The sequence below is a fragment of the Psychrobacter sp. 72-O-c genome (genome assembly GCF_904846605.1).
Classification (GTDB): domain Bacteria; phylum Pseudomonadota; class Gammaproteobacteria; order Pseudomonadales; family Moraxellaceae; genus Psychrobacter.
Window position 1 is genome coordinate 57,672 of the sequence record NZ_CAJHBI010000002.1, and the last position, 57,671, is coordinate 115,342.

A 57,671-nucleotide genomic window follows, 5' to 3' on the forward strand; every position below is an offset into this window, starting at 1 on the left:
CCGTAAGCTTGAAGACCCAACCGCTCGACCAGTACGAGAGCATATCGCCGCCCGTACCCATCGCGGGGTAGAGCTGATTGAGTTGAAAGATATTTATTATTGTAGTGCCGATCAAAAATACGTCAAAGTTCGTCATAAAGAGGGCATTGTGTTGATTGATGAGACCTTAAAGGAGCTGGAGCAGGAATTTGACGATCGACTGTTTCGTGTGCACCGTAATGCTATGATCAATCTCAAGTTTCTGGATTTTCTAGAGACTGTAGACGCCGGACAGTATCAAGTACACTTTAAAGGTATTGAGGAGACTTTAGCCGTCAGCCGTCGCCATCTACCCGCGTTACGTGAAAAAATTCAAAGTATGTAGCTTATCTAACCTATTTTAACAAAAGTATATTTTCAACTAATATATACTTTTAACAAATATGGACAAGGAGCATTTCTAAATCCTGAAGGGTCATTCCATATCATCAATCCCTTATTTATGCTTAAATAGGGGTATTTTTTTGCGTCACCACATACTGTTAATAAAAGTACAGTGAATCCAATATACAACTGGGACCAGACAGACGAGTGAGAGTTGTAGCTGGCTTATCAAAGCAGGTGCATTCAGCGAGTTTGATGCTGTAACAGGTTTGTAGTTGGTTTTACTATACTATAGCATTAATCCTATTGAGGCCTCTTATGAGCAACTCGCAACAACCTGCTTTGACCACCTTAAATATTGCCACCCGTCAAAGTCCATTGGCATTATGGCAAGCCGAACACATTCGTGACCGCTTGCTAGCACTGTATCCTAGCTTGACCATCAACTTGCTAAAAATTGTCACTAAAGGTGACAAAATTTTGGACACGCCACTGGCCAAAATCGGTGGAAAAGGGCTGTTTGTTAAAGAGCTTGAGCAAGCAATGTATGACAAACAGGCAGATATTGCAGTGCACTCATTAAAAGACGTTCCCATGCAATTACCTGAAGGTTTGATGCTGGGTGTCTATTGCACGCGTGCCTCTCCGACTGATGCGTTCGTCTCTAATACCTATAACAGTCTTGACGAGTTACCAGAAGGTGCGGTAGTAGGAACTTCAAGTTTACGCCGTCAGTGTCAACTTAAAGCCTATCGTCCAGACTTGCAAATCAAAACCCTGCGCGGTAACGTTGGGACGCGCCTAGGTAAGCTGGATGCAGGCGATTATGATGCCATTATTCTAGCCACCAGCGGTCTACAGCGTATTGAGCTGGACGCGCGTATTCGCGGAGAATTAGATATTGATGTCTGCTTGCCTGCTGTTGGACAAGGGGCATTAGCAATTGAATGTCGTGAAGATGATGCTGAGATATTAGCCTTACTCGCGCCGCTCAATGATGACAAAGCACGCATCCGTTTAATCGCTGAGCGTGCTTTAAATCGTCACTTAGAAGGCGGCTGCCAAGTCCCGATTGCTGCTTTTGCTGTTTTACATGCCGCTGATGACAGCGTCGATATTGAGAATAATTATATCGAAAACGATGATGCTGGCAATAGGTTGTGGCTACGTGGCCGAGTCGGACAAGCCGATGGTAGCGAGTTGCTAAAAGCTGAAAAACGTACTATTTTGAGTGGTACCCAAGTAGAACAAGAAGCGCAAGCCAATCAGCTCGGCATTGAAGTGGCTGATATGCTACTTGCAGATGGCGCTGGTGCTATTTTGGCAGCGATTTACCATCCTGAATAGCAGGCATGTATCTGTTTTAAAGTAAATCGACTATATCACTCTAATCCCATAAGCCTTACGTCGTGGTATGTTTATGTCTTGGTCATCGCCGCCCACTTACTCTAAGTCAAATCAGGAAGTTGATGGTGTAGCAATGCCGCCGCAAGTGGTGATTAATACCCGCCCAGTAGAGCGTGCTGCGCCGCTTACCTGTCATTTACAAGCAGCAGGTTTTATAGTCGTTGATATACCGATGCTAGCGTTGCAATCGCGCGCAGTCATAGAAGAAGATATGAGACTGATGCGCCAATGGCTGGCGGGCGATTATCAAACCTTGGTCATTGTAAGCCCAACAGCTGCTGCTTTAGGCTTAGCAGTTTGGCAAACGCTCGCGCATGATCTTGCACATGAGCATGAGATAGGTACTCAGTACGATAACGCTGCTCAAAATAAGCAGCAGCAGAGTGACTCTGCTGCACGTTTAGATTCAAGAATAGAAGTATCAAACGCGCACAACCATTTGAGTCATATCATTGCCGTTGGTGAGGCTACTGCCGCGGTACTGCAATCTAATGAGTTGCCAGTAGCGAACCAACAGGTGCTACAGCCTGCGATTGCCAATAACGAAGGTATGCTGGTTATGCCTGAGATTGAAAGGCTAAAAGCTGGTGATAAGGTACTGATATGGCGTGGACTTGGCGGACGCCGACTATTGGTCGATGCCTTACAAGCGCGCGGTGTACATATCGATAGCATTGCGTGGTATGAGCGAGTTATGCCTACCGATGCCAATACTCACTACCAGCAGTGGTCAAAGCAGTTCAGTATGCAAAAGGCAACGCAAAATCTAGCGCAAATACAGCAACCAAAGCCTATTGTTGTTATTAGTAGCGGCACTGCCTTTGAGCATTGGGTAAGTATAGTTGATCCAGTGCAAGTGCTTGACTCAGAGTCGAAGTCAGATATAAATCTAGATCTAGATGCGAATTCAAATGACAGCTTGCCTCCAATTTTAGATACGAATTTAAGTAATGGGTCGCTACTTAAGCTGTCGGACTTTGCTTATGTGGTATTAGGTGAGCGCTTAGCTCATATGGTCGCTGAGCAGCAACTGAGCTATTGGCGAGTAGAGGATCTGGCTCCTGAGACTATCCTTGCAGCAATTAAAAGTAGTTGTTAGTTTTAACCGCGACTAGTTCTAACAGCTACTGGTTTTAACAGTTACTAAAAAATTAATAATTAATTTATCTTACCTGCTTATTTTAAGTACGTTTAAACCTATCAACAACGGTGCTGCTTTATGTCAACTAAGTTTGAATCGTCACCTAACGAACCCTCTGCCGGTCAGCAGCGCCGACAAGCAAATATCTTGCTATTGCGCTTGCAGTGGTTACTCATTTTACTGCTCATCGCAGCGTTAGCATGGTTATATATTAGCCAGCAGCGTTTTCAAAATCATGTCAATGAGCGTTTGCAAAGCAATGAACAATTGGCCAGTCGGCTAAACGAAATGGACGATCGCTTATTTGCTATCAGTCAGCAGAGTCTGCCACCACCGAGCACTGTGGTCGGTAGCCAAGCACAAAACCAGCTGGATTTATTACGTATTCAAATACAAGCAGCTGATAGGTTGCTGTTAGATAATAACGATAGGGCAGCGATTGATTTATTACGTGGACTACAATGGCAGCTATCACAAAACAGCAATGAGATTGCGCCAGCCCTGACGATTGTCATCAAACAAAGCTTAAGCAAAGATATAGAGCGCTTACAAGCGCAAAGCTCTCAGCCCAGCCCATGGCAGATACAAAATTTGGCGATTCAAAATATCCAAGAATTTTTACACAGCCATGAGCGCCTAAACAGCCATAATAAACAAGGAACCTCTGTTAACGTGGCAAGCGATAATGTTGTACTGACTCGCAGGCAATTAACGACTCACGAAGTCATCATGACACTGAATCTAGCGAATCAAGCCAGTAATATGCGTGATAAAGGCCAGCTGATTTCTTACTTGCGCCAAGCTCGAAACCAGTTGCAAACTCTAGTTGCAGACCCTCCAAGCACGCCAAAAAACAAAGTTAGCTTCAATTTTAATCCAACATCGTTGTCAATCATAAAAAGCAGTACGAAAACGTCTGACAATCAAAGTAATTTACAGACTATGGGGGCGCCAAAAAATATCTCAGAAGTGATTGATTGGCTGGATAAACTGATTGCTAGTTCCCCAACACCAACGCCGCTATTGACCACTCAGATTTTAGATAAACCCAAGCGTTGATCTGTGCTCGTTTATTCTAAGTGCCCAGTTAGTTTAAATACTAAGTGGGGTTAAATACTAAGTTATTTGAAGTACTGGTATATTTGGTAAATAAAAAAGTTAAGGTAAATCATGAACAAGGCCAATCAACCCTCAAGTTTAACCACTGATATGCAAGTCAACAGCGGTCTTGACATACCTGACGCATTGGCGCGTTATCCCATTATCCATACTCAGCCGATCCACTGGGGTGAGATGGATGCTTTTAACCATTTAAATAATGTGGTTTATTATCGTTATGCTGAGTCAGCACGTATCGCCTATTTGCAGGCGCTGGGTATGTTTGATGGCAGTATGGTGACGGTGCTGGCGCAGTCCAGCTGTCAGTATTTACGGCCAGTGACTTTCCCCGATACTCTGTTATTAGGCGTGCGTTGTAAGCGCTTGGGTACAACTAGTATCGTGATAGATTACAGTTATTATAGCTGCACACAACAAGCAATCGTTGCTACTGCTGAAGCAGTAGTGGTACGTCTAGATAGCGGTGGCGAAAACAAGTTACCGTGGACAGAAGAGGAACGCGCGCGTTTATTAGCGTTAGAAAAAAAGGTAGGGCATAAGCCTGAATTATAACTATTTTCTAGTCTTTTGCTTTTGAGAGTTTATTAAACAGTAATAAGTAAGTAGCAAAAAGGCACGCTAACATCAGTTAGCGTGCCTTTTTTATTAACCAGTTTTATCGTAGTAGCATTTGCTTAGTTCAAGTTATTTGACCGTATTAATCTTGCTTAGGAGCATGAACAAAGTCTACTACATTCAGATCAAAACCTGACAATGCATAAAACTTCATCGGTGATGACAATAAGCGCATATCACGCACGCCCAAATGCCGTAAAATCTGCGCGCCAACGCCGATACTGCGATAGGGTTGCTGGGCAATAGTAGATAATGATTGATTGTCTGAAGCTTTATCTAAAGCCTCTCCCAAATCAATCGGTTGATGGCTACCAATCCATACCAACACGCCGCGCTCTGAGGCATTGATTTCTTTTAGAGCAGATTGCACACTCCAGCCGCTACGTCCGGTCGTATCATTCTTAGCTGCAAACAAGTCACGCAAGGGGTGAAAGCCATGCACACGCACAGTACTGACGCCTTCGCTAACATCGCCTTTTACTAAGGCTAAATGGGTTTCATCAGCACCAAACTCGCGGAAACGATGCAAAGTAAACGTACCGTATTCGGTCTCGAACGGACGCGACTCAATCTCTTCTACGGTTTGCTCATTAGAAATACGATAGTTGATTAAATCAGCGATAGTGCCAATCTTGAGATCATGCTCTTTTGCGAATATCTCAAGGTCATCACGGCGCGCCATCGTACCGTCATCATTGATGATTTCTACGATGACAGCTGCCGGTTCAAGCCCTGCAATGCGGGCTAAATCACAACCTGCTTCAGTATGGCCAGCACGGTGTAATACGCCGCCGTTTTGGGCCATGATAGGAAAGATGTGTCCAGGCTGGACGATATCTTCAGGTTTGGCAGAAGATGAGACTGCTGCTTGAACGGTACGCGCGCGGTCTGCGGCAGAAATACCGGTAGTCACGCCTTCAGCAGCTTCAATAGATACGGTAAAGTTAGTGCTAAATTTCGCTTCGTTACGATCTGACATTAGCGGCAGAGCCAACTGTTGGCAACGGGCTTGTGATAAGGTCAAGCAGACTAAACCGCGAGCATGGGTAATCATAAAGTTAATATCTTCGGGGCGCACATGAGTCGCTGCCATGATGATATCGCCTTCATTTTCGCGATCTTCATCATCCATCAAAATGACCATTTTACCTGCGCGAATATCTTCGATAATCTCAGGAATCGTATTTAAATTCATAGGAAGTCTCAATGTTTTATTATTTATCAGTATATAAAAGGTTATGTAAAAGTGTAGGTATAAAAAGCTATCCGCCTATTGTAGCAGTAGATTAGAGAAAGCGCTGTAGCTGTTGAGCAAAGCGCGTAGCAATTAGGGGTAGATGGTTATTAATCTATCGTTTTTATATACAAGCATCCTAACATTTTAATGGTTTTTACTGTAACGTGCTGCCTCATCGCGATACTATATGGCCTATTATCTCGAAAAATAGTGATGAGTATTATCAATGACGAGCGCTATGATAAATGATGCACATTATAAATGAGTTAAATAATCAACGACCCATTTATTCATTGCTAGCCGCCTGGGTTCTTAGCCAGTCCATAAATTGCTTACTGTGTTGCTCACGCTGATTATCCGCAAATTCATAGAAGCGTGTGCCCACTAAGTTATCAGGCAAATAGGTTTGCGCATAGTAGTGATTGGGATAACCATGCGGATAAACGTAACCTTTACCGTAGCCCTGATCACGCATCAGCTTGGTTACACCATTACGTAGATGCAAGGGTATGGGTGAGGCATCTTTTTCCGCCAGTGTCATCGCCGCATTAATCGCTTTATAGGTACTGTTACTTTTAGCACTAGTCGCTAAATAAACCACCACTTGTCCTAAGATAATACGCGCCTCCGGCATACCAATAGATTGCACGCTACGCAAGGCGGCATCAGCCAGCAATAAAGCATTAGGATTGGCATTACCAATGTCTTCACTGGCTAGGATGACTAGCCGCCGTGCGATAAAATCCGCCGGCTCACCGCCAACCAGCATCCGCGCCATCCAGTATAGAGCCGCATCAGGGTCTGAGCCGCGCACCGACTTTATCATTGCTGAGATAATATCGTAATGCTGCTCACCATCTTTGTCATAACGTACTAGCGCAGTCTGTGCCACGCGGGCTATTAACGCATCATCGATGACAATAGGCGACTGCTTTGGATCTGCAGTTTGTACGGCAAGTTCCAGTAAATTTAGCGCTTTACGGGCGTCACCCTGTGCCAATTGACTGATCGTGTTTTGTGCTTGCAAATCGATAGTAAGACTTTTAAGAACAGTATCTTCTAAGAGTGCCCGCTGCAATACAGCAGCGATTTGCTCGCTACTAAGCGGTTCTAAACGATAAACTTGACAGCGTGATAATAGCGCATTATTGACACTGAATGACGGGTTTTCAGTGGTTGCGCCAATCAAGGTAATGTCACCGGACTCTACTGCGCCCAATAGCGCATCTTGCTGCGCCTTATTGAAACGGTGAATCTCATCAATAAAGACCACTGGCGACTCAAAGCTCAAAGAATCTTTACTCTCCAACACCTCGCGCAATTGCTTAACCCCAGTATTTATAGCTGACAACGCATGAAAGGGACGGCCAACGGCAGCGGCTAATAGCATCGCAATGGTAGTTTTGCCGATACCGGCCTCCCCATGCAAAATAATGGACGGTAGATGGCCTTGTTCAACCAAACGTCGTAATGGAGCCCCTTCTGCTAATAAATGTTCTTGACCAATAATGGCGTCAAGGGTAGCAGGGCGCATCCGTTGGGCAAGCGGCGTGTCGGCATGAAAAGGTGAAGGCATAAAATTCTCTATTATAAAGAACAGAAATCAGAAAAATAAGACAGTTTCTAGTAGATGTTGTATAGGCTAGGCTAACGCAGTTTTACGTTAAGGAAAGTCAGGTAAGTGTACAACTTATGTCTTAAACGCTTTAATTCTTAGACACTTACCCTAATTTATAGTTTATCAAAATAAATTAAGTCCAAGGTAAAGCCTTAATGATGCCCCGTCAAATACTTAAGCAGTTTCTTAATATGAACTTACGTTTAAACGGCTTAAGTTATTCGAATAATCAATCACGGCGGCTGAATGCTGGTGAAATTATGCTTGCACGCTCAGTCTTTGGCGATAGTATTCAACTTGACGAAGTGACCCTTAAAACAGCGTGGTGGGTACTCAAAAACTATGCCGTTAGTCTTAATGGTAATATATATTTTCATCCAGCCGATTGGATAGTAGACTTTAGCGAGGCTTCTATTAATAAGCAAAGCTGGCTGATTCATGAGCTTACCCACGTTTGGCAATTACAGCAGGGACTTAAAGTCGTGCGCGGTGCGCTTATCAATCGTCGGTATGATTATGTCCTAAAGACCGGCAAGTCATTCTTTAATTACGGTATTGAGCAACAAGCCCGTATGGTACAAGACTACTTTGTACGTCGCGAATATAGGCAGGATTGTCAAGCGCTAGAAGCCTGTATTCCCTTTTTAGACAGTCAACCTAATAGGTATCATGACGGCTCGTTTGACCTTTAGCCTTTACTTAACAAGTGTGAGAAGAAAAAAGGTTATACTTAATAACTTTTACTTAATAATTTTTATTTAATAGCTTCTATATTAATAACTTCTATCTTAATAGCCACGAAAAATATTTGAAATTATTCTAATCTTAAGGCTGTACCCTTTTAGCTTTCCACTTTTAGTTTTTAAAACAGGAACTGTGCCGTGATGTTTAAATTTTTAACACCGAAGCCCGATGCTGATTTATACAATACCGCGATAACTCATAGGATAACGACTGCGCGTCTGCGCCAGAAGCCGACTTTACTAGCAGCAACACTAGTAGGGACGTTAATGTTAATAGGTTGCCAGCAGCAATCAGCACCAGAACCCATAGTAGATAATGATAGCAAAACCAGTGAACAAATAAGCGCTGAAGACAATAAGTCTGTCGTGCAAAGCGATTCGGCTGCTGCACGTATAGAGCAATTCCAGCCTTTATATGTTGCTCAAGCACAGAGATTACAGCGACGCTTACAAGCAGAGTATGAGTCGTTACAAGCTGCTGACGAAACAGATAGTGAGAATAGCTTATTATTGAACAGCGCTACTGAAACTTCTGATGATGCTTCTAATAGTGATAATAAAAATAACGACAATACAACGGCCACTAGTAGCAATCCTACTGCTAACACTGATAATGCTACAACCGAAGCGGCAGGAATTGATGCTGAGGTTAATACTAGTACTGAGGTTGGCGAACGTGATCTAACCGTATTAAAGCGTATTAGCCTTGAGCCCCGTAAACCTATCATACTGGACGAAGAACAAATTATCGAACGTTATCAGCAAGCGACGGAAGCGCTTTATCAGCCCGTAACGATGGCATTTAGCGACCAAGACATCAATACTTTGCTCAATATAGCCACTTTAGTACCGCAGCTGTTCGAACATGCGGAAATCGCTGGCAGAGTAAATGCAAAAAGCCCCGCGCTGGCTCGTTTGATTATTCAACATCAAGTTTGGGAACAGATAGAAGCGCAGCAAGTGCTCGATATGCAGCAGATGAAACTGGATCAGCAACAAGAGTTTGAGAGTCTCATGACCAAGTTTAATGACACTATCAAAGGTTATGATGAACAAATTGCCAAATACGAGCAGACTCTTAAATCATTTCAATAGTCTCTTATAAATAAACCTTTATAAAAGACGGACGGCTTAAACAGACATAAAAATCCCGCACATTGGCGGGATTTTTTATTGAATCAATGGTTAAGTCTTAGCCTAGCTGACCTATTTACGGTCTTCTATTTTAACAAAGTCGCGATGGGTCTCGCCCGTGTATAACTGACGAGGACGACCGATTTTGAACGGTGCGCTGTGCATCTCTAACCAATGGCTAATCCAACCAGAGGTACGAGCTAGGGAGAAGATTACCGTAAACATTGAGGTTGGAATACCGATGGCTTTTAGAATAATGCCAGAGTAGAAGTCAACGTTTGGATACAGGTTACGCTCGATGAAGAACGGGTCTTCTAAAGCAATTTTCTCAAGCTCCATAGCAAGCTCAAGCTTAGGATCGTTGATACCTAGTGCCGTTAAAACTTCATCACAAGTCTCTTTTAAAACTTGTGCACGTGGGTCAAAGTTTTTATAGACGCGGTGACCAAAGCCCATTAGCTTCACTTCACGGCTTTTTACTTTTTCCATAAATGCAGGAACATTTTCAACCGTACCGATTTCATCTAGCATCTCAAGAACGGCTTCGTTGGCGCCTCCATGTGATGGGCCCCATAGGGCTGCGATACCTGCAGCGATACAAGCATACGGGTTTGCACCAGTAGAACCTGCTAAGCGTACGGTAGACGTTGAAGCGTTTTGCTCATGATCGGCATGCAAAGTAAAGATCTTGTCCATGGCCTTAGAAATAACTGGATCCACTTTATAATCAACATCAGCAGGCGTGGCAAACATCATATATAAGAAGTTTTCCGCGTAGTTGAAGTCATTACGTGGGTACATGAACGGTTCGCCCTGTGAGTATTTATAACTCATCGCGGCAAGCGTTGGCATTTTAGCAATTAGACGAATAGCGGTGATTTCGCGATGAAGCTCTTCACTAACGTCCAAGCCTTCATGATAGAACGCTGATAATGCACCAACCACACCGACCATAATAGCCATAGGATGGGCATCACGGCGGAAACCTTCAAAGAATTTGCGCAGTTGATCATGCACGCCAGCATGCTTACGGACTTTTTCGTAAAAGTCTGCTTTTTGCTCAGCGTTAGGGAGTTCACCATGAACGAGCGCATAGGCCACTTCTAAGTATTCAGCGCTATTTGCTAATTGATCGATAGGGTAGCCGCGATATAATAGCTCACCTTTGCCGCCATCGATAAACGTGATTTTTGATTCAACAGGCGCGGTAACTTTAAAACCAGGGTCATAAGACCAAAAGCCCGAATCTTGCAAAGCAGCGATGTCGATAACAGGGCGGCCTAAAGTGCCTTTAATAATAGGAAGTTGGTAGTCCTTACCATCTGCTGTTAGTGTGGCGTTGTTATCAGCCATAATTTCCTCTCCATTCGGTTTATCTTGTTAGAGTAAATGTGCTATCGACGCATACTGTTGCGTCACTATCAGTCAAATCAACAAACAAGAAGTCAAATTCAACTAATCTAAGAATCCGTTTATATTAACAGTAAAGCTGCAACATTTGAAAAGAGTTTTCTGTGCAATCACCCCCATTCACGTGGTTTTAAGGCATTTATCTAATGTAATTTTTGTATCAAAATATGTCTGCTTGGTTATTCAGAGTAAAACTAGGATTTTTGTAGGCATAGAATAAAAATTCCTATCACGATAGAAATGCAATACTTTTAGCACTAAGGTCGCGTTAGTTTCTTAGACGTTTGAGGCAAAAACAGACAGAATATGAGCGGTAGACGAATCAAAATGAGATTATAATAACTTAAGAGCGCGTAATGCTACGGACATAATATTGCTCCTTGCTAATAATTTGTTAAAACTGCCCTAATATCCATTATTTAAGGGATAAATTTGTAATTGTCGGCTAGGCATTTTATAATTAGAGTCATTAACTGACATTAGCTTTGTGCAAATTAATAATTAGTCATGCTGTTGTATCGATTAGCCTGTTATATTCTTATATCTTGTTACGATTGAGAGGCTACTTTATAGACTAAACCTGAGCTGATCGCTTGAATTTTTTTGTTATCTGTTCTATTTTTAGATAGTCGACAGTGAAGTTCACCTTAATAAAGCGGACATTATAGAGATGACACAGTAGGGTTGTCTTTTTTTCGTTAAGGGACACTATTAAAAATAGAATAGTTAATTCATTCAATGATTGGTTCGATAAAGGCTTAGTTTTGACTGTGATTGATTTGATTGTTCTTAATGAATAGGTATTAAATAGACAGTTTGTTATTCAAAGAGGTCTATTGATATAGCGACTTATAATAAGTAGCCTTAAGTAGACCATAGATACCTTGTATGAAAGGCACGATCAGTCATTTAGATTTAACACAAACTAAAAGAAGTCAGCTAGCTCTTCCTTACTTTATTCGTCTCGCGTGGTACTCAGTGTATTTGGCAGATAATTGCCAAATCATAAGTAACTACCAGACATAACCGCAAAAGGATGCCCGCTGTGAAAAGCAACCGACCTATTAATCTGCCTTTGAGCCAAGTGATTAGCGTTAACAGCTCACCGATTGCGATTGCCTCAATTCTGCATCGTATATCTGGCATTATGTTATTTTTACTTATTCCTGTCATGCTTTGGATACTACAAACCTCTTTGGCATCGCCTGAGAGCTTTGAAACCTTGTTTGATAACGTTTTCGTGCGCTTTTTGGCGTGGGTATTCGTCGCCTTTATTGCTTATCACTTTGTGATGGGTATTAAGCATCTATTTGCCGATAACGGCAGTAACGAGGAGCTGAAATCTGCACGTATGGTGACCGTAGTCAGCTTCGTGATTGCAGCGATTCTAATTGTTGCGTCATTTATATGGGTGATGTTCTAATGAGTAAAAATAATTCAGGAATCAAAAGCGCCACCGGTCTGACAGGGTCAGGCTCACGTGACTGGATAGTCCAGCGTATTAGTGCTGTGGTTTTAGCGGTCTATAGCGTTGTGCTACTTGGCTTCTTTTTGATACATGGTAACGTGGACTTTTTTGAATGGTCAGCATTTATGACTAGCTTGCCAATGCGTTTATTCAGCTTAGTGGCTATTATTGCTTTGGCCGGTCATGCTTGGGTTGGGATGTGGACGGTATTTACTGACTACATTACCACTGGCAAAATGGGTTCAAGCGCTGCAGGTCTACGTTTGGTGTTACAGTCATTAATGATTATCACCATTCTGGTTTTTCTATTCTGGGGTATCATGATTTTTTGGGGTAATGGCTTCGGTATTGTTGCTGTTTAACCTTTAAATATCTGAACCCTATAATATTCAATTTATAGAAATTAAATATTATGAATAAGGACGGACTGCTCGGTCAGTTTTATTGACTGGTAAAGTATTTAAAAATAGCCCGTAAATAGCCATATAAGAGTTATTGTATTATATCGTATCGGCGCATGTAGTTGCTCACTTGCTTTCGAGCATAGTTTGAACAGCGAATGAACGAGTTGAACTTTATATAACGATGACTATGCAAATTTTAGTAAGTGGTTGAAGGTTGTTTATATCATCATGAGTAATTAAAGCCTGGCAAAAATGAGTATGAAAAACGCTCAGTAGTGCGACCATGATGTCATATTAAACAATCCTTGTATTTACTTCGTAAGCATTAACAGGCATTAGGAAAACCGTAATGGCAACTAGACAAGATAATACCATTAGCAACATCAAAACCTTAAACTATGACGCGATCATCGTTGGCGGTGGTGGGTCAGGTATGCGTGCCTCACTACATCTGGCCGAAGCAGGCATGAATGTTGCGGTACTTACCAAAGTATTCCCAACTCGTTCACACACCGTTGCCGCTCAGGGTGGTATTGGTGCCAGCCTTGGTAACATGAGTAATGACAACTGGCATTTTCACTTTTATGACACCGTCAAAGGGTCAGATTGGTTAGGCGACCAAGACGCTATTGAATACATGTGCCGCGAAGCACCAAAAGTGGTGTATGAGCTTGAGCACATGGGCATGCCATTTGACCGTAATGAAGATGGTACGATTTATCAGCGTCCATTTGGTGGTCACACCTCAAACTACGGTGAAAAAGCGGTTCAACGCGCTTGTGCAGCAGCCGACCGTACGGGTCACGCAATGCTACATACGCTATATCAAAAAAACCTTGAACGAGGTACGCAGTTTTTCATTGAATGGATTGCACTGGATTTGATCAAAGACGAAGCCGGCAATATTAATGGCGTTATCGCTCTTGAGCAAGAAACAGGTACGGTCGCGGTATTCCAAGCACCGATTACTGTCTTAGCAACTGGTGGTGCAGGTCGTATCTTTGCCGCATCTACTAATGCTTATATTAATACTGGTGACGGTATTGGTATGGCGGTTCGTGCTGGTGTACCTCTACAGGATATGGAGTTCTGGCAGTTCCATCCAACGGGTGTCGCAGGCGCTGGCGTACTATTGACTGAAGGTTGTCGTGGTGAAGGGGCTATCTTACGTAATAAAGATGGTGAAGCCTTTATGGAGCGTTATGCGCCTACCGTAAAAGACTTGGCACCCCGAGATTTAGTCTCGCGTTCAATGGATCAAGAGATTAAAGAAGGTCGTGGTTGTGGTCCTAATGCCGATCATATTGTTATGGACATGACCCATTTGGGTGTTGAAACTATTATGAAGCGCTTGCCTTCGGTATTTGAGATTGGCAAAAACTTTGCAAACGTTGATATCACTAAAGAGCCTATTCCGGTTATCCCAACCATTCACTATATGATGGGCGGTATTCCTACTACCATTCATGGTCAAGTGATAACGCCTGATCTAGAAGCAGGTACCGATGAAGAAGGTATATATAACGAAGGTACTGTAGTCAAAGGTCTTTATGCTATTGGCGAATGTGCGTGTGTTAGTGTCCACGGTGCTAATCGTTTAGGGACTAACTCTTTGCTTGATTTGTTAGTCTTTGGTCGCGCTGCTGGTAAACATATCGTTGATGAATATCATCATGCTGATCATACTTACAAACCGCTTGATCCTCATGTGCTTGACTTCACAGTTAACCGTTTAGACAAGCTACAACAGTCTACTGAAGGCTACAATGCGCAAGACGTGGCTGATGAAATTCGCGAAACGATGCAAAAGCATGCTAGCGTATTCCGCACCCAAGCAATGATGGACGAAGGGGTTGCAAAAATTCTAGCGCTGGGTGATAAGATTGATCAAATTCATCTTGCTGATAAGTCACAAGTATTCAATACCGCGCGTATTGAGGCCTTTGAAGTGGCAAACCTTTACGAAGTAGCGAAAGCGACTATGGTATCGGCAGCTCATCGTCATGAAAGTCGCGGCGCGCACAGTGTAGCGGACTATGATCGTCCAGAAGATGATGACTATGCACCAAACGGTCGTAACGATCACGACTGGATGAAGCATACCTTGTGGTATTCTGAAGGCAATAAAATCGTCTATAAGCCGGTACGCAAAATCCCCCTAACCGTAGATTATATTGAGCCAAAAGTTCGCGTCTACTAATTAGTTTTATGATTAGTACGCAACCGCGTATCTTAGGTGTACGAATAGCTTAAACGTTTTATCCCTTATTAATTTACTAAAAAGGTGACCGCCAGCGACAAACCCATGCCAGCGCTAGTATAAACCAGAGTGATTTTAGCGCTGTTATGATGCCTCTTTTGTCTGCCCGCCATCACCTATGTGTGGAGTTTAGCATTATGAGCCGAGGTACTCGCACCATCGAAATCTATCGCTACGATCCTGATCAGGACGCAGCGCCGCGTATGCAAACTTATACGGTTGAGCTGCTTGAGTCAGACCGTATGTTGCTTGACGTTTTATTACGCCTGAAAAAGCAAGACGAAACCATCACTTTCCGTCGTTCGTGCCGCGAAGGCATTTGCGGGTCTGATGGGATGAATATTAATGGTAAAAATGGCTTGGCATGTCTAATAAACATGAATACTTTGCCTGAAAAAGTTACCATTCGTCCGTTACCAGGCTTACCGGTAGTCCGTGATTTGGTTGTCGATATGAACCAATTCTATGAGCAATATGAAAAGGTACATCCGTTCTTAATCAATGACCAACCAGCGCCGCCAACCGAGCGCCTACAGTCACCTGAGCAGCGTGAAAAGATGAACGGTCTATATGAATGTATCTTATGCGCTTGCTGTTCGACCAGTTGCCCGTCGTTTTGGTGGAATCCTGATAAGTTCTTAGGGCCAGCCGCATTATTGAGCGCCAACCGCTTTGTAATGGACAGCCGTGATACCGATACCCAAGCACGTTTGGCCCGCTTAGATGATCCGTTTAGCTTGTTCCGTTGCCGCGGTATTATGAACTGCGTTGCCGTATGTCCAAAAGGCTTGAACCCAACTAAAGCGATTGGTAATCTACGTAATATGTTGATTGACGAAGCGGGTTAAGTTTACCAGTCATTGGACTGCTCGTTTAGAGCTGAGCATTCAGAGATTAGAGACTGAGGCCTAAAGATAAATATTTAATTATAACCATACAAAAACACCGCCTAATAATTTGGCGGTGTTTTTTATTATCGATACAACGGAAATATAGTCAAGCTTGAGCCAAATAAGAAAAAGCAAAGTAGAAAGCGTAGAAGTAACAGCTGTAAACGACGGTTGGCATAATCGATATGGCACTTTTTTGATTCAAAGTGTCATTTAGAGAGGTAAAGTTTCGGGGTAAGAAAGGACTGGTTTTAGGTTATAGTCGAGGCTCTATTTTGCTTTTACCCTTTAGCAACTTATAGTTTCACAAAACAATACCATTATCTATCACTTGAGATAAAAATATGGTTGCAAAAATGCTATCATAGTAGCGGTAAATTTCATCACCCTTCAATTACGGTTTAATTGTATATTTATGATGCTATATCTATTGTTTGATCTTATAGAGAGACTCATAATAAGCATGACTGAAACGAAGATGATAATAGATATTTATTACGTAAATACTTAGTATTGAACAAACAAACTATGTGAAGTAATTTTGCCATGCTACCCTAGGTAGCAATTTATGTTTGGTCCAAATGACAACGCACCTTAGTCACAAAAGACGCTTTTAAATCGCTGACTATTTGCTAGCAATTAGTCCAGTGGTAAGGGTAGTAAATGACTTAATTATAGACCAATCGAATTAAATAACGGTCTATTGTTTCTTTTATTAATGACGTTATTAATATTTTGGTTATAGCTAATGTCATTATATATAAATTAATGTTGTGAAACGAGGCTATTAACAAGACCGAACGTTCACAAATAATTTTAACTGTCATATTGCCATTGTAATAAAGGCTTTGTGCCACTACTCAACTTGTCGTTTACCTTGTAAATATTAACCCCAAAGTAAATTATGAGAAAAGGGTAAAATCTAAGTTTTATATTGTTACTGCTTATATTTATTATGACTGCTAATGGCTATCTATTAGCAACTATCTATAACAGTGATGCTACAACAGTAATGAATAACAATAGCTTTCCTAGTAAATAATCCTTCACGATATACGTCAACTTGTCTAAGCGCCTAGCATACGACGGATTACACAACAATAAGCACGTTTCCATTCATTTATCTATCAAATAGACGATCATTATGAATAGTATAACTAAAGAAGCTGAAGGCGTAGACCATACTGAGCTCGCCGCTGATAACGCCCACTATATTGAATCTCTCTATGAACAATATCTAAGTGACCCGACCAGTGTCGATACGGATTGGCAAGATTACTTTAAGCAGTATCAATCTCCTAACGATGCTAAGCATAATGCGATTAAAGATCAATTCTTATTGCTGGCACGCAATCAAACGGCTAACAAAGGCAGCACCACGTCTGAAAGCGCAGCAACTGCCGGTTCAGCCAACTGTGCAGACCCTAAGCAAATGGGCGTACAGCAGCTTATTTCTGCTTATCGTCGCCGTGGTCATCGCCGCGCGCAGCTTGATCCTTTAGAGTTGCACCCACGTGCCGAAGTTGAAGACTTAACCCTATCGTATCACGGCTTATCAGAAGCAGATCTTGATACCGTATATCCTACTGGCGATTTAGATATTGGTAAGACCGAAGCGCCATTAAGTGAGATTATCGAGATTATGGAGCGTATTTATTGCCGCTATCTCGGCATAGAGTACATGCACGTGACCACCAGTGTTGAAAAACGTTGGATGGAAAAATATCTTGAAACCAATCTAGGTTATATTAAGTTTGATGACGAAAAACGTCTGTCTATTCTTGAGCGTTTAACGGCAGCTGAAGGATTAGAGAAGTATTTAGCCCGTAAATATACTGGCGTGAAGCGTTTTGGGCTAGAGGGCGGTGAGAGCTTTATTCCTGCACTTAACGAAATCATCCAACGAGCGGGTGGCTACGGTACCAAAGAGATGGTTATCGGTATGGCTCACCGTGGTCGATTGAACTTATTGGTCAACGTTTTAGGCAAAAACCCAGCAGATTTGTTTGACGAGTTCGATGGTAAGGTACAGCCAGAAAAAGGCTCCGGTGACGTTAAGTATCACAATGGCTACTCCTCTAACGTGATGACCCCAGGCGGTGAAGCACATTTGGCATTGGCCTTTAATCCCTCGCATCTTGAGATTGTGTCACCCGTATTAGAAGGCTCTGTACGGGCACGCCAAGTACGCCGTAATGACACCACTGGTAACTTAGTATTGCCGATAGTAGTTCATGGCGATGCCGCATTTTCAGCTCAAGGCGTAGTACAAGAAACTTTTCAGATGTCGCAAACTCGTGCTTATACTACTGGCGGCACGCTACATATTGTCATCAACAACCAAGTAGGCTTTACCACCAGTCGTCAAGAAGATGCACGCTCAACTGAGTACTGTACTGACGTCGCAAAAATGGTCCACGCGCCTATTTTACATGTCAATGGTGATGATCCAGAGTCCGTGGTATTTGCTGCGCAATTGGCGTTAGATTATCGTCATGAATTTGGCAAAGACATTATTATTGACCTGTTTTGCTATCGCCGTAATGGCCATAACGAAGCAGATGAGCCATCAGCGACCCAACCGCTTATGTATGCGGTTATCAAAAAGCTACCGACTACTCGTGCTATATATGCCAAAAAACTTATTGAAGATGGTCTCATTAGTAACGAGGAAGAAACAAAGTACGAAGACGATTACCGTGAGTCGCTTGATCGTGGCGAGTATGTGGTTAATTCTTTGGTACTTGAGCCTAGTACTGAATTATTCATTGATTGGGAACCTTATTTGGGTCACGATTTGGTCGATGACTGGGATACCAGCGTTGATATTGAAATCCTTAAGGGCTATGGTCGCCGTATGGCAGAGATGCCAGAAGGCTATAAGCTACAGCGCCAAGTACAGAAAGTCGTTGATCAGCGCTTAGCCATGCAAACCGGTGAAGAGCCTTTAAACTGGGGCGCAGCTGAAACCTTAGCATACGCGACACTAGTGGATCATGACAACACCTTAGTCCGTATCACTGGTGAAGATGTTGGTCGTGGTACTTTTGCTCATCGCCATAGCGAACTATATAATATCAATGATGGCAGCATGTATGTGCCACTTGCCCATATGAGTGACACGCAATCGCGTTTTGCTATTTACAACTCATTGTTATCAGAAGAAGCTGTTCTGGCCTTTGAATATGGTTATGCGACCACAGTTCCGAACGCTTTAATCGTTTGGGAAGCGCAGTTCGGTGACTTCGTCAACGGCGCACAAGTGGTCATTGACCAGTTTATCGCAAGTGGCGAAACCAAGTGGCAGCGCGTTTGTGGTTTGACTATGCTGTTACCGCACGGCTTTGAAGGTCAAGGTCCTGAGCATTCTTCAGCCCGTCTTGAGCGCTTCTTACAGTTATGTGCTGAAGATAATATGCAGGTCATCACGCCAACGACACCCGCGCAAATTTATCATGCGCTCCGTCGTCAAGCAGTGCGTCCAATTCGTAAGCCGTTGATTGTGATGTCCCCTAAGAGCTTACTTCGTCATAAGCTTGCGACCTCACAGTTAGAAGAGCTGGCAAATGGTAAGTTTGAAACTATATTGCCAGAGATGGATCAGCAGAATGCCGATGAGGTAACGCGCTTAGTGTTATGTGGCGGTAAGGTCTATTATGACTTACTGGAGCAGCGCCGTGCCTTAGGTCTGGATCATGTTGCTATTGTTCGTATCGAGCAGCTGTATCCGCTACCAGAAGAGCGCTTGATTGCTGAAATTGATAGATATAGTAATCTAAAAGAGATCGTTTGGACGCAAGAAGAACCATTAAATCAGGGTGCCTGGTATTATTTAGCTCCTGATATGTACCGCATTGTGGTACCGCATCCAACCAAAGCAAAAGTTTTAGAGCCGGTTGCTCGTCCTGCAAGTGCTGCCCCTGCGACTGGTTCTGCAAAATTACACCTTCAGCAGCAACAAGCATTAATCGCTGGCAGTCTTGGCGTTAGTGTCGATGAGTTGGCTAAGTAAGCGCTACCAATATAAGACATATCAATCGGGCGATGACAGTTAGCACTTTATGACTCAAGCTGACTGCCTATCACGACTTAATAATAAATAGTAATATCCAAATCTAAGGAGTATATCGATGGCTGAGATCAAAGCCCCCGTTTTTCCAGAATCGGTTGCCGATGGCACAATCGTTGAATGGCATGTCACTGAAGGCCAACAAGTTAACCGTGATGACCTATTAGCTGAAATTGAAACTGACAAAGTCGTATTAGAAGTCGTTGCACCTGATAATGGGGTAGTGACCAAAATCGTCAAGCAAGTTGATGATACGGTATTGTCTGATGAGCTGATCGCAGAATTCGAAGCGGGCGCAAGCAGTAGCGCTGATGCCAGTGCCAGTGCGGATGATAATAGCAGTGCTCCTGCAGTAAATCCAGATCAACCAGCTGCGCCTGTGCAAGCAAAACAAGCAGCTGATGGCGGCGAACCGGTACAAGTCACTGACAAAAAAGGCACTGATAAAAAAGACAGTGTTGAAGCGGATCATAAAGATCAAAGCCCAGCGGTACGTAAAGCAGCTAAAGAGTCTGGCGTTGATCCTAAAGACGTTGAAGGTAGTGGCCGCGGTGGCCGTGTTACCAAGACTGATATGTCCAGCCCGACCCTAAAAGCAGATAGCAGCATTACCACTGACAGTGGTCGTCCTGTTGCTGAGTCAGCCGGTGAGCGTAGTGAAAAACGTGTACCTATGACTCGTCTACGCAAGCGTGTGGCTGAACGTCTGTTATCAGCGTCACAAGATACAGCGATGTTGACCACGTTTAACGAAGTTAATATGAAGCCATTAATGGATCTTCGTACCAAATACAAAGAAAAATTTGAGAAGCGTCATGGTGTGCGTTTAGGCTTTATGTCCTTGTTCATACGCGCAGCTACTGAAGCACTTAAACGCTTCCCAGCGGTTAACGCATCATTAGATGGCGATGATATCGTTTATCATGGTTACTATGATATCGGTGTTGCAGTATCTTCAGATCGTGGTTTGGTAGTTCCGGTATTACGTGATACTGATAAGATGAGCATGGCGGATGTCGAAAGCAAAATCCGTGAGCTTGGTGGTCTGGCCCAAAAAGGCAAATTGGGTCTAGATGATATGATTGGCGGTACCTTTACCATTTCAAACGGCGGCGTTTTTGGCTCATTAATGTCAACGCCTATTTTGAACCCACCCCAAACCGCTATCTTAGGTATGCATGCTATTAATGATCGCCCAATGGCAGTCGATGGCAAAGTTGAAATTCTACCTATGATGTATCTTGCGCTATCATATGATCATCGCATGATCGATGGTAAAGAAGCGGTACAGTTCTTAGTGACTATTAAAGAGCTGGTTGAAGACCCTTCATTACTTCTATTAGACCTATAAGCTCGTAAGCTTGTATTGGCAACCGCTGATACAAGCTTTTTACCTTTGTTATATTGGTTATCCTAGTTATTTAGAACTTAGTCATCTAGATGTTAGTCATTTAGATCTTAGCTATTCTTCACATCTAATTACCGTGTAAGTAATAATTTAAGTAAATCTGGTAATCATTCATTATTATCAATCAATGATAAACGCATATAGCCTACTGAAGTAGCGTATTAACTATACGGTTGGCATGCGGCTCGTTTAAATGATCTGAACACTAAATTAAACTATAAATAAAATATGGAAACGTATTATGAAAGACAATTATGATTTAGTCGTCATTGGTGGCGGCCCCGGTGGTTATGAAGCCGCTATTCGTGCAGGGCAGCTTGGTATGAGCGTTGCTTGTATTGAAAAGCGTGTTTACAAAGGCGAGCCAGCTCTTGGTGGAACCTGCTTAAACGTGGGTTGTATCCCATCAAAAGCCTTACTTGATAGCTCGCATCGTTTCGAGGCTACCAAGCATGATCTTGATGAACATGGTATCAGCACCGGTGATGTGGCTATCGATGTTGAAAAAATGATTACCCGTAAAGAAGGCATCGTCAAGCAATTGACTGGTGGTATTGCTGCTTTATTAAAAGGCAATGGTGTTGATTGGCTACAAGGTTGGGGCACGTTAGTTGACGGTACTGGCACTGATAAGAAAGTTAAATTTACGGCCCTTGCTGACGAAGCAGAAAGCACCATTACTGCCAAAAATGTTATCCTAGCGGCAGGTTCAGTCCCCATTGATATCCCAGTTGCCAAAACTGATGATGATCGTATCGTGGATTCAACCGGCGCGCTTGATTTTACTGAAGTACCTAAGCGTTTAGGCGTGATTGGTGCTGGCGTTATCGGTCTTGAGCTTGGTTCAGTATGGCGTCGCCTTGGTAGCGAAGTGGTTGTTTATGAAGCGTTACCTAAACTCTTAGCTGCTGTTGATAAAGATATGGCCAAAGAAGCCGGTAAAATATTCAAAAAACAAGGCCTCGATATCCGCGTTGATACCAAAGTGACTGGCGCTGAAGTGCAAGGTGATGAAGTAGTCGTCACTAGTGAGAACAAAGGCGAGTCTTCAGAACAGCGCTTTGATAAACTTATCGTTTGTGTTGGTCGCCGTGCTTATTCTGAAAAATTGCTTGGTGAAGACAGCGGTATCAAGCTGACTGAACGCGGTCTAATTGATGTTAATGATCAATGCCAAACCAATCTCGATGGCGTTTATGCTATCGGTGACTTGGTTCGTGGCCCTATGCTTGCGCATAAAGCCATGGAAGAGGGCATGATGGCCGTCGAGCGTATTCATGGCGAAAAAGCTCAGGTCAACTACGACACTATCATCAATGTTATCTATACTCATCCTGAAGTTGCTTGGGTTGGTCTTAATGAGCAAGAAGCAACTGAAGCGGGTTATGAAGTCAAAATCGGTTCATTTAATCTAGCAGCTAATGGCCGTGCGCTTGCCCAAAGTGAAACTCAAGGTTCGGTCAAAGTTGTGGCCGATGCCAAGACAGATCGCTTGCTAGGTATGCATGTTATCTCTGCTGGTGCTGGTGATATTGTCCATCAAGGTATGATTGCGATGGAGTTTGTCTCTAGTATCGAAGACTTGCAGCTAATGACCTTTGCGCATCCAACCATATCAGAAGCAGTCCATGAAGCTGCGTTGTCAGCAGATGGGCGCGCTATTCACGCCATTCAGCGTAAAAAGCGCAAGTAAAGAACGAACGTTTTACAACCTGACCAAGCAATAGCGCTCGCCATTATATGAGTACTATGGCTTTTGTCACGAGTGTGTGGGCAGATATTGCTGCGCACTTGTTTTCACTTTTTATTAATTGTAAAAAATAAAGGATACAATCAATGAATTTACATGAGTATCAAGCAAAAGAGCTATTAAAAAGCTACGGATTGCCCATTCAAGAAGGCATTATTGCTTATAGTGGCGACGAAGCGGCAGCAGCTTTTGATAAAACCCCAACTGACATTGCGGTTATTAAAGCGCAAGTACATGCGGGTGGCCGTGGTAAAGCCGGCGGTGTTAAATTGGTTAAAACTCGCGAAGAAGCCAAGCAAGTGACCGATGATTTAATCGGTACTAACTTAGTTACCTTCCAAACTGACGCTGATGGCCAACCGGTCAACTTCGTATTGGTTGCAGAAGATATGTATCCCGTACAAACTGAGCTATATCTTGGCGCCGTTGTCGATCGTGCAACGCGTCGCGTAACCTTCATGGCGTCAACTGAAGGCGGCGTTGATATTGAAGAAGTGGCTAATGAGACCCCAGAAAAAATCTTCAAAGTTAACGTTGATCCATTAGTAGGCCTCATGCCTTATCAAGCGCGCGATGTTGCATTCAAATTAGGTATGGAAGGCAAACAAATCAATCAGTTCGTTAAAATCATGACTGGTGCCTATCAAGCATTCGTTGAAAACGACTTTGCCTTGTTAGAGATCAACCCATTGGCCATTCGTGAAAACGGCGAAATTGTTTGTGTTGATGGCAAAATTGGTATCGACTCAAACGCTCTATATCGCTTGCCTAAAATCGCAGCGCTACAAGACAAGTCACAAGAAAATGAGCGCGAGCTTAAAGCGGCTGAGTTTGACCTAAACTATGTTGCCTTAGAAGGTAATATTGGTTGTATGGTAAACGGTGCCGGTCTTGCAATGGCGACGATGGACATCATCAAATTGTATGGCGGCAAGCCTGCTAACTTCTTGGACGTTGGCGGCGGGGCAACTAAAGATCGCGTTGTTGAAGCATTCAAGATTATCCTTGAAGACAGCAGCGTTGAAGGTGTTTTAATCAACATCTTCGGTGGTATCGTACGTTGTGACATGATTGCAGAAGCTATTATCGCTGCTATCAAAGAAGTTGACGTAAAAGTACCCGTTGTTGTGCGTCTAGAAGGTAATAACGCTGAAAAAGGTATCCAGATTCTACAAGATTCTGGTCTGAATCTTATTTCAGCTCAAGGCCTATCAGACGCTGCTCACAAAATTGTCGATGCTGTTAAAGCCTAATTGCTTAAGCATAGTAGTCAACGCGTAATAGCGGTAGCTTAGTTGTTCAAATTTACTGGCTTATTTAATAATAAGTAGTTCCACAACTAAGCGGCTATTACAAGACAACCGAATACAAGGAAAAAACAATGAGTGTATTAATTGATAAAAACACCAAAGTATTGGTCCAAGGTTTCACTGGTAAAAATGGTACGTTCCATTCTGAACAAGCCATCGAATACGGTACTAAAGTTGTAGGCGGCGTTACCCCAGGTAAAGGCGGTCAAACGCATTTAGGTCTACCTGTATTTAACACTATGTCTGAAGCTATGGAAGCCACTCAAGCTGACGCTTCTGTTATCTACGTACCAGCTCCATTCGTACTAGATTCTATCGTTGAAGCCATCGATGCGGGCGTGAAGCTGATCGTTGTGATCACTGAAGGCGTACCGACTATCGACATGCTAAAAGCCAAACGCTATCTTGAAGAAGCGGGCGATGTGCGTCTTGTTGGTCCTAACTGCCCAGGCGTTATCACTCCAGGCGAATGTAAAATTGGTATTATGCCAGGCCATATTCATCTACCCGGTAAAGTGGGCATCATCTCACGCTCTGGTACGTTGACTTATGAAGCGGTCGCTCAGACTACTAAGCTTGGCTTTGGTCAGTCAACCTGTATCGGTATCGGTGGTGATCCTATCCCTGGTATGAACCAGATTGATGCGTTGAAATTGTTCCAAGACGATCCACAAACTGAAGCTATCATCCTAATCGGTGAGATTGGTGGTACTGCTGAAGAAGAAGCAGCCGCCTATATCAAAGACCACGTAACTAAACCAGTTGTTGGTTATATCGCTGGTGTTACAGCTCCTGAAGGCAAGCGTATGGGTCATGCCGGCGCTATCATCTCAGGCGGTCAAGGCACAGCTGAAGAGAAATTCAAAGCCTTTGAAGATGCAGGAATCGCCTATACGCGTGACCCTTCTAAACTTGGTGACAAACTTAAAGAAGTTACTGGCTGGTAATATAGGCATCTGCCTATTAACTAACTTATTGCGTAACTACTAGAACTGCCTTGATATACCATAAAGACACCCCTACAATGGGGTGTCTTTTTTTGTTTTAAAAACTGCCTTGGATGATGATATGAAAAATAAAATATTAGTAACAGGCGGTGCAGGGTATATCGGTACGCATACTTGTATCGCTTTACATCAAGCAGGTTACGATATCGTCATCTATGACAATTTATCTAATAGTAGTCGTGAGGCTATTAACCGGGTCTCGCAGCTTATCGATGTCTCTATTGACTTTATTGAAGGAGATATCCGTGATGCTAAGCGACTTCGAGAAGTGTTTGAGGCTCATCAGTTCTTTGGAGTGATTCATTTTGCTGGACTCAAAGCCGTTGGTGAATCTGTTGCTAAGCCTTTGATGTATTATAATAATAACGTTAGCGGTACTATTAATTTACTTGAAGTCATGGCGGAATATAAGGTTAAAAAATTCGTTTTTTCTTCATCGGCTACTGTATACGGCGATCCTGAAGTTCTGCCTATCGATGAGAATTCTCCGCGCTCTTGTACCAACCCTTATGGCCAAAGTAAGCTGACAGTTGAGCATATTTTAGAAAACTTAGCAGTGTCGGATAATGACTGGAACCTGATTACCCTTAGATACTTTAATCCAGTCGGTGCGCATCCATCCGGTCAGATCGGGGAAGACCCAAATGACATTCCTAATAATCTCATGCCTTATATTTCCCAAGTTGCGGTCGGTAAGCTTGCCAAACTGAATATTTTTGGTAATGACTATCCAACGGTCGATGGTACGGGCGTCCGCGACTTCATTCACGTTACTGACCTTGCGGCAGGACATGTTGCTGCGCTCAATTATTTAGAAGACCAAACGTCAGCTGTTGGGTTTTTACCTATCAATTTAGGCACTGGCAAAGGCAGCTCAGTATTAGAGTTAGTTACTGCTTTTACCAAAGTGTCTGGACAAAAAATTCCCTATCAGTTTACCGATCGCCGTGCGGGTGATATCGCCAGCTGTTATGCCAGTGCTGATAAGGCGCAATCATTACTAGGTTGGCAAGCAAAGCTGTCTATTGCTGACATGTGTGAAGATACTTGGCGTTGGCAAAGTATGAATCCGAATGGGTACAAAGCATAGAAAGTATAGAAGATATAAAAGTTCTCGTAAAATCTATTGCGTCATATTAGTTTAATACTGTTTCACTATTCAGAATTATTTCATCCTTTTAATGTAGCCTTATAACTATGAAAAAAATCACTCATGCTGTTATTCCTGTCGCAGGCTTTGGCACGCGCATGTTGCCGTTGTCGAAATCAGTGCCGAAAGAGTTATTACCACTAGGCAATCGTCCCGCTATTCATTATGTGGTCGAAGAGGCCATCGCTGCCGGTATTAAGCACATTGTACTAGTCGGTCATGCGCAAAAAAGTGCGATTGAAAATTACTTCGATATCAATGCTGAGCTTGATAATCAGTTGCGTAATAAAGGTAAAGACGCGTTGGCTGATAGCTTAAACTGGCTACCAGAGGACGTGACCGTATCTATGATACGTCAAGGTAAAGCGCTGGGTCTTGGGCATGCGGTACTAGCAGCACGACCCATTATTGGTGACCATAATTTTGCGGTGCTATTGCCTGATGTGGTTCTCGATCCGTTTGCTAATGATATGCACAAAGATAATTTAGCTTTTATGTTGACGGCCTTCGCTAATAACGACCATTCGCAGATATTGGTGGATAAAGTGGCTGATAGCGAAGTACATAAATACGGTATTGCTAAGCTTAGTGACCGTTCTCATGATGTGAGTGATATTAATAAAGCTGACGTTAACGCTAGCTTCCAAGTAGCCGGTTTTGTAGAAAAGCCCAGTTTAGCAGACGCGCCGTCTCGATTGGCGGTAGTAGGTCGCTATGTCTTTAGCAATAAAATATTTGATTACTTAGCGAATACTACGGCCTCTGTTGGTGGTGAAATTCAACTGACCGATGCTATTGATGCGCTAATTAGTCAGCATGGGGTTGATGTGACGACTATGGTTGGTGACAGTTATGATGCCGGTGATATGCGCTCGTATATGCAGGCGTTTGTATATTTTGCCCAGCAGCAATTAGCTCCCGATGAATAAAGTACCGCAGGGCAAAGCGCAAAGTAGCGCACGAGATTCTGAACACTGGCTGCAACTAAAGCAGTTGGCTGAGCAAAAGTGGTCGTTGTCGACCTTGTTTGCGCAAGATAAAACGCGTACCCAGCGTTTTAGCGCCCAAGCCGGTGCGATTTATATGGACTATAGCAAGCAGTGTATTGATGAGACTGTGCTGACAAGTCTATTAAATTTAGCGGATAGTGGCGATTTATCCACGCGTATTGAGGCGTTATTGCAAGGCGCAATGGTCAATACTAGTGAAGAACGCGCGGCCTTGCATACGGCACTACGTTTGCCTGCCACCGCAACATTGCAAGTCGGCACACAAGATGTGGTTGCTGATGTACATCATAGCCTGGCGCAAGTGGAGCGGCTATCACAGCGCATTCGTAGTGGCAGTTGGCGCGGGTTTTCAGGTAAAGCGATTACTGATGTGGTCAATATTGGGGTTGGCGGTTCTGATTTAGGGCCATTAATGGCCGCTACCGCGCTTGATGAATGGGCAGATACAGCTATCGTGGTACATTTTGTCTCCAATATGGATGGCAGCCAGCTTGATAACTTACTTAAGCGTTTAAATGCTGAGACCACGCTATTTATTATCTCATCTAAATCCTTTGGAACTGTCGATACCCTCTCTAATGCCAAGACCGCGCTGTCCTGGTTGCTTACTACCGCTACCTTGCGCGCGGGTACTCAAGACAGTGTATTACGTCGCCACTTTATCGGTATCTCAGCAAATAGCAAAAAAATGAGCGAATGGGGCATTCATCCCGAGCATCAGTTGCAGCTTTGGGATTGGGTTGGGGGGCGTTTTTCCTTGTGGTCAGCGATTGGGCTGGCTATTGCCATTCGGATTGGTATGGCGCAGTTTCGTGAGCTGCTGGCAGGCGCACACAGCATGGATGTGCATTTTGCCAATGCCGATTTTTCGGATAATTTACCAGTACTGCTAGGGTTACTGGCGGTTTGGAACAGTACCTTTTTACATATTCATGCTCATACGGTGTTGCCTTATGACGGGCGCTTGGGCTATTTACCCAGCTATTTGACTCAACTAGAGATGGAAAGTAATGGCAAGTCCGTGACTCATGATGGCGAACGTGTTGACTACGACACTTGCCCGATTTTATGGGGTGAAGTTGGCTCTAACGCCCAGCATGCCTTTTATCAGCTGCTGCATCAAGGTACTCAACACGTGTCTTGCGACTTTATAGCTTGCGTGCGTCATTATAGTGATGAAGTACAAAATGCCTCGCTGCAACAGCAACATGAGCTGTCACTGGCGAATTGTTTGGCACAAAGTCGCGTGCTGGCTTTTGGTAATGCAGCTATCGCTGATACTGATATTGCTAATAAAGCGGCCGCTTGTGATGCGGATAAATATAAGAACTATCGCGGCAATCAACCTTCAACCACGCTACTTATCGATGAGCTGACCCCGCATAGCTTGGGGGCGCTGATTGCACTATATGAGCACAAAGTTTATGTGATGGCCAGTGTTTGGGATATTAATCCGTTTGATCAATGGGGCGTTGAGATGGGTAAGCAGATGGCTGAGACCGTTTATCATGCCTTACAACAGGACGGCACTAACCCCTTTGATACGTCCACCAATCAGTTGCTTACACATATCAGACGCTTGTCTTAGAAATTATATTCTTAATACAAAATAGCAAAAGGTAGTTCTATGTCTTCTCAGCCCATTACGCTCGATGAAAACCCAAAAGTATGCGTCATTATTGGTCATGATATCGAAGCCATTACTAGTGCAGTGGTGATGGCCAGTTTAGGCCAAAATGTGCACCTGTATGCTGATATAACGCTACTCGAACAACAACTACAGCAGTATGGATTTGAGCATCATTTGCAGGCGCTGTGGCAATTGTATGTAGAGCAGCAGAAGATTATCAGTCGGCCCCTACTAGACAGCGCGGATAAACTGATTGAAACTTATGATCCCTTACAAACTTCTGAAAGCTTACAGCTCGATGGAAGTCCGCAAGTCGCACTGTATTGGCTATTTTTAGACAGTATCAAATCGATATGGGTAGAGGATGAGTGGATAACGGCATTCAACCATAGCTATCAGCAGACATGCCCTATCATTATAAGCGGCATTGAACAACTGGGTCACATCTCAGCTTTAGCGCAGCGTTTGCAGCGTGCGTGGGTCTATTATGTGCCGTTTGTATTTTTACAAGATGGGGAAGCTTATAGCTCAATGCTGAAGCCATCGTTATGGTTGCTCGGTGAAAAAACTGCGGATAGCAGCCAGCATTTGACTGCTTTGCAACCATTAATCCAGCATGCCCGCGCCTATCACCATGCTGATATTGCCACGATAGAATTCGCCCGCAGCAGTATTATGGCGATGCTGGCGACTCGAGTTAGCTTTATAAATGAGATGTCACGCCTTGCCGACAGTCATCAGGTAGACATTCAGAAAATCAGCCAAATTATGGGCTTAGACCAGCGGGTCGGTAGCAGTTATTTACAGGCAGGATGGGGCTTTGGGGGCAACACGCTACCTGCTGAGCTTGAGAAGCTTGAGCAGTCTGGGCAGGAAAATAGAGTAGATATGCCGCTGTTACAAGCTGTCATGCACATCAATAAAGACCAAAAAGAGCTGATATTTCGTAAGTTTTGGCAGTATTTTGATGGCTTTATTGACAATAAGACGGTAATGATTTGGGGTGGCAGTTATAAAGCGGGGTCTGGACGTACTGAAGGTTCAGCTATCCATCCGCTATTAGAGCTATTATGGTCTTATAATATTCGCACGCTGGTCTATAGCAATAAGGCAAAAGCAGAGCTGGCTCAGCGCTATGATCAGCAGCCATTATTACAGCTAATCGATAGTCCTTATCAGCAATTAAGCGATGCACAGGCGATCTTTATCTTGAGTTGGTCGCCTCAGAACAAGCTCGATATCACCCAAATTAATAACTACGCCATGCCAATATTTGATGCGCAAGCAGCACTAAGCCGTGATCAACTTGACTTATTAATTGGTGATTATGTCGGTATTGGCCGCACTAAATAGATAACCTACTATTTATAGTCGACTCAAAATAAAAGAGATACGTTTGTAGTAACGTACCACTGGTATAAATTTTTCTTGCGTGCTGTTCGCAGGCGTGTTTCGATGCTGCAAAACGTTTGTTACAGTAGCATCCCAGTGGCACTGTGCCGTTTCTAAACTGGATTAAATATATTAAATAAAACGCCAGTTATTAACAATAGAAGTAGGTATTAAAAGCCTAAAAAGCGCCTGTTGATCTAGCTATCAACAGGCGCTTAATATTTTTAGAATTCAGCAAATATACTTTTAATTTCTAAAACAACTATGCAGGTACGGCGCCTTGTTGAGCAAGCCACTGCTGTACTTCCTGTACCTTCATTGCCAGTAAGGGCTCATCACCACGACTTTCAATATTAAGCCGGATTAGTGGTTCAGTATTAGAGGCACGTAGATTAAAACGCCAGTCACCGAAATCGAGGCTTAGCCCATCCAGTGTTGATTTAGTAGGATTCTGGTCGCTGAATTTTTCTTCGATATCTTTAATAATAGTCGGTGCATCGTGGTCTGTCAGATGAAAGTTCAATTCACCTGAGCTGGGATAATCACTGATATAACCCGTGACCAATTCAGACAGGGTCTTACCGGTAATTGACAACAGCTCAATGGTCAATAACCACGGAATCATACCACTATCACAATAGCAGAAGTCGCGAAAATAGTGATGAGCAGACATCTCGCCGCCATATATGGCTCCTGATTCGCGCATGACCTGTTTAATAAACGAATGCCCTGATTTACTGATCACTGTCTTGCCATTATGAGCCTTAACCACGGCTTCAGTGTTATATACCACTCGGGGATCATAGACGATAGATTCGCCCGGATACTTATTCAAAAACGCTTGGGCGAGCATGCCTACCACATAGCTGCCATCAATAAACTCGCCATTTTCATCGAATAAAAAACAACGATCAAAGTCGCCGTCAAACGCAATACCTAGATCGGCTTTATGTTCTATCACTGCTTGCTGAGTGGCGGTTCTATTAGCCAAAATCATCGGATTAGGAATACCATTGGGGAAACTACCATCAGGTTTGTGATGCAGCTTAATCACCTCAATTGGTGCGCCTGCTTGAGCCAGTTTATCGACCAATAAATCAACCACAGGCCCAGCACTACCATTGCCTGAATTAATAACCAGTTTCAGCGGTTTTAATTTATCGGTATCAACAAAGCTCATCACATGGTCAACATAAGCGCTTTTATCCGTTAATAGCTGTAATTTGCCTTGGCTATTGCTTACAGTAAACCGCCCTGATTCTGCTAGTTGTTGAATTTCTGCTAAACCATCATCGGCGCTGATAGGTTTTGAATGCTCTTTAACTAATTTTAAGCCATTATAATTGATAGGATTATGACTGGCCGTCACTTCGATCCCGCCTAGCGCTTGATAATGACTGGTGGCAAAATAGACCTCTTCGGTCCCAGTCATGCCTAGATCAATCACATCAACGCCAGCAGCCATAATACCGGCAATAGTCGCTTGTTTTAGTTGCTCACTTGAATGGCGGATATCGCTCCCGATGACGATAGCGGGCTGTAAGTTTGCTAAGCTATCAGGGTTTTTAATGCCATCATCGTTAGCGCCAGCGGAGTCATAACGCTGAGATAAGATCTGTGCAAAGGCGCGACCGATACGATAAGCGATATCTTCATCAAGGCTAACCCCAAGCTCGCCGCGAATATCATAAGCTTTAAAAGAGTTAATGCTAATGGCTGTAAAATCGTTGTGAGCAGGAGTATAACTAGAAGTAGCTGCGTTATCGGTGGTAGACATGATGATGAAATTCCTCGTGAGCTTAGGTCTGAAGTAAAAGGTTATGAGATGACTGGCTGTGGAATAAAAGGCAAAAATATTGGTCAAGAAGGATTAAATGATACACTAACCGATAAATGAATAGGGTGAAAGCATGTTGCTATCTGATCTTATATTAATTAGTTTTACATCTCCTATTCAAACCAACATCTTTTCTATTAAATAGTAAGTAAAATATAAGAGTATCTGTTATGAATGACCAGAAAAATAATGACTCATCAATTAATAATGAGCAGCAGATAATTACAGCACCCAAGCCTGTGCAAGGTAAGCCTATAGCTACTGGTCAATTAGATGATTTATTGGCATTGATGGCACGGCTACGTGCGGACTGCCCTTGGGATCAAAAGCAAAGCAATCATAGCTTAATTCCTTATGCTATCGAAGAGGCTTATGAGTTGGGTGAGGCCGTACAGAGCGATGACGATGAGGATATCAAAGGTGAGCTTGGTGATGTGTTATTACAAGTCATTTTTCATTGTCAGCTCTATGCGGAGCAAGGACGTTTTGATATTGAAGATGTTATGACCACCTTGCAGCAAAAGCTAATTCGCCGCCATCCGCATGTGTTCGAGGCCGAAAGTCTCAAAGATGAGGCGGCTGTGAAAGCGCGTTGGGATGAAATTAAAGCTGAAGAGCAAGCGGAACGCTCCGCACGTGGTAAGCCGCGGCGTCGATTAGACGTTACCAAAGCGGGTAGTGCACTGATGCAAGCGCAAGATGTACAAAAGCAAGCGTCAAAATTAGGCTTTGATTGGGAAGGGATAAGCGGGGCGCTGGATAAACTCGATGAAGAAGTGAGTGAGCTTAAAGCTGAGCTTATAGATAAGCCAAAAAATGAAATAGCAGCTAATATTACTGATATTGAAAAAGAGCTGGGCGATTGTATGTTTGCCTTAGTTAATGTTGCACGTAAATTAAACCTTGATGCTGAGGCCGCAACTTTGACTTGTGTGCATAAATTTAAGTCTCGTTTTGCTTATATTGAGGCGCAATTAGAATCCGCTGGCAAGCGTTTAGAAGACAGTAATCTAACCGAAATGGATAAGCTATGGGAAGCGGCAAAACAGCATGAATGAACCTATTAGTAACTCTGACGTTTTTACTGCACAGCAAAATAAGTTTTCGAGCCTTAATTGGCTGGCGAGTATAAGTCTATGCCTAACTGTTATCTTGGGTTTTGGCAACAGTACGGCTCAAGCTACCCCCTGTTTTGATAATGCTCAAAGTGCTTATAATTACTTATTGGCGCAAGAGACTGCGCAGACCCAAGCGCGCGATCAGGCGCTGGTAAATATCAATCATGCCAGCGAAGGTGAACTGGCCTCGTTACATGGTATTGGTAGCAGTAAGGCGCAAGCGATTATTTTATATCGTGAGATGTTTGGCGATTTTAAAACCGTAGATGAGTTAGAAAAAGTAAAAGGTATTGGGCCAAAAACGTTAGAGAAGAATAGGGTGCGTTTACAAATAAGGAATTAGTCAATAAACTTTTACCAGTCGCACGTAACTACCCGGCCGCTCATGACTAATAGCAAGCTATCTATTTTATCGGTTATTACTATAGACTTTTTTCGAATTAGCGATATTCATTGAATTAGCGATATTTGTCTCCATAAATAACATTAATATTGACAAAATAGCATGTAAGTAAATGTCATAACATACCCAGCCCGCGCAAAATTTGTTAAACTAGCGGGTACATCCGCCTGATAAACGCTGTGTTAATCAGGGGTAGTTAAGAATACCGGCGAGGAGTAGATGCATGGCCGAGCGTGCCGCCAAGCAGTTAGAACTGAATAAATCTGAATTACCTAATTCCATTACTGAAGTTATTGCCACCTTATCCCGAGCTGGGTTTGATGCCTATATCGTTGGTGGTGGCGTGCGCGATACTTTATTAGGTCTGAAGCCTAAAGATTTTGATGCCGTTACTGACGCCAAGCCTCATGAGATCAAAGACGTGTTTGGTAAGCGCTGCCGCATTATCGGTCGCCGCTTTCAGTTGGCACACGTGTACTCAGGACGCGAATTAATCGAAGTAGCGACTTTTCGTGGTCCGCCAAATAGTGATGCTAATACTACCCAAGATGGTATGATTATTCGTGATAATGTTTGGGGCGACATCAAGCAAGACTTCTCCCGTCGTGATTTTTCAATTAATGCACTCTATTATCAGCCGCTAAAAGGTGTGGTGCACGATTTTTGTGACGCGCTCGACGATATTGATAATAAAATCATTCGTCTGCTAGGTCATGCACCCGTCCGTATTGAAGAAGATCCGGTACGGTTACTGCGTGCGCTGCGTTTTAAAGCCAAATTGGGTTTTGAGTTTGATAAAGAGCTGTCTCAGCAGTTTCACAAGGACAATTGGACTCGGTTAGAACAAATTTCGCCGCATCGTCTTTATGATGAGACTCAAAAGATGTTTTCTGGGGGCTATTTAGTGCCCTTGTTGCCGCTACTGTTTGAATCGGGTGCTATTGATAGTTTAATCATTTATCCTCCTTCTCAACCTAGCGCTTTAGTCAAGCAAGTGGCTATTAATACCGATAAGCGTATTGGTGCAGGAAAGAGTATCAATCCCGCATTTTTCTATGCTGCTTTATTGTGGGAAAATTATCTCCACCAATTAGACAAGGCTAAAAAACGTAACCTGCCGTTCGCAGAAGCCCAGATGCAAGCCGCCTGTAAAGTTATTGACCGCCAACGCATTAAGACCGCCATTCCCAAATTTGCGGAACAATTCATCCGTGATATCTGGATTTTGCAGCCCAAACTTGCCGCTCCGCGTAGCAAGCAAATTGAGCAACTTGTCGAGCATCCACGTTTTCGCGCGGGTTTCGACTTTTTATTATTGCGTGAGCAATGTGGCGATGCTGAGCATCCGTTATCTGAGTCTACCAATGGTATGGGAGACTGGTGGCAGACTTATCAGACTCTATCTGAAAAGCAGAAGCAGCAAGCTATCAATGACTTCGATGAGAATGTTCGCCGCGGTGCCTATAAGCGTGGTCGTGGTCGCAATCGCCAAAAGGAAAAGATGACTGATAATAACGCGCCAGTGAATCAAACAGAAAATAACGCTCAAGCGAATAAAAATGACCCACAAATCAATAATAGTGGTAGTAATGAATCGATGAGGGTTAATGATCCATCAAACATTCCATCGCGCCGCCGCCGTGCTGCGAGTAAACAAACCGCTCCGGACACCGCAGCAATAGTGCAGTCATCTTCTCGTGCGAAAAAACAACGGGGTCAAACGCAAAACGCGCAGCAGGTAAAACAGGACAGTAGTGAGCTTGCCCAGTTACAACAACTGTCACTTACTAGTAACGCGCCTAAAGCAAATCAACGCAACTTGGCTGCGCCACTGTTTGTGATAGAGCACGAAAACGTTGTGCCTCCATTACAAAAGCAGCTGTCAGAGAACCAAGCGAAACCGTCTAAAGCTGCTAAGGCTGTGCAATCTGAAAAGACCAAAGCACCTGCTAATAAAGTACCTGGTAAGCAGAAAGCATCAATACAGCGTGACAAAACAGACGCGGGTGTTGATAGCTCAAATACAGATCAGCCGGCTAATACTAAAAGTACTAAAGCAAAGCAATCTTCTGCTACTAAGGCAAACACCACTCGCACGGTAGCAAGGTCGCCAGAATTGGTGAGTAGCAATAACGAGTCCGTACCGTATAAGCGTCGCCGTCGTCAGCTACATTCAGAACCACAAGTAACTGCTGATGTTAATGCAAATGCTAGTACTAGTAAGCCGTCGAAAAAACCGACTGCTGCGACTACTAAAGCTAACAGCAGCCTTGATACTAATAGCAAGTCAAAACCTGTTAAAGAAGTTGCCAGTAGACGGTCAGCAAAAACGACTAAAGAGACCAAAGCTGATAAGACTGATGAAGTGATTGAGACTAAAAAAGCTCAGGCTAGAAAGCTTCAAGCCAAAAAAGCTCAGGTTGACGAGAAAAAGGTCGCTAAAACTACCAAAGGCACGACCAATCAAGGCCCCGTTCCTGCAAAGCGTCGTCGCCGTCAGCCCAGTCCTGATACAGCTACTGATCAAGCATAACGTTGACCGTAAATCTTAGAGTAGATCAATAACCATGAGCCAACCTTCAAATAGCAGTGAACTTTACATTCGTTCTGACAGTGACTCTGAAATGACTGGCAGCGAGTGGGTTATGTGCTACTTAGGTTTGGGTAGTAACTTGGTTAATGAGCTGGGTTCGCCGGTTGAGCATTTACAACAAGCGCTGGATGGTTTACGTGAGCACAAGGATATAAAAGACATTCATGTTTCCTCATTTTATGCTTCTGCGCCAATGGGACCGCAAGATCAGCCAGACTTTGTCAATGCTGTGGTTGGTTTTGAAACTAGGCTGATACCGTTTGAGTTATTGACATTGTGCCAACAGTTAGAGCAGCATGCTAAGCGTGCACGACTGCGCCATTGGGGCGAGCGTAGCCTTGATGTGGATATTTTGCTTTATGGCCAGCAGAAGATTGCCGAGCCGCAGCTAACGGTACCACATGCTGGACTGACCGAGCGCAATTTTGTCTTGTTACCCCTGCGAGAGTTAGCGTCCGAGATATTCATTGCAGGCAAGCCAATAAGTGCTTATCCATCAAGTGAAGATTGGTCAGGGCTGAAACTGCTTATAGACAATACGCCAGCTGAATCTCCTAACCATTCGTGCGTAGATAGCTTCGTGCGCGAAGACTAGAGCTGATTGATATATTTTGTGCGGTATGACTGGTAACTAATGCAACAAGTAGTGCCAGTTGTATCAGTTATGCCATTTATTTGTAAAACCGTATTTTAGTGCCTTTTTTAAATCACCTTATAATCGAGTTATTGAGAGTCATATGACGACTTTATCTACCTTAAATAAATTCAAAAAAGACGGTACCAAGTTTACTTGTCTGACCTGCTATGATTCCATGTTTGCGCGGATGATGGAGAAGGCGCAGATTGATACTATTTTAATTGGTGATAGTTTGGGCATGGTAGTACAAGGTCATAATTCGACCTTGCCGGTAACGGTTGCCGACATGGTTTATCATACGGCTAATATTGCCCGCAGTAACGAGCACGCTTTAATTTTAGCTGATTTGCCATTTATGAGCTATGTGACCCTGCCGGATGCGATAGCTAATAGTCGTCAGCTGATGCAGGCCGGTGCCCATGTGATTAAAATCGAAGGCGGCAGTGAGCTATGTGAATTGGTTACGACTTTGGCGCAAGCAGGTACCCCAACCTGTGTCCATCTGGGCTTAACCCCGCAGTCTGTCAACGTTTTTGGTGGTTATAAAATCCAAGGGCGCGGTGACGAGGCTGCCAATAAGCTATTAGAGGATGCCAAAGCGGTAGTAAAAGCAGGCGCCGCGCTGTTAGTATTAGAGTGCGTGCCTGCTGAACTGGCGAAAGCCGTAACGCAAGCGGTTACTGTGCCAGTCATTGGTATTGGAGCAGGTGCTGATACTGATGGTCAAGTGCTGGTAATGCATGACATGTTGGGAATGGTACATGGCCGCGTACCACGTTTTGTCCATGATTTTTTGACCGATGAGCGCAATACTGAGCACAGTGTTGAAGGGGCGTTTGCCCTATATAAACAGTCAGTACGCGAAGGTAGTTTTCCTAACTCGCAGCATGAGTTTAGCTAGTTGTATTTTATAGATTATTGTTAGTTATTCATTATTAGTTATAGTCGCTTAAAATAACGGCTTGGATAGAAAAAGAAGAAGACTTAACAATGCCCATTATTCATCATCATATCGCAGAGTTACGAGCAGCTTTGAAGCCCTATCGTAGTCAGCAGCGCATTGCCTTAGTACCAACTATGGGTAACTTGCATGACGGGCATTTAGAGTTGGTCAAACTTGCCAGACAGTACGCTGATATTGTGATTGTTAGCATTTTTGTCAATCCTACCCAGTTTGGGATAGGTGAAGATTTTGATAGCTACCCGCGCACCCTCGACGATGATGTTGCCAAGCTGGCTACGGTTAATGCCGATTATGTGTTTGCTCCTAGTGTTGATGAGATGTATCCGGTCTTACCTTTGCCTACCTCCGTACATGCCGGCGCTATCACCACTCAGCTATGTGGACAATCGCGCCCTAGTCATTTCGATGGTGTCGGTATCGTGGTATCTAAGTTGTTTAATATTGTCCAGCCTGATGTGGCAATATTTGGGCAAAAAGACTATCAGCAATTAGCGATTATTAAGCAATTGGTGCGTGATTTAAGTTACCCGATTGATATTATTGCCGCGCCTATTGTCCGAGCTACTGATGGATTGGCGCTATCGTCGCGCAACCAGTATTTGAGCGATGGAGAGCGACAAGCAGCACCAATATTGCATCAAGAATTACAGTATTTAGCACAGCAGCTCATTGATAGTAAGAATGTTGAACAAGACCTTGAGACGTTGATAGCAAATTCTAGTAAGCGTATTACTGCCGTTGGCTTCAAGATTGATTATTTAGAGGTAAAAACGGCCCAACTAGAATCGATAATAAACAATAAAGCTGAAAAATCGCAAGCTCAAGAATTGATCATTGTCGTCGCCGCATGGCTGGGTCGAGCACGCTTATTAGACAATCAACTGGTTACTGTCTATTAATAGCCATTTATTAATAAAGCTAAATTAGCCATTTGGAATTGAGAGTAAGCTGACGTTAAAAGCAAACTGGGGTGATGGGTCATGGAAGCAGCAGGTATGGATCAAGAGCACACGCTAGCGCCACAAGTAACGGATAATAGCCTCAGTATTTTAGTGGTATCGGGGCGCTCAGGATCCGGCAAGACTTCAGTATTGAATATCTTAGAAGATTTGGGATATTACTCTATTGATAACCTACCGTTATCATTAGTCCCCGAAACCGCTCAAAAGCTGATAAGTGAAAGTAGCATTAGTCGTATTGCGCTTGGCGTTGATATTCGTACCCCGCGTGCTGATTTATCTAACTTTGCGGCGACCCATGATGCGCTAAAACAGACTTATGGTAAGCAGGCAGTTAAAGTGCTGTATGTGACCGCGCAAGAAGGCACCCTAATCGCGCGATTTAATGCCACCAGACGTGTGCACCCGTTAATGGCCCAAGATGTTGAAAGTGTCGAAGGTGTCGAGCATACCGCTTATAACTTACCTGCTGCTCTCAAAAAAGAAGTGCAACTGTTGGAGCCAATATCTAGACGGGCTGATATTGTAATAGATACTAGTATGCTCAATATCCATCAATTAAAAGAACGTCTTCGTGATTATACTGGGGTAGACAATCAGATTGTTATCAACCTATTATCTTTTGGTTTCAAATATGGCAATCCTATTGATGCCGATTTCGTATTTGATGTGAGAGTTCTGCCAAACCCGCATTGGAATCCTACCCTACGTAGCGCGACTGGTCTGGATTCTGAGGTCAGTGAGTTTTTTGCGGATTATCCAGAAGTAGCAGAGATGACGGGAGATATCGACGCGTTTTTAACACGTTGGTTGCCAGAATTCTTACATAACAATCGCCATACTGTGACGGTCGCTATTGGTTGTACTGGCGGCAAACATCGCTCGGTATTTATTACTGAACAATTACAACGTAAGCTTGCGGGTAGTCTGCCACAAGGCTTGAGCGTCGCTGCTAAGCATCGTGAAAAGCGCCGCTGGTAAGTGCTGAGAGCGGCGTCTATTTTATTATTTATTATTTTGGAAAGCTTTTATGATTGATTGGTCAGAACACGACATGCGCGTCTCGCGCACCGAACTAAAAAAAGCCCACGAGCGCCTGCAAACGCTGTCGATACCGCTAGCAAACTTATCTAAAAAGCAGCTAAAAAAACTCCCGGCCAGTGACTATTTTATGGCAGAGTTGATGGCCTTGGCAGATATTACCAGTGCCAATGCGCGTATTCGCCAAACCAAACGGGTCGGTAAGCTAATCAGTGAAGAAAATCGTCACGAACTGGTCAAAGCTCTGTTTGATGCTTTTTTTCCTAAGGAACAAGTCTCTAAGATTGAAAGTTGGTCTGGGCGTTTGAATATTAATGATGAAGGGACGCTTAAGCAGTTTGTTAAGCAGTACAAAGCATCGGAACGCAATAGCCTCTATCAATTGCTATTATGGATTGAATATGCCAAGCATACGCAAGATGACGAGTTGATGAAAGAGTCTCAAGAAGATTTAACCAGCTATATTCGTGAAGTGGCTATTTTGACCGAGTTGAAGTAACGGTTGAAGTATGGCCATTAAATAGATAAAGCAATAAACACAAAAAAGCCAATCTTCTAAAGATTGGCTTTTTTAATGAATTTTTAACAGACTACTAACTATAGAGCTTTATTTTTTCTCAGCGCGGGCTTTGTCGACCAAATAATCCACTACCTTAACAACCTTAGGACCTTCGCCAGTTACCACGTATTTACCTTGCACGACAACGGCAGGTACACCTGATAGCTGATAGCGTTTAGCACCTGCTTGTGAGCGTCCAATCTTCGTACCAACGGCAAACGAGTTGTAAAGACTGTTGAATTTCTTTTGGTCAACCCCTTTTGAGGCATACCATTTGCTTAATGAGGCTTGGTCAAACAATTTCTTACCATCTTTATGAATCGCATCAAATAAAGCATCATGGGTCTTATTTTCATAACCTAATAGCTGTGCGGCGTAGAACCCACGGGCACTGGCTTCCCAGACAGGATTGAGCGCGGCTGGCGTTTTGAACAAGGCCACATCTTTATCTTTGGTTTTTGCCCATTTTTCCATATACGGGTTAAGGTTATTACAATGTGGACAGCCATACCAAAAGAACTCACGGACAATAACAGCGTCACCGCTGATTTTTTCTGGGTTATCCAGCACGCGATAGTCTTTTCCGGCGACATAATCGGCGGCTTGTGCGCCCATATTGGCTATCCCAATGGCGAACGCCAGACCAGTCAATGCGATGGCACGTTTCATAGTTTTTCCTTGAGGTATGAAGACTTAAAGGTTTTTTAAGAAGTTGCTTGTGTTTTAGAGGTAATAAGCGATAAAGCGTAATCTGCCTATAATAGCGTAAAACGCTAGTGTTTGTGAACCGTATTCTTAACTAACGGTTGTAAAGCTGTGAGACATTATTTAGGGTGTCTTACTTATCTTTATGATAGCCATTCTTTAACCATAGTTTTTAATGATAAAGCTAATGTTAATCAAATAGTGAGAATAATAGCTAAGTACCACATAAGGCTGTTCACAATCGCTCACGATGTGCTCACGACAAAGCAGCCGCTGTCATGCTAATATTAAGCGTATAATCGTACACAGTATACGATGATAATTATAATGACAGACATAATGATAACTATAATGACACTAAAGGGAAAACGCTATGAGCTCAGCTGCATCTTCTTCACAACCTACCGACACGCAAACTAACAGCAGTATGGATAATGCAATCACGACCACAACCAATGTTGATCCTAGCGAAGTCGATAAGTTTAATAAACTGGCTAGCGAATGGTGGGATAAGACTGGCGCGTTTGCGACCTTACACGAGATTAACCCACTACGCCTCAATTGGATAGAAGAAAACGTTAAACGCGGTTATAAAAGCCATGACGCTGATAAAACAGCAGAAATGGGTCTGTCTGGCAAAAAGATACTCGATGTTGGTTGCGGTGGCGGTATATTGGCGGAGTCAATGGCCCGTCGCGGTGCTGACGTGACCGGTATAGACCTAGGTACTGAAAACCTAAAAGCAGCCAGCGTCCATGCGAGCCAAAGTGGTTTAGATAACACCTTGCGCTACCAACACATTCCCATTGAGGCGCTAGCAGCGACCCATGCCGGCCAGTTCGATGTAGTAACTTGTATGGAGATGCTTGAGCATGTGCCTGATCCTAACGCTATTGTCCAAGCTTGTTTTGAGCTACTCGCGCCAGGTGGCGTTTGCGTGCTGTCCACTATCAACCGCAACCCTAAGTCGTATTTATTTGCGATTGTTGGGGCAGAATATGTACTGCGCTTACTAGATCGCGGTACCCATGATTATGCTAAATTTATCACCCCCGCTGAGCTGGATAAAATGGCGGTAAGCGCAGGATTTATGCGGCAAGATATTATTGGTCTACATTATAATCCCCTAACCAAACGCTATTGGCTGGCACAAAATGTGGATGTTAATTACATGATGGCAGTACAAAAACCACTATCGTAAACCCACTACAACTCTGTAAAGGCTTAGAATCGCTTAATAGAATTTGTAATAACAATAAGAGTATATACCATGGCCCAATTTGTAAAAGCTGTTTTATTTGACCTCGATGGCACCTTAATCGATACCGCTGCCGACTTTGTACGGATTATTGGTAAAATGAGTAGCGAAAACAATTGGCAAACGCCTTCTGAGGCAGATATCCGTGAGCAGGTGTCTTCTGGTGCATCAGCGATGGTACAGCTTATGTTGCGTCACAATGGAGAGCTAACGCACAGTGATGAAGAATTGCTAAATTTTCGCCAGCAGTTTTTGGATGACTATGAGGCAGACATTTGCGTGGACAGCTGTGTATTTGCTGAGCTTGAAGAAGTGCTTACCACACTTGAGCAAAAGGGTGTGCCATGGGGTATTGTTACCAATAAGCCGCGTTATCTAGCGGAGCAACTGTTAAAAATTATGCAGCTAGATGAGCGTTGTGCGGTATTAGTTTGCCCTGAAGATGTATCCCGTACCAAGCCAGATCCAGAGCCGATGTATATGGCATTAGAAAAGCTTGGCATACCGCGTGGGGCCGCCAGTTGCGTACTTTACATAGGCGATCATATACGTGATATTGATGCAGGTAATGCTGCTGGAATGCCGACCATTTTGGCTGCTTATGGTTATATTCCTGCTGAAGATCAGAAAAGCTTGAAGAAATGGGGCGCAAAGTATATTACCGAGACTCCTAATCAACTGAATCAGCTGTTACTATCCTCAGGTAAATTTGAATACTTATAAGTAAACCTTCCCAATTATCAAACCCTAAGTAGTGAGTAATGCCATGAGTGACAGTGCCAATCAAACAGACAACCAAAATGCCGGTCAGGAAGCCAATCAACAACGAGCGAATCAATATGCTGAGCAACCTTTAACCCATGACGATATTCGTAATTTTGTGCCAGCGGAGAATTGCTTAGAGGGTAAGACTATCTTGGTGACCGGGGCAGGCGATGGTATCGGACGTGTCGCCGCGTTGAATTATGCTCGTTATGGTGCAACTGTGCTGCTATTGGGACGTACCAGCAGCAAGCTCGAATACGTTTATGATGAAATCGAAAGCTTTGGTGGCAAGCAGCCAGCGATGATGCCGATGAACCTTGAGAGTGTAACTTATGCCGAAATGCAGCAGTTAGAGAACATGATTAATAAAGAAATAGGTCAACTTGATGGTATTTTGCATAATGCGGGAATATTAGGTGAGCTGACGCCGCTTGAGATGTATGATGTGGATATGTTTGCTAAGGTTATGAAGGTTAACTGTACCGCTACCTTTATGCTCACTCAAGCATTATTACCACTGCTTAAAGACGCCGCCCATGGCTCTATTGTCTTTACTTCTAGCACAGTCGGCACCCATCCACGCGCGTTTTGGGGTGCTTATGCACTCTCGAAGCAGGCAACTGAAGGTATGAGCGATATCTTTACCCAAGAGACGCAAAATACCACCAACTTACGTTTTAACTGTATTAACCCCGGTGGTACACGCACTAACATGCGTGCCCATGCTTTTCCGGGTGAAAACCCAATGAGCCTTAAAACACCAGAAGATATCATGGCAGGCTATGTCTGCTTGATGAGTGATGCCAGTATTAATGTTCGCGGTCAAGTAGTGGCATTACAACCGAAAAACTAGTGGCAATATTTCAGTATAGGTAGTCTATGTTTAATGCTTTTTTTTATGCAGGTTTGTATATTGAAATTAGTATAATTTATCCCCATCTATCTGTTATTAAAGCGTTTTATGTTGTTAAAAACAAGCAACTATCAATAATAAGTAATAAGTAAATTACAAAGGATAAGATTATGGCAGGTGGATGGTCAAGAGACGGGGCAGAACATGAGCAGATGGATGCAACGGTCAATGATGCTGTAGATCGAGTACGGAGCTCGCTATTGACAGGCGATAGTGCAGAGTTTTGTGACGAATGTGGCAATGCGATACCAGAAGCGCGGCGGGTAGCAGTGCCAGGAGTTCAGCATTGCATTGGTTGTCAGACTGAGCTTGAACAAGAGGCAAAGGCGGCTGAGCTGTTCAATCGCCGTGGTAGTAAAGACAGTCAATTGCGTTAGTAGGTAGTTATGGATTAATAAAAAAAGGCTAGCGTTGATATTCAACACTAGCCTTTTTTTATGCTAACTATTCTATTAAATTTATTTCTGGTTATTTGATGGGATAACCAGTGCCATCAATTCACGATCGCATCGCTCCCATTCTATTGATGATTGGTGTTCGTTGTTAAGCTCTACTTTGGTTCTTTTTACCGTGGTAACGGCTTCGTTTTTGTTATCGGATTTGTTATCCGATTTGTTATATGAGCCAGCAAGTAAAATAATCTCTAATCGGCTATCAATTTGTGCGCTGGTTTCATTGATAGTTAAGCTATCAGGCGTGAAGTTCAGTTGTAGCCAGCCATCAGAAGTATTCACGATACCTTTGATACGTTGCCAATTCGGCAGTTGTAATAACCACTGCTGCAGATCATTAGCGTTAAATACCCAATGCGGAGGCAACCGCCATCCCGCCAATAGCATACCTTGCTGCTCATCATGATAACGATAGGGCAGTTCGCTAGTTGAAGAGCTGGTCTCGATATCATTATTAGTATTTATAGAGGCACTCGACATCAAGCTATTAGCTGGCGTTAAGCTAACGCGCGACTCTGTCATGTTTGCTGTGCGCTGCTTAGAGATGGCATTACTGGGCTTGGTAAGCTGGGCGGTTAGCTCTGATAAGTAAGTGTTCGACAGTTGTATGAAGTCTGAGCTATCAGCCGTTATTTTAGAATCAGATGTTGTTTGAAAATCAGGAGCTGTTTGAGAATCTGCCATTGCCCATATAATTTTCGCTTGTTTATTTAGCGCCGCAATCCATTGTTGCAAATCCTGCCGGTAAGTGGCGCTCAGTTGCTCATATCGATTAATAACTAAGACGTCAGCATCGCGTACATGCGCTTGAAAGCCATCGTGGCTACGATACTTCTCTTGTTGCCATTGCACGCCGCTAAGCACGGTGATAACGGCTTGCATGCTCAAAGCCGTCTGCCAGTGCGGCTCACTGAGTTGACGTAGCAGCTCGCGCGGATGTGCCAGTCCTGTGGGTTCAATAATCAGCCGCTGTGGACGATGTTCGCTTAATAAACGGCTAATGGCGATTTGTAAGGGCAGTTGACTGGTACAACAAATACAGCCCCCGCTGACTTCGCGAATGGCGATGTTGTTGTGCGTGTCTCCTGCTGTCTGCGAACTTGCCAGCAGCGCGCCGTCAATACCGATACGACCGAATTCATTAATCAGTAATGCCCAGCGCTCATTATTCGGCTTAGTAGAGAGCAATTGATTAATAACCGTGGTTTTACCACAGCCCAAAAACCCTGTCACAAGTGTGCAGGGTATGTTTTGGATTATTGAGGACGGGCTCATAAAGACAAAATCATAAAGCTCGAAACACTTAGCTAAAACTATTCAGTTTTTTCAGCATCAGTTTCCGGTTCGGCTTCGTCAGGAACAAACACATAGCCGACGCCCCATACGGTTTGAATATAACGCGCTTGCGAAGGATTGTCTTCAATCAAGCGACGTAGACGAGAGACTTGCACATCGATTGAGCGTTCCATCGCGCCCCATTCACGACCACGAGCAAGATTCATCAGCTTATCGCGGGTTAGTGGCTCGCGGGGATGCTGAACTAAGGCTTTTAATACTGAAAACTCACCAGTAGTCAAAGTCACTACATTGCCATCACGTTTTAGCGTACGGGTAGACAGGTCAAGCGTCCAAGGTCCAAACTCAACCACTTCAAGCTGATAGCTTGGTGCACCTGGTAGCTCACGATTTTGGCGACGCAATACCGCTTTGATACGCGCTAATAGCTCTTTTGGATTAAAGGGTTTGGGCAGATAATCATCTGCACCCGCTTCCAGTCCAGCAATACGATCGGCATCTCCACCTTTAGCAGTGAGCATGATAATCGGAATATCACTATTGTCTTCACGTAGACGCTTACAAATGCTAATGCCATCCTCACCCGGTAGCATCAAATCTAATACTACTAAGGAGAACAGTTCGCGCTGCATTAGTTTGTCCATCTGACTGCCATCATGAGCGGTACGGACTACGAAGCCATCATCTTCTAGGAAGCGTTGTAACAAAGAGCGCAAGCGTGCGTCATCGTCAACTACTAAAATGCGCTGATTCATGGTATCGGGGCTTTTATTCTCAGTCATACAGAAATCCTTTAAGAAGCGTTATTATTGTCAGAGGCTGTGGCGGTTTATAGCTATTTATAAATGATAAGTCCGTGAGTATCAGTAAGTAAAGACCAGGTTGTTTTTGTTTGAATAGTTCAAAATCTTAAATTTATTTAAAAGAAAATATACCCATAAATATTAAAATCGCCCGTATATTAATTCTTACTACCCGTTTTTTGATGCTAGTAATTTTCAATCGCTGATTATTTTTAAACATTGGTTACAACTTTTGTGTAACGGGCAAGTATTTATTAATATTCATAACCTTACTACTTTAGTGTATAAGATTGTGTCCCTAATTGCATCACCCGTAGGCATGAATGCTGTATGCGTTTGTTTAACAAGGGCGCAGAACTGAGGATGTATGGTGTTTTGCGCCATAAAAACCGTATTAAACAACGAAAATATAAAAAGGATTTTTATTCATGCAGCTTTTGCTATAATGCAAGGCTACATTTCTCAACGATTGATACGTATATGAGTAGCACTGATACCTTAACGTCATCTCAGCCCTCGATAAATGCACAGGGACTAGATGCAACCACACACGCGAATATTCACGACAAGCTTGCTCGCGCGCTTGGCATTAAGACTGCTCAAGTCAATGCGTTTGTGAAACTTTACGATGAAGGCGCGACGGTTCCGTTTATTGCGCGGTACCGGAAAGAAAAGACCCAAGACCTTAACGATATCCAGTTGCGTGCTTTAGAGAAGTCGCTTAACTACGAACGTGATATGGCTACGCGTCGGCTCAAAATTATTGAACTGCTCAGTACACAGGGCAATCTAAATGATGAGCTACAAGCGCGTATCGATAATGCGACCTCTAAGCTTGAGCTTGAAGATATCTACTTGCCATATCGTCCGCGTCGCCGTTCACCGGCAGCCAAAGCACGCGCCGCTGGCTTAGATGCTGCCGCCCAAGCGGTCTTGACCCAAGAAATTACCCCGACAGATGCGTTGGCGGATTATCAAGTCCAGTCTAGTATTACGGATGATAGTGGTAATGAGATTGAGGTCGACTTTAGCGATATCGACAAACAACTGGCTGGCGTGCAAGCCATTATCGTCGATGAATGGACTCAGGCATTGGATCTACTCGATAACTTGCGAGCGGGATTTGCTAAGACTGCCAATATTATCTCAACGGTTGCCAGTGACGAGAAGCGCGAAGTGGGCGAGAAGTTCAAAGACTACTTTGAGCATAGCGAAGGCCTTGCGCGTTTACCAAACCATCGTTTGCTTGCCATGCTACGCGGTCGCCAAGAAAATGTCTTGGGGCTAAAAATTGAAGGCGAAGATACGCCATTCATCGATAAAGTCATTAACCATTTCGATGTCACGATTAAAGCACCTGATGCCCGTCGTGAGTTTTTAGTAGAAGCTGCTAGCAGCCTGTGGAAAGATAAGTGGCGTCCGCATATTGAGCATCGCTTATTGACTGAAAAACGTCTAACCGCAGAAGCCGATGCCATCGATGTGTTTGCTAATAATTTACAGCATCTATTGATGTCAGCGCCTGCTGGCCGTAAAGTTATCTTGGGCGTAGATCCTGGTATTCGTCATGGCGTAAAAATGGCCATAGTCGATGCGCAAGGTCATGTCATGCTTGATAGCGATGAAAAGCCAGTAGTAGCTACAGTTTATCCATTTGCGCCTGATAATAAAATGGAAGAAGCTAAAACGGTTATTGATAAATTGCTCAGCACTTATAACGTCGATTTAGTGGCTATCGGTAATGGCACGGCCAGCCGCGAAACGGATGCGATGGTTAAAGAGATTTTGGCAGCTAATGAATCACTAACTGCTAAAGCCGTTATCGTTAACGAGTCAGGCGCATCAGTCTATTCAGCTAGCGAACTTGCTAGTGATGAGTTAGCGAATTTGGATGTCTCTGTACGTGGGGCGGTCTCTATTGCTCGCCGTCTACAAGATCCTTTATCAGAGTTGGTAAAAGTCGATCCAAAAGCCATTGGCGTTGGGCAGTATCAGCATGATGTCAATCAAACTCAATTGGCAGATAGCCTAGATAAAGTCACGCAAGATAGCGTAAACGCGGTTGGCGTTGATGTGAATACCGCCAGTCCTGCGATTTTGGCACACATTGCCGGTCTGAATCGTAATGTCGCTCAGCAAATCGTTACCTACCGTAAAGAGCATGGGGCATTTGCTAGCCGTGAAGCACTCAAAGACGTGCCGCGCTTAGGGGTTAAGACCTTTGAGCAAGCCGCTGGTTTCTTACGTGTCCACGATGGCAGTAATCCACTTGATGCCACTGGTGTCCATCCAGAAAGCTATGCCTTGGTTGATAGCTTATTGGCGCAATCTGGCAAAGGTTTAACTGAAGTATTAGGTAACGATGGCGTGCTCAATAGCATCGATACTACTACTCTAGCTGCCAATGACGACAATATCAGTGTCAAAGCGATCATAGAAGAGTTGGCCAAACCAGCGCGTGATCCGCGTCCCGAGTTTAAAACGGCCAATTTCCGTGATGATGTGAATAGCATTAAAGACCTCTCCGAGGGCATGATGTTAGAGGGTGTGGTCACCAATGTGACGGCCTTTGGTTGTTTCGTCGATGTGGGCGTTCATCAAGATGGCTTGGTACATATCTCACAAATGGCCAATGACTTTGTCGCTGACCCCATGAACCGTGTGAAGCCAGGTGATATCATCTCTGTACGGGTGATTGCTATTGATGAGAAGCGCGGTCGTATTGGCTTTAGTATGAAACCAGAAGCCGCAAAACCAGCACGCACGCCAGCTAAATCTGCTGCAGAAAATAGCAGCAACGATGACAAACCTAGCCGCCCGCGCAGTAATCGTCCTGATGCCAATAAACGTCCCGATGCTGATAAACGCCCGCCACGTCCTAAACGTCAAGATAGAGAGGATAAAGGCAGTTCAAGCGCTACGGATAATCGTAGTAAAGCACCGAAGCCAAAAGCAGAAGCTCCAATTAAAATGGGTACTCTGGGCGCGCTATTAAAAGAAGCAGGTGTCAGTAAAGCTAAGAAATAACTGTTCTTAGAAGTGAGTACTTTTTTTGAAAACATAGAAAAGGCAGCCTGATGGCTGCCTTTTTTAGTTCGTAGTGATAATTTAGAAACCTAGTAATTTAGACTTCATTGGTATAAAAATAGTTTAGCGCACTATAAAACGGCGGCTTTCGCTGACTTCAACTTCACCCGGCTGAGTAGCCAGTAATTCGCCACGTGGGCCTTTTTTCTTTTCTTGTAACGTAATAGGTGCGGCTGTAGAGCGCTGGTCGGCAGGAGTGACGTCGCTACTATTATAAGCTTCACCCATAATAAGTGGCTGATAGTTCGCATTGCTATGCTGCATATTTAACGGCTGTACGGCAACAACATCACCGTTCAATGCTTCTTGTTCGTTCACTTCAACTTCACCCGGTTGGGTGGCTAATAACTCACCATCAGGACCTTCAATTTCAGCTTGTAAGGTATTGTCGACAGGCGCAACGCGCATATCTGCTGGCATGACAGTACTATTAGCAGGCGCAGCTATTGCTAATCCTGGCATAACCAATGCGGCACCTACGAGTAGTGATAAGGGTAAAAGACGATTTTGCATAAGTAAATTCCTTGAGTTATAAATGTAAAGTAGATAGATTTTACGCTATCAATTTAAAGCACTCTTAACATTAATCGCTACTTATTAAAATTTAGAATACTTAAATATATGTAGATTCTGTATTTATATTAAATATACAAACTAAAATTACGAGGGTCATACTAGTAACTACTATGATTGATACGAATAAAGAGCCTTATAAAGTAGCTAGATAATTTACAATCTTTACAGGCAGCAATACCCGCTCTAGATCTGCTATGACAGTAGTAAACTCATTAATATCTAGCCACTTAACGCTTTTACCTAGAATCGTGCAATGGCCCTATTTATGGTATTTATTTTTATAGTTTAGATTCAAAATTTCAAACTATAGTTTTAACCATTCATGTATGAACCATGGCATTTTTATGCTACTTCTACTTTAAATATTTATTATTAATACCTAACAGCAGAAGTTAATAGCCCTGCCTTGTTCCTCAGTTTATTCCATCATATTTTCGTCCATGTCTGAATCAATAAACTGTTCTTGTACGTCGTTGTTAGGCACACGAATCACTGGGAAGGTTTGATCTATTTCTGTATTATCAAGAATATCTTGATCTGCTTCTTGACCAACGATGACCGTACGATCGGCGCTAGATTCTACGGCTACAGCCGTACCAGCGGTGGTGTCAAAGCGTTTAACTTGGTCTTCAGGGGCAATAATAACCTCTTTAACGCTATATTTAGCAGGACGGATAACGCGGTTGGTCTCAATAAGCACTGGCTCGACAGTGCGTTCTTCAACGATAGCAATTTCAACTTCTGGGGCCGGGATCTCTAAAGTTTGAACTTCGCTGATAATCGGAGTTGGGAATTTATCACCAAAATGGTTATCGCACTGCTGCATACTTAGACGTACAGGGTTGCCATCGCTATCCATATAAACGTTAACTGGCATGTCAGCGGCAATAGGCACGTACTTGCCAACGAGTGCACCTGACACTCCATAACGACCATTTGATTGACCCACACCTAAGTCGCAAGCGCCAGCTGCATAATCAGCAGTGCCTAGATTATTGCTGTTTACCACATTCTGCGGAATCATGACCTCGGACAAGCGCATTTTTTTGACAGTGGCTTCACCAGCACGGCGCATTGGATTCTGGTAAGTATAAGGAGTGTAGAATTTAGCTGAACCATCTTTGACAGCCATGACGCATTCGTCATAGCTATCGTAGCCCACGTTGCCATGTCCATCTGTAGTCATGCCAGCATTCGCATTACTAGCAAACATAGCAATTCCAGAGGTTAATACTGCGGCTGTTAACACATTCAATTTCATTGTATTTTCCTTTTAATTAGAGATAGATTTTTTACTTTAAGTGATTCTTTTCCAGATTAAACCGCCATTATTTTTTTGGTGTTATTTATTCTTAATTGATTTGTTACTTAACTTTATTTTATTTCTCATGAGATTCTTTGTATCTTATGTAAATATTGCTATAAAGTAACCAGTGTTGTGATAAACAGCACCCTAATCTATCTGTAATCTTACTTTAGTGGCTTTAATATCGCTGTGACATTAGGCTAGGAATGTGTAGCTTAATGTATTGAAAAACCGAAAATTGGTAATGTTGTTCACCAAAGAAATACGTTATTAGTATTTATTAACATTGTATCTAGCTAGTCTTCCAAATTATAAATAATAAAAAACCGCATTCTAATATTAGAATGCGGTCGTTAATTACTCACTGTTAATATCGTGGCTAGTAATTATGTCAGTACTTAGCAATAACAGCGGTATTAATTTTTGTCATCAACTACTTCAAAACTAATACCAGCATGATCTTCTAACCGTTTCAATAGCTGGTCGCCCATAGCCACTGCCGGTGTCCAAAATCCACCTCCGACAGTCTCTTTACTAATATCTTGTGCAAGACACAATGCTGACTGTGCCAACATACGCGAGGTACTGCCATAGCCAGGGTCTTTATCGCCTGTGACCTTAGTGCTAATAGTGTCCTTTTTAGAAGTTTCACCGAAAAAGCGAATATCAAAAAACCCATCTTCTTGTTCAGATTTAGAAGGACCAGAGCCTGATTTGGGTAGGACGTGTTTTGAGAGAAATTCACGGCTAGGCTTAAAAATCATCGCCGTGGCAAAACCCAACAGTCCCACGCTCATGCCGTAGCTCATTAGCTGACCTTTGATGCCATCTTTCATCCACATCGCCTCATCATACTTAAAGTCGCGACTGTATTCATAATCAAGCAACTGATTACTGCGATGGACGATGCGGGTATTAATACTTGCCATCACAAAAGGTGCCAGCCATCGGTCGTGCTTGGTATCGTATTCAGGCTTGCTAACGTTATCTTGGCGTACGTTAGGCGCGTTGTCATCATCATTAAGTAGATAGGGGTTAGCTACTTGACTGCGGCGCCCTTTATCTTTGCCTACTTCCTCAAAGATAGTCGCCATTGAAGCAATGGTGCCGCCGGACAATCCGCCTTTAGCTGCTTTTACGCGCATATGGATGACATCGCAGGACCTATCAAACTGGGCTTTAGCTTGCTGCTGGGTAAAGTAAACGCCCAAGTCTGAGGGAATAGAGTCAAAGCCGCAAGAGTTGACGATACGCGCGCCGCTTTGCTTGGCTGTCTCTTGATATTTGTCCAGCATGTCTTTAATAAAGATGGCCTCACCAGTGAGATCAACATAGTCAGTGCCATTGGTAGCACAGGCTTTAATCAATGGTTCGCCGTATTGAAGGTACGGGCCTACGGTTGATATGATGACTTTAGTCTGTTTGGTCATCTCATTAAGGCTGGCGTCATCGTTGCTGTTAGCAATGATAATATCGACTTTTCCATTATCTGGCTTACTGCTCAGCTCAGATTGTAGCTTTTTAAGCTTGTCCTCATCGCGTCCTGCTATCGCCCATGTGATAGCTGATCCCTCAGACGAGCCCTCTTTCGACGTTGATTCAAATAAGAATTGCGATAAATAATGAGCGGTAATTTGTCCAACAAAGCTAGTAGCGCCATATAAAACGATCGCATAAGGACGCTCTTTATTGCTGGCTTGTTTGGTGTCCTCTGATTTATTAATCTTTGTTGATGTACCTGTATTAGTGTCCATAATAAATTTCCTTGATGGTTGTTTTTATGAATGGGTGGTGCTTGTTAACAAGTGGGCTCTAAGTACTATTGCTGAAAAATTTAGTCTTGTTACTTCATTTTTTATTTCAATTTTTTGATTAGGCCAAGGATGTTATTAAAACCTAAAGAACTTAGCATAACAGATTAATATTTATAGCAGGTTTATTGATAATAGCGATTGGTATTGAGTAAAGATAAATTGTTTATAGCTATAACCCTTCAAGAACTATTTACAGGCTTTAGATAACGATAACTTGCTACAAACAAGGTAGTAACGCTACAAAGGTTACATAACATAGCGCATTTATTACCAAAGTGAACGTTATTCACGTTTAAACATTGCTAATCTATGGTTTTAGGCAATAAGCATTTAAGTAGTAAACATTAGTGTCAATAATATAATGTTTTAACGTTTATTTGAGGAGAATAATTATGTTTCGCTGGGCTATTATTTTTGCAGTCATCGCACTGTTAGCAAGTTTATTAGGGTTTGGCGGAGTCGCTGGGCTGTCGTCTAGTTTGGCATACATCTTCCTAGCCGTTGCCGTAATCTTATTTATTGTGGCTCTTGTCAGCCGCAAGATGTAATAGAAGCAACACCATGTTGATAGTCATTCAGTAATATAAAAAACGTCCTCAATTGAGGACGTTTTTTCATTTAGAGATTTAGTAAGCTAATAAATAACTACAAACGTTTAGGCTTGATAATGTATTCCATGCGTTTTGCTAAACGAATATCATGGCTGGTAATACCGCCAGTATCTTCGGTGGTTAGGCGCACGTTTACCACGTTATAAGTATTGCTCCATTCAGGATGATGCTCAAGCGCTTCGGCATAAAACGCCGCTTGATTCATAAAGCTAATAGCTTCAATAAAGTCGCTAAAATGATAGCTCTTGACGATGGCATTGCCATCGCGTTGCCAGCCAGCGAGATCTTCTAGCTGCAAATCAACTTGTTTGTCAGATAAACTACTCATGGGATTATCCTTTATTATTATGTTAAGTTTATTTGTTGAAAGGTATGATGTGAAATTCGCTGATGAAGACCGCTAGTGGGCACTCTGCATCAAGAATACAAGCATCTCTAGGAGATAACTATTGAAAAGAAGTAATGAAAAAAGCTCTTTTAGTTTATAACCAACACAAGGTAAAAACCCCGCCTAGGCATGATATCTTGTCATATATTTGATTGTAAATATATGACAAGATATCATGCAGATAGAAGGGTAGTGATGCTTAAATAACTACAGTTAATATAAAGTAAAACAGACACGCTGATATTGACATGCGGTTAGTACAGATTTGCTCGTTTGCTATGCGGTCGTGCCACTCCAGATGCTGCAAAAAATTTATCCCAACACCCTATCTTCGTTTTAAAAAGAACCGACTGTAAGACCTATCAAAAATAGATCTATGAATGACTGTAGACTTTTACCAATATTCTTTCTATTAAAAGACTATTCATAGCGCTCAATTATATTAAATCTCGATAGTCGGGATGCTTATTAATATACGAGGATACAAAAGAGCATTGTGGAACAACTTTTTTGTTATGCTCACGGGCATAATCTAGAGCATGCTTTACCAATGCTGAACCAACACCGCGTCCGCCTAATGCTTGCGGCACGATTGTATGATCATAGACTAATAAAGTATCGCCGCGCTCCTGATAGCTAATATAGCCGGTTTTATCATCAATAGACGTTTCAAAGCGATTGGCATCTTGGTTGTGAGTAATATCTAAATTTTTCTCAGAATCTTGTTTATTCATTAGGGCCCTCCATTAGTGGCTATTATTATTAATGTTATGATTATTTTTGGTTTGTATTAAGTAAATACGTCAACTAAACCAAGACTTAAACGATAAATCATTTGCTCTATTATTAGCAGTTTTTATCTAAGTTTCCAGTCACATACGGTAAGAGTAGATAGACCGTATGTTAATAACCTTAATGAACATTTAATGAGCAATTAATAGCTATTTAATAACTACTAGTCCGCTTTATTTGTATCACGCTTTATCTGAACACACCTTAATCTAAACGAGCTTTTATTCAAAAGAGTCTTATTCAAAGACTTTACCGTGCGTAAAATAAAGCTTGGCGAACTACTTGAGGGAGAAATCTACTAAGACCGCCTCTAGCTTGCGCCTCTGGTTTAACTTTTTTAGAATCCAGCATGGAGCTGCTATCGCTGTTGCTAACAGTATTCGACACGGATAGTTTATAAGCGCGCCATTCTTGGGCATTTGGTTTACTAAAGTGGTGAATACGTCCCAACATTTGCTTAAATTGGCTACTGAATTTTCCCGTGTTATAGGTTAAATTATACTTGCGACACAGAGCCTGTACCTGTGGCGCAATGCGAGCATAGTGGCTGGCGGGCATATCAGGGAAAATATGATGCTCAATCTGATGGGATAAGTTGCCCGTTAAAATGTGAAACAACGGACTGCCCTGAATGTTGCTGGAACCAAGAATCTGACGTACATACCAATCACCTTTACTCTCATTAGCATCAAGATGGGTGTAAATATGCGCTTGCTCCGTAAAATGTCCGCAAAATATCACCGCCCACGTCCACAGATTGCGAACAATATTAGCAGTGACATTACCGCTTAACGTGGTCATGGCACTACCACGACCTAATGTTACCCCTGCTATAGTAGGTAAGAAAATGGTGTCTTTGCCCACTTGTCGTGCAATTTTGGCAAATAACGCCCGGGATTTTTGTTGCATCGCTTTATGCAGATCGGGAGTGTCTGCATATTCATCAACACTGATTTGGATATCATGGAAGGCGACTGCCCATTCAAAGCCTAATGCTAGGATCGCAGTTTTAAATAAGTTATAGCGGTCGCTTGGCGTCCAGGGCTGCTCATCAGTAACTCGAATCAAGTGATAACCGACGTCATGGTCGCGGCCAATGATATTGGTAAAAGTATGGTGCAAATAATTGTGCGAATGTTGCCATAGGGGCGCAGGACAAACGATATCCCAATCAAATTTTTGGCTATTAAGATGCGGGTGCTGCATCCAATCATATTGCCCGTGCATGACGTTATGACCAAGCTCCATATTGTTTAAGATTTTACTGAAGCTGAGCAGGGACGTCCCCAGTAGCCAAGTACCGACTTTACTGCGTTTGGATGGCAGTCGTCCAGCAGCAGCCAGTAGGCCACGTGCGACTAGCTCGCTATATACCACCGTCGCATAAACACGTTGAATATAACGCGCATCCTTGCCCCCTAGTGAGTCCATCACGCTTTGATAAAGCGCGTTTAGCTCATCAGCAAGTGCTTCGGTCTGGACTTTTGGTAATGGTGCGCCCGTCAAAGTAGGATATCGAGTAGGCTGGGATTGCGTGTCCATATGCTGATCATCAGCATCGTTATTGTCGGCCGTCGTATGAGCAGTTTGTACTGCTGATAACAAGCGATCTTGAGCTGCCATCTGTCTATCGGTTAACGCAGTCAGAATAGGTACAGCAGATTGTGCAGTGGATATAGGCGGTAATAAGCGCATTAATAATCCTTAACCGAATTGGCTCAAATAAATAACAAGCATCAAGTTCGGTTTAATAGTTCGTCTAAGTTTTAGCGAAAAGTATAAGTTAAATCTAGTTTCTTTTTCATGTTATAAGCTGTTATAAAATTTTATAGGCAGGTGTCTTTTGTGTCAAATATTACTAAATATCTAGCACGACGTCAGTCACAGGCATATTAATGCAAGTTTGGATAGATTCGTAGCCGTCACTGCTTAGCTTACCAGTTTGAATGTTTTTGACTACGCCGCTGACTTTATTGCAACGGCACAATTGGCAGATGCCTTGTCGGCAGCCATAGGCTAGGCGAATGCCAGCGTCTTCCGCACTCAACAGTAATGTGGTGTCACTGGTGAACTGCCGTTGCCGGCCGCGTAGATAGACAGTCTTTTCTTCTATGCTACCTGTAGTGTTCTGCTCTGTTTTATCATTATTAAAACTCGGTAAGGCATGGCCAAAGTTCTCTACAATAATATTGTCACGCAAAGAGCTTCCTTGTGGGAGGGTTATCTCTGCTGTCGCGCGATACAATCCTGCTAATAACT

48 protein-coding genes (2 of these 48 cut by a window edge) are annotated in these 57,671 nt (G+C 43.2%); 34 read left to right on the forward strand and 14 right to left on the reverse strand.

Annotated elements, in window-relative coordinates; all coding sequences use genetic code 11:
* The 5 genes from JMX97_RS00900 to JMX97_RS00920 all read left to right on the forward strand — a co-directional run.
* Positions 1-364, forward strand: the 3' portion of a protein-coding gene (locus JMX97_RS00900; protein WP_201554191.1) for a LytR/AlgR family response regulator transcription factor. The gene continues 374 nt to the left of window position 1, outside the view; only the last 364 of its 738 coding nucleotides appear in the window; its start codon lies beyond the left edge, outside the window; its stop codon occupies positions 362-364.
* 317 nt (positions 365-681) lie between these two features.
* Entirely contained in the window at positions 682-1,710 is a 1,029-nt protein-coding gene (gene hemC / locus JMX97_RS00905) for a hydroxymethylbilane synthase (protein WP_201554198.1), read from the forward strand.
* 73 nt (positions 1,711-1,783) lie between these two features.
* Entirely contained in the window at positions 1,784-2,869 is a 1,086-nt protein-coding gene (locus JMX97_RS00910; RefSeq protein WP_201554200.1) for a uroporphyrinogen-III synthase, read from the forward strand.
* 120 nt (positions 2,870-2,989) lie between these two features.
* Positions 2,990-3,970, forward strand: a complete 981-nt coding sequence (locus tag JMX97_RS00915) for a hypothetical protein (RefSeq protein ID WP_201554203.1) — start codon at positions 2,990-2,992, stop codon at positions 3,968-3,970.
* A gap of 150 nt (positions 3,971-4,120) precedes the next feature.
* The gene (locus tag JMX97_RS00920) at positions 4,121-4,582 is read left to right on the forward strand and encodes an acyl-CoA thioesterase (RefSeq protein ID WP_227671397.1); all 462 of its coding nucleotides are present in this window, start codon (positions 4,121-4,123) and stop codon (positions 4,580-4,582) included.
* Between the two features lie 145 nt (positions 4,583-4,727).
* Here the strand turns inward: JMX97_RS00920 and ribBA are convergent, their stop codons facing one another.
* Positions 4,728-5,840: a bifunctional 3,4-dihydroxy-2-butanone-4-phosphate synthase/GTP cyclohydrolase II gene (ribBA, locus tag JMX97_RS00925; RefSeq protein WP_201554207.1), complete on the reverse strand. Its 1,113-nt coding sequence runs from the start codon at positions 5,838-5,840 to the stop codon at positions 4,728-4,730.
* A 328-nt stretch (positions 5,841-6,168) separates the two neighbouring features.
* Positions 6,169-7,458, reverse strand: coding sequence for a replication-associated recombination protein A (locus JMX97_RS00930; protein ID WP_201554209.1), 1,290 nt, complete (start codon positions 7,456-7,458; stop codon positions 6,169-6,171).
* 233 nt (positions 7,459-7,691) lie between these two features.
* Here JMX97_RS00930 and JMX97_RS00935 point away from each other — a divergent pair, with 233 nt between their 5' ends.
* Together JMX97_RS00935 and JMX97_RS00940 are read left to right on the forward strand one after the other, a co-directional pair.
* Entirely contained in the window at positions 7,692-8,192 is a 501-nt protein-coding gene (locus JMX97_RS00935) for a type IV secretion protein Rhs (protein ID WP_227671391.1), read from the forward strand.
* 192 nt (positions 8,193-8,384) lie between these two features.
* Positions 8,385-9,338, forward strand: a complete 954-nt coding sequence (locus JMX97_RS00940) for a hypothetical protein (RefSeq protein ID WP_201554336.1) — start codon at positions 8,385-8,387, stop codon at positions 9,336-9,338.
* Positions 9,339-9,449: 111 nt separating this feature from the next.
* On the opposite strand, the gene gltA is transcribed toward JMX97_RS00940, so the two are convergent.
* On the reverse strand, positions 9,450-10,730 hold the full coding sequence (gene gltA, locus JMX97_RS00945) for a citrate synthase (RefSeq protein ID WP_201554211.1): 1,281 nt from the start codon (positions 10,728-10,730) through the stop codon (positions 9,450-9,452).
* Positions 10,731-11,823: 1,093 nt separating this feature from the next.
* Between gltA and sdhC the strand changes: the two genes are divergently transcribed.
* From sdhC to JMX97_RS01010, 13 genes are all read left to right on the forward strand, one after another.
* Positions 11,824-12,210 (forward strand): succinate dehydrogenase, cytochrome b556 subunit, encoded by a 387-nt coding sequence (gene sdhC / locus JMX97_RS00950; RefSeq protein ID WP_201554213.1) that lies wholly within the window; start codon positions 11,824-11,826, stop codon positions 12,208-12,210.
* Positions 12,211-12,230: 20 nt separating this feature from the next.
* Positions 12,231-12,617, forward strand: coding sequence for a succinate dehydrogenase, hydrophobic membrane anchor protein (gene sdhD / locus JMX97_RS00955; RefSeq protein WP_227671398.1), 387 nt, complete (start codon positions 12,231-12,233; stop codon positions 12,615-12,617).
* A 391-nt stretch (positions 12,618-13,008) separates the two neighbouring features.
* A complete protein-coding gene (gene sdhA, locus JMX97_RS00960; RefSeq protein WP_201554217.1) occupies positions 13,009-14,859 on the forward strand; it encodes a succinate dehydrogenase flavoprotein subunit in 1,851 nt (616 codons plus the stop codon).
* A gap of 197 nt (positions 14,860-15,056) precedes the next feature.
* The gene (locus JMX97_RS00965; protein ID WP_201554219.1) at positions 15,057-15,767 is read left to right on the forward strand and encodes a succinate dehydrogenase iron-sulfur subunit; all 711 of its coding nucleotides are present in this window, start codon (positions 15,057-15,059) and stop codon (positions 15,765-15,767) included.
* Between the two features lie 1,186 nt (positions 15,768-16,953).
* Positions 16,954-19,821: a 2-oxoglutarate dehydrogenase E1 component gene (locus JMX97_RS00970; protein ID WP_201554221.1), complete on the forward strand. Its 2,868-nt coding sequence runs from the start codon at positions 16,954-16,956 to the stop codon at positions 19,819-19,821.
* Between the two features lie 118 nt (positions 19,822-19,939).
* Positions 19,940-21,229 carry a 2-oxoglutarate dehydrogenase complex dihydrolipoyllysine-residue succinyltransferase gene (gene odhB / locus JMX97_RS00975; protein WP_201554223.1) on the forward strand — a complete coding sequence of 430 codons (1,290 nt, stop codon included), beginning with the start codon at positions 19,940-19,942 and terminating at the stop codon, positions 21,227-21,229.
* A 298-nt stretch (positions 21,230-21,527) separates the two neighbouring features.
* Positions 21,528-22,979, forward strand: coding sequence for a dihydrolipoyl dehydrogenase (gene lpdA / locus JMX97_RS00980; protein ID WP_201554224.1), 1,452 nt, complete (start codon positions 21,528-21,530; stop codon positions 22,977-22,979).
* Between the two features lie 143 nt (positions 22,980-23,122).
* Positions 23,123-24,289: an ADP-forming succinate--CoA ligase subunit beta gene (gene sucC / locus JMX97_RS00985; RefSeq protein WP_201554226.1), complete on the forward strand. Its 1,167-nt coding sequence runs from the start codon at positions 23,123-23,125 to the stop codon at positions 24,287-24,289.
* A 128-nt stretch (positions 24,290-24,417) separates the two neighbouring features.
* Complete coding sequence (sucD, locus tag JMX97_RS00990; RefSeq protein ID WP_201554227.1) at positions 24,418-25,293, forward strand: succinate--CoA ligase subunit alpha; 876 nt, start codon at positions 24,418-24,420, stop codon at positions 25,291-25,293.
* Positions 25,294-25,414: 121 nt separating this feature from the next.
* Positions 25,415-26,443, forward strand: coding sequence for a UDP-glucose 4-epimerase GalE (gene galE, locus JMX97_RS00995; protein ID WP_201554228.1), 1,029 nt, complete (start codon positions 25,415-25,417; stop codon positions 26,441-26,443).
* Between the two features lie 107 nt (positions 26,444-26,550).
* Complete coding sequence (locus tag JMX97_RS01000) at positions 26,551-27,432, forward strand: UTP--glucose-1-phosphate uridylyltransferase (protein ID WP_201554229.1); 882 nt, start codon at positions 26,551-26,553, stop codon at positions 27,430-27,432.
* Positions 27,425-29,101, forward strand: coding sequence for a glucose-6-phosphate isomerase (gene pgi / locus JMX97_RS01005; RefSeq protein WP_201554231.1), 1,677 nt, complete (start codon positions 27,425-27,427; stop codon positions 29,099-29,101). Before JMX97_RS01000 ends, pgi begins: the two co-directional genes overlap by 8 nt.
* A gap of 39 nt (positions 29,102-29,140) precedes the next feature.
* A complete protein-coding gene (locus JMX97_RS01010) occupies positions 29,141-30,496 on the forward strand; it encodes a UDP-glucose/GDP-mannose dehydrogenase family protein (protein WP_201554233.1) in 1,356 nt (451 codons plus the stop codon).
* A 301-nt stretch (positions 30,497-30,797) separates the two neighbouring features.
* On the opposite strand, the gene JMX97_RS01015 is transcribed toward JMX97_RS01010, so the two are convergent.
* Positions 30,798-32,312 (reverse strand): phosphomannomutase CpsG, encoded by a 1,515-nt coding sequence (locus JMX97_RS01015; RefSeq protein ID WP_201554235.1) that lies wholly within the window; start codon positions 32,310-32,312, stop codon positions 30,798-30,800.
* 230 nt (positions 32,313-32,542) lie between these two features.
* Here JMX97_RS01015 and mazG point away from each other — a divergent pair, with 230 nt between their 5' ends.
* The 8 genes from mazG (at position 32,543) to yjgA (ending at position 40,586) form a co-directional block, all read left to right on the forward strand.
* Positions 32,543-33,430 carry a nucleoside triphosphate pyrophosphohydrolase gene (gene mazG, locus JMX97_RS01020; protein ID WP_201554238.1) on the forward strand — a complete coding sequence of 296 codons (888 nt, stop codon included), beginning with the start codon at positions 32,543-32,545 and terminating at the stop codon, positions 33,428-33,430.
* Positions 33,423-33,833 carry a ComEA family DNA-binding protein gene (locus JMX97_RS01025; RefSeq protein WP_201554239.1) on the forward strand — a complete coding sequence of 137 codons (411 nt, stop codon included), beginning with the start codon at positions 33,423-33,425 and terminating at the stop codon, positions 33,831-33,833. The genes mazG and JMX97_RS01025 overlap by 8 nt, the downstream gene beginning before the upstream one ends.
* Before the next feature lie 283 nt (positions 33,834-34,116).
* A complete protein-coding gene (gene pcnB / locus JMX97_RS01030) occupies positions 34,117-36,426 on the forward strand; it encodes a polynucleotide adenylyltransferase PcnB (protein WP_201554242.1) in 2,310 nt (769 codons plus the stop codon).
* A 91-nt stretch (positions 36,427-36,517) separates the two neighbouring features.
* Entirely contained in the window at positions 36,518-37,081 is a 564-nt protein-coding gene (gene folK / locus JMX97_RS01035) for a 2-amino-4-hydroxy-6-hydroxymethyldihydropteridine diphosphokinase (RefSeq protein ID WP_201554339.1), read from the forward strand.
* Between the two features lie 142 nt (positions 37,082-37,223).
* Positions 37,224-38,024 carry a 3-methyl-2-oxobutanoate hydroxymethyltransferase gene (panB, locus tag JMX97_RS01040; RefSeq protein ID WP_201554247.1) on the forward strand — a complete coding sequence of 267 codons (801 nt, stop codon included), beginning with the start codon at positions 37,224-37,226 and terminating at the stop codon, positions 38,022-38,024.
* Between the two features lie 89 nt (positions 38,025-38,113).
* Positions 38,114-38,986: a pantoate--beta-alanine ligase gene (panC, locus tag JMX97_RS01045; RefSeq protein WP_201554249.1), complete on the forward strand. Its 873-nt coding sequence runs from the start codon at positions 38,114-38,116 to the stop codon at positions 38,984-38,986.
* A 96-nt stretch (positions 38,987-39,082) separates the two neighbouring features.
* Positions 39,083-40,027 carry an RNase adapter RapZ gene (rapZ, locus tag JMX97_RS01050; protein ID WP_201554340.1) on the forward strand — a complete coding sequence of 315 codons (945 nt, stop codon included), beginning with the start codon at positions 39,083-39,085 and terminating at the stop codon, positions 40,025-40,027.
* 49 nt (positions 40,028-40,076) lie between these two features.
* Positions 40,077-40,586: a ribosome biogenesis factor YjgA gene (gene yjgA / locus JMX97_RS01055; RefSeq protein ID WP_201554251.1), complete on the forward strand. Its 510-nt coding sequence runs from the start codon at positions 40,077-40,079 to the stop codon at positions 40,584-40,586.
* Positions 40,587-40,694: 108 nt separating this feature from the next.
* Here the strand turns inward: yjgA and JMX97_RS01060 are convergent, their stop codons facing one another.
* A complete protein-coding gene (locus tag JMX97_RS01060; RefSeq protein ID WP_201554253.1) occupies positions 40,695-41,315 on the reverse strand; it encodes a thiol:disulfide interchange protein DsbA/DsbL in 621 nt (206 codons plus the stop codon).
* A gap of 409 nt (positions 41,316-41,724) precedes the next feature.
* On the opposite strand from JMX97_RS01060, the gene ubiG reads away from it, so the two are divergent.
* The 4 genes from ubiG (at position 41,725) to JMX97_RS01080 (ending at position 44,664) form a co-directional block, all read left to right on the forward strand.
* Positions 41,725-42,552, forward strand: coding sequence for a bifunctional 2-polyprenyl-6-hydroxyphenol methylase/3-demethylubiquinol 3-O-methyltransferase UbiG (gene ubiG, locus JMX97_RS01065; protein ID WP_201554255.1), 828 nt, complete (start codon positions 41,725-41,727; stop codon positions 42,550-42,552).
* A 69-nt stretch (positions 42,553-42,621) separates the two neighbouring features.
* Positions 42,622-43,332, forward strand: coding sequence for an HAD family hydrolase (locus JMX97_RS01070; protein WP_201554257.1), 711 nt, complete (start codon positions 42,622-42,624; stop codon positions 43,330-43,332).
* Positions 43,333-43,375: 43 nt separating this feature from the next.
* A complete protein-coding gene (locus tag JMX97_RS01075) occupies positions 43,376-44,227 on the forward strand; it encodes a YciK family oxidoreductase (RefSeq protein ID WP_201554258.1) in 852 nt (283 codons plus the stop codon).
* 170 nt (positions 44,228-44,397) lie between these two features.
* Positions 44,398-44,664 carry a DksA/TraR family C4-type zinc finger protein gene (locus JMX97_RS01080; protein WP_201554259.1) on the forward strand — a complete coding sequence of 89 codons (267 nt, stop codon included), beginning with the start codon at positions 44,398-44,400 and terminating at the stop codon, positions 44,662-44,664.
* Between the two features lie 81 nt (positions 44,665-44,745).
* Here the strand turns inward: JMX97_RS01080 and JMX97_RS01085 are convergent, their stop codons facing one another.
* Together JMX97_RS01085 and ompR are read right to left on the reverse strand one after the other, a co-directional pair.
* A complete protein-coding gene (locus JMX97_RS01085) occupies positions 44,746-46,014 on the reverse strand; it encodes a CobW family GTP-binding protein (RefSeq protein ID WP_201554260.1) in 1,269 nt (422 codons plus the stop codon).
* A 38-nt stretch (positions 46,015-46,052) separates the two neighbouring features.
* On the reverse strand, positions 46,053-46,817 hold the full coding sequence (ompR, locus tag JMX97_RS01090; protein ID WP_227671392.1) for a two-component system response regulator OmpR: 765 nt from the start codon (positions 46,815-46,817) through the stop codon (positions 46,053-46,055).
* A gap of 501 nt (positions 46,818-47,318) precedes the next feature.
* Between ompR and JMX97_RS01095 the strand changes: the two genes are divergently transcribed.
* Positions 47,319-49,865: a helix-hairpin-helix domain-containing protein gene (locus tag JMX97_RS01095; protein ID WP_201554261.1), complete on the forward strand. Its 2,547-nt coding sequence runs from the start codon at positions 47,319-47,321 to the stop codon at positions 49,863-49,865.
* Between the two features lie 123 nt (positions 49,866-49,988).
* Here JMX97_RS01095 and JMX97_RS01100 read toward each other — a convergent pair whose 3' ends face one another.
* The 3 genes from JMX97_RS01100 to JMX97_RS01110 form a co-directional block, all read right to left on the reverse strand.
* Positions 49,989-50,438, reverse strand: a complete 450-nt coding sequence (locus JMX97_RS01100; RefSeq protein WP_201554262.1) for a hypothetical protein — start codon at positions 50,436-50,438, stop codon at positions 49,989-49,991.
* A 481-nt stretch (positions 50,439-50,919) separates the two neighbouring features.
* Positions 50,920-51,762 (reverse strand): hypothetical protein, encoded by an 843-nt coding sequence (locus tag JMX97_RS01105; RefSeq protein ID WP_201554263.1) that lies wholly within the window; start codon positions 51,760-51,762, stop codon positions 50,920-50,922.
* Positions 51,763-52,223: 461 nt separating this feature from the next.
* Positions 52,224-53,561, reverse strand: coding sequence for a saccharopine dehydrogenase family protein (locus JMX97_RS01110; protein ID WP_201554271.1), 1,338 nt, complete (start codon positions 53,559-53,561; stop codon positions 52,224-52,226).
* Positions 53,562-54,013: 452 nt separating this feature from the next.
* Here JMX97_RS01110 and JMX97_RS01115 point away from each other — a divergent pair, with 452 nt between their 5' ends.
* The gene (locus JMX97_RS01115) at positions 54,014-54,169 is read left to right on the forward strand and encodes a DUF1328 domain-containing protein (protein ID WP_201554273.1); all 156 of its coding nucleotides are present in this window, start codon (positions 54,014-54,016) and stop codon (positions 54,167-54,169) included.
* Positions 54,170-54,266: 97 nt separating this feature from the next.
* Here JMX97_RS01115 and JMX97_RS01120 read toward each other — a convergent pair whose 3' ends face one another.
* The 4 genes from JMX97_RS01120 to JMX97_RS01135 form a co-directional block, all read right to left on the reverse strand.
* On the reverse strand, positions 54,267-54,560 hold the full coding sequence (locus tag JMX97_RS01120; protein WP_201554275.1) for a 4a-hydroxytetrahydrobiopterin dehydratase: 294 nt from the start codon (positions 54,558-54,560) through the stop codon (positions 54,267-54,269).
* Between the two features lie 497 nt (positions 54,561-55,057).
* Entirely contained in the window at positions 55,058-55,354 is a 297-nt protein-coding gene (locus JMX97_RS01125) for a GNAT family N-acetyltransferase (protein WP_201554277.1), read from the reverse strand.
* Between the two features lie 307 nt (positions 55,355-55,661).
* The gene (locus JMX97_RS01130) at positions 55,662-57,107 is read right to left on the reverse strand and encodes a fatty acid desaturase family protein (protein WP_227671393.1); all 1,446 of its coding nucleotides are present in this window, start codon (positions 57,105-57,107) and stop codon (positions 55,662-55,664) included.
* A 163-nt stretch (positions 57,108-57,270) separates the two neighbouring features.
* A protein-coding gene (locus tag JMX97_RS01135; protein WP_201554279.1) for a flavin reductase family protein crosses the window boundary here: on the reverse strand, positions 57,271-57,671 show its 3' end. The gene runs 889 nt beyond the window's last position; the window shows 401 of its 1,290 coding nt (coding positions 890-1,290); its start codon lies beyond the right edge, outside the window — the gene reads right to left on this strand; the stop codon is at positions 57,271-57,273.

What these genes read in the sequence shown, in the direction of transcription:
- hemC (WP_201554198.1), top strand. Translation starts at nt 682, where the DNA reads ATGAGCAACTCGCAACAACCTGCTTTGACCACCTTAAATATTGCCACC.
- JMX97_RS00910 (WP_201554200.1), top strand. Translation starts at nt 1,784, where the DNA reads ATGTCTTGGTCATCGCCGCCCACTTACTCTAAGTCAAATCAGGAAGTT.
- JMX97_RS00915 (WP_201554203.1), top strand. Translation starts at nt 2,990, where the DNA reads ATGTCAACTAAGTTTGAATCGTCACCTAACGAACCCTCTGCCGGTCAG.
- JMX97_RS00920 (WP_227671397.1), top strand. Translation starts at nt 4,121, where the DNA reads ATGCAAGTCAACAGCGGTCTTGACATACCTGACGCATTGGCGCGTTAT.
- ribBA (WP_201554207.1), bottom strand. Translation starts at nt 5,840, where the DNA reads ATGAATTTAAATACGATTCCTGAGATTATCGAAGATATTCGCGCAGGT.
- JMX97_RS00930 (WP_201554209.1), bottom strand. Translation starts at nt 7,458, where the DNA reads ATGCCTTCACCTTTTCATGCCGACACGCCGCTTGCCCAACGGATGCGC.
- JMX97_RS00935 (WP_227671391.1), top strand. Translation starts at nt 7,692, where the DNA reads ATGAACTTACGTTTAAACGGCTTAAGTTATTCGAATAATCAATCACGG.
- JMX97_RS00940 (WP_201554336.1), top strand. Translation starts at nt 8,385, where the DNA reads ATGTTTAAATTTTTAACACCGAAGCCCGATGCTGATTTATACAATACC.
- gltA (WP_201554211.1), bottom strand. Translation starts at nt 10,730, where the DNA reads ATGGCTGATAACAACGCCACACTAACAGCAGATGGTAAGGACTACCAA.
- sdhC (WP_201554213.1), top strand. Translation starts at nt 11,824, where the DNA reads ATGCCCGCTGTGAAAAGCAACCGACCTATTAATCTGCCTTTGAGCCAA.
- sdhA (WP_201554217.1), top strand. Translation starts at nt 13,009, where the DNA reads ATGGCAACTAGACAAGATAATACCATTAGCAACATCAAAACCTTAAAC.
- JMX97_RS00965 (WP_201554219.1), top strand. Translation starts at nt 15,057, where the DNA reads ATGAGCCGAGGTACTCGCACCATCGAAATCTATCGCTACGATCCTGAT.
- JMX97_RS00970 (WP_201554221.1), top strand. Translation starts at nt 16,954, where the DNA reads ATGAATAGTATAACTAAAGAAGCTGAAGGCGTAGACCATACTGAGCTC.
- odhB (WP_201554223.1), top strand. Translation starts at nt 19,940, where the DNA reads ATGGCTGAGATCAAAGCCCCCGTTTTTCCAGAATCGGTTGCCGATGGC.
- lpdA (WP_201554224.1), top strand. Translation starts at nt 21,528, where the DNA reads ATGAAAGACAATTATGATTTAGTCGTCATTGGTGGCGGCCCCGGTGGT.
- sucC (WP_201554226.1), top strand. Translation starts at nt 23,123, where the DNA reads ATGAATTTACATGAGTATCAAGCAAAAGAGCTATTAAAAAGCTACGGA.
- sucD (WP_201554227.1), top strand. Translation starts at nt 24,418, where the DNA reads ATGAGTGTATTAATTGATAAAAACACCAAAGTATTGGTCCAAGGTTTC.
- galE (WP_201554228.1), top strand. Translation starts at nt 25,415, where the DNA reads ATGAAAAATAAAATATTAGTAACAGGCGGTGCAGGGTATATCGGTACG.
- JMX97_RS01000 (WP_201554229.1), top strand. Translation starts at nt 26,551, where the DNA reads ATGAAAAAAATCACTCATGCTGTTATTCCTGTCGCAGGCTTTGGCACG.
- pgi (WP_201554231.1), top strand. Translation starts at nt 27,425, where the DNA reads ATGAATAAAGTACCGCAGGGCAAAGCGCAAAGTAGCGCACGAGATTCT.
- JMX97_RS01010 (WP_201554233.1), top strand. Translation starts at nt 29,141, where the DNA reads ATGTCTTCTCAGCCCATTACGCTCGATGAAAACCCAAAAGTATGCGTC.
- JMX97_RS01015 (WP_201554235.1), bottom strand. Translation starts at nt 32,312, where the DNA reads ATGTCTACCACCGATAACGCAGCTACTTCTAGTTATACTCCTGCTCAC.
- mazG (WP_201554238.1), top strand. Translation starts at nt 32,543, where the DNA reads ATGAATGACCAGAAAAATAATGACTCATCAATTAATAATGAGCAGCAG.
- JMX97_RS01025 (WP_201554239.1), top strand. Translation starts at nt 33,423, where the DNA reads ATGAATGAACCTATTAGTAACTCTGACGTTTTTACTGCACAGCAAAAT.
- pcnB (WP_201554242.1), top strand. Translation starts at nt 34,117, where the DNA reads ATGGCCGAGCGTGCCGCCAAGCAGTTAGAACTGAATAAATCTGAATTA.
- folK (WP_201554339.1), top strand. Translation starts at nt 36,518, where the DNA reads ATGACTGGCAGCGAGTGGGTTATGTGCTACTTAGGTTTGGGTAGTAAC.
- panB (WP_201554247.1), top strand. Translation starts at nt 37,224, where the DNA reads ATGACGACTTTATCTACCTTAAATAAATTCAAAAAAGACGGTACCAAG.
- panC (WP_201554249.1), top strand. Translation starts at nt 38,114, where the DNA reads ATGCCCATTATTCATCATCATATCGCAGAGTTACGAGCAGCTTTGAAG.
- rapZ (WP_201554340.1), top strand. Translation starts at nt 39,083, where the DNA reads ATGGATCAAGAGCACACGCTAGCGCCACAAGTAACGGATAATAGCCTC.
- yjgA (WP_201554251.1), top strand. Translation starts at nt 40,077, where the DNA reads ATGATTGATTGGTCAGAACACGACATGCGCGTCTCGCGCACCGAACTA.
- JMX97_RS01060 (WP_201554253.1), bottom strand. Translation starts at nt 41,315, where the DNA reads ATGAAACGTGCCATCGCATTGACTGGTCTGGCGTTCGCCATTGGGATA.
- ubiG (WP_201554255.1), top strand. Translation starts at nt 41,725, where the DNA reads ATGAGCTCAGCTGCATCTTCTTCACAACCTACCGACACGCAAACTAAC.
- JMX97_RS01070 (WP_201554257.1), top strand. Translation starts at nt 42,622, where the DNA reads ATGGCCCAATTTGTAAAAGCTGTTTTATTTGACCTCGATGGCACCTTA.
- JMX97_RS01075 (WP_201554258.1), top strand. Translation starts at nt 43,376, where the DNA reads ATGAGTGACAGTGCCAATCAAACAGACAACCAAAATGCCGGTCAGGAA.
- JMX97_RS01080 (WP_201554259.1), top strand. Translation starts at nt 44,398, where the DNA reads ATGGCAGGTGGATGGTCAAGAGACGGGGCAGAACATGAGCAGATGGAT.
- JMX97_RS01085 (WP_201554260.1), bottom strand. Translation starts at nt 46,014, where the DNA reads ATGAGCCCGTCCTCAATAATCCAAAACATACCCTGCACACTTGTGACA.
- ompR (WP_227671392.1), bottom strand. Translation starts at nt 46,817, where the DNA reads ATGACTGAGAATAAAAGCCCCGATACCATGAATCAGCGCATTTTAGTA.
- JMX97_RS01095 (WP_201554261.1), top strand. Translation starts at nt 47,319, where the DNA reads ATGAGTAGCACTGATACCTTAACGTCATCTCAGCCCTCGATAAATGCA.
- JMX97_RS01100 (WP_201554262.1), bottom strand. Translation starts at nt 50,438, where the DNA reads ATGCAAAATCGTCTTTTACCCTTATCACTACTCGTAGGTGCCGCATTG.
- JMX97_RS01105 (WP_201554263.1), bottom strand. Translation starts at nt 51,762, where the DNA reads ATGAAATTGAATGTGTTAACAGCCGCAGTATTAACCTCTGGAATTGCT.
- JMX97_RS01110 (WP_201554271.1), bottom strand. Translation starts at nt 53,561, where the DNA reads ATGGACACTAATACAGGTACATCAACAAAGATTAATAAATCAGAGGAC.
- JMX97_RS01115 (WP_201554273.1), top strand. Translation starts at nt 54,014, where the DNA reads ATGTTTCGCTGGGCTATTATTTTTGCAGTCATCGCACTGTTAGCAAGT.
- JMX97_RS01120 (WP_201554275.1), bottom strand. Translation starts at nt 54,560, where the DNA reads ATGAGTAGTTTATCTGACAAACAAGTTGATTTGCAGCTAGAAGATCTC.
- JMX97_RS01125 (WP_201554277.1), bottom strand. Translation starts at nt 55,354, where the DNA reads ATGAATAAACAAGATTCTGAGAAAAATTTAGATATTACTCACAACCAA.
- JMX97_RS01130 (WP_227671393.1), bottom strand. Translation starts at nt 57,107, where the DNA reads ATGCGCTTATTACCGCCTATATCCACTGCACAATCTGCTGTACCTATT.